This is a genomic window from Propionibacterium sp. (assembly GCF_047719395.1).
GTDB lineage: Bacteria > Actinomycetota > Actinomycetes > Propionibacteriales > Propionibacteriaceae > Propionibacterium.
The window spans coordinates 1-47474 of the sequence record NZ_JBDNTB010000014.1; the positions used below are offsets into that span (position 1 = coordinate 1).

At 66.1% G+C, this 47474-nt stretch carries 46 protein-coding genes; 14 read left to right on the plus strand and 32 right to left on the minus strand.

Annotated features, from left to right (window positions below):
• Positions 1-126: 126 nt before the first annotated feature.
• Positions 127-939, minus strand: a complete 813-nt coding sequence (tsf, locus tag ABF648_RS03825) for a translation elongation factor Ts (RefSeq protein WP_415630965.1) — start codon at positions 937-939, stop codon at positions 127-129.
• A 35-nt stretch (positions 940-974) separates the two neighbouring features.
• Positions 975-1919, minus strand: coding sequence for a 30S ribosomal protein S2 (rpsB, locus tag ABF648_RS03830; protein ID WP_415630966.1), 945 nt, complete (start codon positions 1917-1919; stop codon positions 975-977).
• Positions 1920-2256: 337 nt separating this feature from the next.
• Between rpsB and ABF648_RS03835 the strand changes: the two genes are divergently transcribed.
• The gene (locus ABF648_RS03835) at positions 2257-3273 is read left to right on the plus strand and encodes a M23 family metallopeptidase (RefSeq protein WP_415630967.1); all 1017 of its coding nucleotides are present in this window, start codon (positions 2257-2259) and stop codon (positions 3271-3273) included.
• 171 nt (positions 3274-3444) lie between these two features.
• Here ABF648_RS03835 and ABF648_RS03840 read toward each other — a convergent pair whose 3' ends face one another.
• Positions 3445-4407 (minus strand): tyrosine recombinase XerC, encoded by a 963-nt coding sequence (locus ABF648_RS03840; RefSeq protein WP_415630968.1) that lies wholly within the window; start codon positions 4405-4407, stop codon positions 3445-3447.
• 26 nt (positions 4408-4433) lie between these two features.
• Here ABF648_RS03840 and def point away from each other — a divergent pair, with 26 nt between their 5' ends.
• Both def and ABF648_RS03850 read left to right on the plus strand, forming a co-directional pair.
• Positions 4434-5030, plus strand: coding sequence for a peptide deformylase (gene def / locus ABF648_RS03845; protein ID WP_415630969.1), 597 nt, complete (start codon positions 4434-4436; stop codon positions 5028-5030).
• A gap of 172 nt (positions 5031-5202) precedes the next feature.
• A complete protein-coding gene (locus ABF648_RS03850) occupies positions 5203-5535 on the plus strand; it encodes a hypothetical protein (RefSeq protein ID WP_415630970.1) in 333 nt (110 codons plus the stop codon).
• A 51-nt stretch (positions 5536-5586) separates the two neighbouring features.
• Here the strand turns inward: ABF648_RS03850 and ABF648_RS03855 are convergent, their stop codons facing one another.
• Positions 5587-6396, minus strand: a complete 810-nt coding sequence (locus tag ABF648_RS03855) for a TrmH family RNA methyltransferase (RefSeq protein WP_415630971.1) — start codon at positions 6394-6396, stop codon at positions 5587-5589.
• 44 nt (positions 6397-6440) lie between these two features.
• On the opposite strand from ABF648_RS03855, the gene ABF648_RS03860 reads away from it, so the two are divergent.
• Positions 6441-7478 carry a bile acid:sodium symporter family protein gene (locus ABF648_RS03860; RefSeq protein ID WP_415630972.1) on the plus strand — a complete coding sequence of 346 codons (1038 nt, stop codon included), beginning with the start codon at positions 6441-6443 and terminating at the stop codon, positions 7476-7478.
• A 172-nt stretch (positions 7479-7650) separates the two neighbouring features.
• On the opposite strand, the gene ABF648_RS03865 is transcribed toward ABF648_RS03860, so the two are convergent.
• Positions 7651-8445, minus strand: a complete 795-nt coding sequence (locus ABF648_RS03865) for an ABC transporter ATP-binding protein (protein ID WP_415630973.1) — start codon at positions 8443-8445, stop codon at positions 7651-7653.
• A 55-nt stretch (positions 8446-8500) separates the two neighbouring features.
• Between ABF648_RS03865 and ABF648_RS03870 the strand changes: the two genes are divergently transcribed.
• Positions 8501-9241, plus strand: a complete 741-nt coding sequence (locus ABF648_RS03870) for a hypothetical protein (RefSeq protein WP_415630974.1) — start codon at positions 8501-8503, stop codon at positions 9239-9241.
• Positions 9242-9356: 115 nt separating this feature from the next.
• Here ABF648_RS03870 and fabI read toward each other — a convergent pair whose 3' ends face one another.
• On the minus strand, positions 9357-10130 hold the full coding sequence (gene fabI / locus ABF648_RS03875) for an enoyl-ACP reductase FabI (protein WP_415631006.1): 774 nt from the start codon (positions 10128-10130) through the stop codon (positions 9357-9359).
• Positions 10131-10165: 35 nt separating this feature from the next.
• Complete coding sequence (gene fabG, locus ABF648_RS03880; RefSeq protein WP_415630975.1) at positions 10166-10894, minus strand: 3-oxoacyl-[acyl-carrier-protein] reductase; 729 nt, start codon at positions 10892-10894, stop codon at positions 10166-10168.
• A 48-nt stretch (positions 10895-10942) separates the two neighbouring features.
• Here fabG and ABF648_RS03885 point away from each other — a divergent pair, with 48 nt between their 5' ends.
• The gene (locus tag ABF648_RS03885) at positions 10943-11689 is read left to right on the plus strand and encodes an SDR family oxidoreductase (RefSeq protein WP_415630976.1); all 747 of its coding nucleotides are present in this window, start codon (positions 10943-10945) and stop codon (positions 11687-11689) included.
• Between the two features lie 98 nt (positions 11690-11787).
• A complete protein-coding gene (locus ABF648_RS03890) occupies positions 11788-12627 on the plus strand; it encodes a putative RNA methyltransferase (RefSeq protein ID WP_415630977.1) in 840 nt (279 codons plus the stop codon).
• 362 nt (positions 12628-12989) lie between these two features.
• On the opposite strand, the gene ABF648_RS03895 is transcribed toward ABF648_RS03890, so the two are convergent.
• The 11 genes from ABF648_RS03895 to pdxS form a co-directional block, all read right to left on the minus strand.
• On the minus strand, positions 12990-14588 hold the full coding sequence (locus ABF648_RS03895) for an ABC-F family ATP-binding cassette domain-containing protein (protein WP_415630978.1): 1599 nt from the start codon (positions 14586-14588) through the stop codon (positions 12990-12992).
• A 217-nt stretch (positions 14589-14805) separates the two neighbouring features.
• Positions 14806-15162, minus strand: a complete 357-nt coding sequence (locus tag ABF648_RS03900) for a metal-sulfur cluster assembly factor (RefSeq protein ID WP_415631007.1) — start codon at positions 15160-15162, stop codon at positions 14806-14808.
• Positions 15163-15215: 53 nt separating this feature from the next.
• The gene (gene sufU, locus ABF648_RS03905) at positions 15216-15674 is read right to left on the minus strand and encodes a Fe-S cluster assembly sulfur transfer protein SufU (RefSeq protein ID WP_415630979.1); all 459 of its coding nucleotides are present in this window, start codon (positions 15672-15674) and stop codon (positions 15216-15218) included.
• Positions 15671-16927 carry an aminotransferase class V-fold PLP-dependent enzyme gene (locus tag ABF648_RS03910; protein WP_415631008.1) on the minus strand — a complete coding sequence of 419 codons (1257 nt, stop codon included), beginning with the start codon at positions 16925-16927 and terminating at the stop codon, positions 15671-15673. The genes sufU and ABF648_RS03910 overlap by 4 nt, the downstream gene beginning before the upstream one ends.
• Entirely contained in the window at positions 16917-17666 is a 750-nt protein-coding gene (gene sufC, locus ABF648_RS03915; RefSeq protein WP_415630980.1) for a Fe-S cluster assembly ATPase SufC, read from the minus strand. Before sufC ends, ABF648_RS03910 begins: the two co-directional genes overlap by 11 nt.
• Positions 17667-17670: 4 nt before the next feature.
• Entirely contained in the window at positions 17671-18018 is a 348-nt protein-coding gene (locus tag ABF648_RS03920) for a non-heme iron oxygenase ferredoxin subunit (RefSeq protein WP_415630981.1), read from the minus strand.
• A gap of 2 nt (positions 18019-18020) precedes the next feature.
• Positions 18021-19226 (minus strand): Fe-S cluster assembly protein SufD, encoded by a 1206-nt coding sequence (gene sufD, locus ABF648_RS03925; RefSeq protein WP_415630982.1) that lies wholly within the window; start codon positions 19224-19226, stop codon positions 18021-18023.
• On the minus strand, positions 19227-20669 hold the full coding sequence (sufB, locus tag ABF648_RS03930; RefSeq protein WP_415630983.1) for a Fe-S cluster assembly protein SufB: 1443 nt from the start codon (positions 20667-20669) through the stop codon (positions 19227-19229). It abuts the gene before it with no gap.
• Between the two features lie 22 nt (positions 20670-20691).
• The gene (locus ABF648_RS03935; RefSeq protein WP_415630984.1) at positions 20692-21426 is read right to left on the minus strand and encodes a helix-turn-helix transcriptional regulator; all 735 of its coding nucleotides are present in this window, start codon (positions 21424-21426) and stop codon (positions 20692-20694) included.
• Between the two features lie 348 nt (positions 21427-21774).
• Entirely contained in the window at positions 21775-22410 is a 636-nt protein-coding gene (gene pdxT, locus ABF648_RS03940; protein WP_415630985.1) for a pyridoxal 5'-phosphate synthase glutaminase subunit PdxT, read from the minus strand.
• Between the two features lie 5 nt (positions 22411-22415).
• Positions 22416-23306 carry a pyridoxal 5'-phosphate synthase lyase subunit PdxS gene (gene pdxS, locus ABF648_RS03945; RefSeq protein WP_415630986.1) on the minus strand — a complete coding sequence of 297 codons (891 nt, stop codon included), beginning with the start codon at positions 23304-23306 and terminating at the stop codon, positions 22416-22418.
• Positions 23307-23400: 94 nt separating this feature from the next.
• Between pdxS and ABF648_RS03950 the strand changes: the two genes are divergently transcribed.
• The 4 genes from ABF648_RS03950 to pgl all read left to right on the plus strand — a co-directional run bounded on the left by ABF648_RS03950 (position 23401) and on the right by pgl (position 28321).
• Positions 23401-24918, plus strand: coding sequence for a PLP-dependent aminotransferase family protein (locus tag ABF648_RS03950; protein ID WP_415630987.1), 1518 nt, complete (start codon positions 23401-23403; stop codon positions 24916-24918).
• Positions 24919-25129: 211 nt separating this feature from the next.
• A complete protein-coding gene (zwf, locus tag ABF648_RS03955; RefSeq protein WP_415630988.1) occupies positions 25130-26668 on the plus strand; it encodes a glucose-6-phosphate dehydrogenase in 1539 nt (512 codons plus the stop codon).
• A gap of 10 nt (positions 26669-26678) precedes the next feature.
• A complete protein-coding gene (locus ABF648_RS03960; protein WP_415630989.1) occupies positions 26679-27584 on the plus strand; it encodes a glucose-6-phosphate dehydrogenase assembly protein OpcA in 906 nt (301 codons plus the stop codon).
• Positions 27581-28321, plus strand: a complete 741-nt coding sequence (gene pgl, locus ABF648_RS03965) for a 6-phosphogluconolactonase (protein ID WP_415630990.1) — start codon at positions 27581-27583, stop codon at positions 28319-28321. Before ABF648_RS03960 ends, pgl begins: the two co-directional genes overlap by 4 nt.
• A gap of 29 nt (positions 28322-28350) precedes the next feature.
• Here pgl and ABF648_RS03970 read toward each other — a convergent pair whose 3' ends face one another.
• The 9 genes from ABF648_RS03970 to uvrC form a co-directional block, all read right to left on the minus strand.
• Complete coding sequence (locus tag ABF648_RS03970; protein ID WP_415630991.1) at positions 28351-28707, minus strand: RNA polymerase-binding protein RbpA; 357 nt, start codon at positions 28705-28707, stop codon at positions 28351-28353.
• Positions 28708-28780: 73 nt separating this feature from the next.
• Positions 28781-29026 (minus strand): preprotein translocase subunit SecG, encoded by a 246-nt coding sequence (secG, locus tag ABF648_RS03975; protein WP_415630992.1) that lies wholly within the window; start codon positions 29024-29026, stop codon positions 28781-28783.
• 158 nt (positions 29027-29184) lie between these two features.
• Complete coding sequence (gene tpiA / locus ABF648_RS03980; protein ID WP_415630993.1) at positions 29185-29967, minus strand: triose-phosphate isomerase; 783 nt, start codon at positions 29965-29967, stop codon at positions 29185-29187.
• Positions 29967-31178 carry a phosphoglycerate kinase gene (locus ABF648_RS03985; RefSeq protein WP_415630994.1) on the minus strand — a complete coding sequence of 404 codons (1212 nt, stop codon included), beginning with the start codon at positions 31176-31178 and terminating at the stop codon, positions 29967-29969. Before ABF648_RS03985 ends, tpiA begins: the two co-directional genes overlap by 1 nt.
• Before the next feature lie 168 nt (positions 31179-31346).
• On the minus strand, positions 31347-32351 hold the full coding sequence (gene gap, locus ABF648_RS03990; RefSeq protein WP_415630995.1) for a type I glyceraldehyde-3-phosphate dehydrogenase: 1005 nt from the start codon (positions 32349-32351) through the stop codon (positions 31347-31349).
• Between the two features lie 145 nt (positions 32352-32496).
• Complete coding sequence (whiA, locus tag ABF648_RS03995; protein WP_415630996.1) at positions 32497-33480, minus strand: DNA-binding protein WhiA; 984 nt, start codon at positions 33478-33480, stop codon at positions 32497-32499.
• Positions 33481-33571: 91 nt separating this feature from the next.
• Positions 33572-34534 (minus strand): gluconeogenesis factor YvcK family protein, encoded by a 963-nt coding sequence (locus ABF648_RS04000; protein WP_415630997.1) that lies wholly within the window; start codon positions 34532-34534, stop codon positions 33572-33574.
• The gene (gene rapZ, locus ABF648_RS04005; RefSeq protein WP_415631009.1) at positions 34531-35412 is read right to left on the minus strand and encodes an RNase adapter RapZ; all 882 of its coding nucleotides are present in this window, start codon (positions 35410-35412) and stop codon (positions 34531-34533) included. The genes ABF648_RS04000 and rapZ overlap by 4 nt, the downstream gene beginning before the upstream one ends.
• A gap of 16 nt (positions 35413-35428) precedes the next feature.
• A complete protein-coding gene (uvrC, locus tag ABF648_RS04010; RefSeq protein ID WP_415630998.1) occupies positions 35429-37399 on the minus strand; it encodes an excinuclease ABC subunit UvrC in 1971 nt (656 codons plus the stop codon).
• Between the two features lie 206 nt (positions 37400-37605).
• Between uvrC and ABF648_RS04015 the strand changes: the two genes are divergently transcribed.
• Complete coding sequence (locus tag ABF648_RS04015) at positions 37606-38142, plus strand: GNAT family N-acetyltransferase (protein ID WP_415630999.1); 537 nt, start codon at positions 37606-37608, stop codon at positions 38140-38142.
• Positions 38143-38213: 71 nt separating this feature from the next.
• Here the strand turns inward: ABF648_RS04015 and uvrA are convergent, their stop codons facing one another.
• Positions 38214-41144 carry an excinuclease ABC subunit UvrA gene (gene uvrA / locus ABF648_RS04020; protein WP_415631010.1) on the minus strand — a complete coding sequence of 977 codons (2931 nt, stop codon included), beginning with the start codon at positions 41142-41144 and terminating at the stop codon, positions 38214-38216.
• Between the two features lie 124 nt (positions 41145-41268).
• Between uvrA and ABF648_RS04025 the strand changes: the two genes are divergently transcribed.
• On the plus strand, positions 41269-42042 hold the full coding sequence (locus tag ABF648_RS04025) for a maleylpyruvate isomerase family mycothiol-dependent enzyme (RefSeq protein WP_415631000.1): 774 nt from the start codon (positions 41269-41271) through the stop codon (positions 42040-42042).
• Positions 42039-42638 (plus strand): MBL fold metallo-hydrolase, encoded by a 600-nt coding sequence (locus ABF648_RS04030; protein ID WP_415631001.1) that lies wholly within the window; start codon positions 42039-42041, stop codon positions 42636-42638. Before ABF648_RS04025 ends, ABF648_RS04030 begins: the two co-directional genes overlap by 4 nt.
• Before the next feature lie 27 nt (positions 42639-42665).
• Here ABF648_RS04030 and ABF648_RS04035 read toward each other — a convergent pair whose 3' ends face one another.
• The 4 genes from ABF648_RS04035 to ABF648_RS04050 form a co-directional block, all read right to left on the minus strand.
• Positions 42666-43640, minus strand: coding sequence for a TerC/Alx family metal homeostasis membrane protein (locus tag ABF648_RS04035; RefSeq protein WP_415631002.1), 975 nt, complete (start codon positions 43638-43640; stop codon positions 42666-42668).
• 61 nt (positions 43641-43701) lie between these two features.
• Entirely contained in the window at positions 43702-45777 is a 2076-nt protein-coding gene (uvrB, locus tag ABF648_RS04040; protein WP_415631003.1) for an excinuclease ABC subunit UvrB, read from the minus strand.
• A 78-nt stretch (positions 45778-45855) separates the two neighbouring features.
• Positions 45856-46440: a dephospho-CoA kinase gene (gene coaE / locus ABF648_RS04045; protein ID WP_415631004.1), complete on the minus strand. Its 585-nt coding sequence runs from the start codon at positions 46438-46440 to the stop codon at positions 45856-45858.
• 11 nt (positions 46441-46451) lie between these two features.
• Entirely contained in the window at positions 46452-47228 is a 777-nt protein-coding gene (locus ABF648_RS04050) for a nucleoside phosphorylase (RefSeq protein ID WP_415631005.1), read from the minus strand.
• Positions 47229-47474: the final 246 nt, after the last annotated feature.

Genomic DNA, 47474 nt, shown 5'->3' on the forward strand with positions numbered 1-47474 from the left:
GGGTCCGGTGGGCGCCGCTCCCCCCCTGGCCGCTCCCCGCAGGCCGGCTACGCCACGCCCCCGCCCGCCCCCCCCGCCGCTCGCGGCCCCCCCCCCGGCCCGTCAGTCGTCGGTTCAGACGATGTCTCAGGCACCCGCCGAGAAACGCACGAACTTGGTGATGGTCACGCCGTTCTCCTTGGCGAGCTTCGCGATGTTCTTCTTGTCATCGGCGATGCTCGGCTGATCCAGCAGGCAGACGTCCTTGAAGAAGCCGTTCAGACGTCCCTCGACGATGCGGGGGATGATCTTGTCGGGTTTGCCTTCTTCGCGGGCGGTCTCCTCGGCGATCAGTTTCTCCTTGTCGAGGACATCCTGGGGCACCTGGTCCTGGGACAGGTAGGTCGGGCTCATCGAGGCGATCTGCAGAGCCACGGAGTGCATGAACTCCGGCGCATCGCCCTGATAGGCCACTGCGACGCCCACCTGCGGAGGCAGGTCGGGGTTGCGCTTGTGCAGGTAGATGTCGATGGGGCCCTCGAGGTATGCCACGTGCGCCAGCTCGATCTTCTCCCCGATCTTGGCGACCAGGTCGTTGACCGCTGCCTCGACGGTCTTGCCGTCATCGAGGGTGAGCGCGAGGGACCTGGCGAGGTCATCGGCCTTCGCCTCATCGACGGCCTTCGCGATGGCCTGTCCGAGGGCGACGAATTCGGCGTTCTTCGCGACGAAATCGGTCTCGGAGGCCAGCTGGATGAGGGCATTGCCCGATGATGCGACGAGACCATTGGTGGCCTCACGATCGGCCCGCTTGGCGGCCTTCGCGGCGCCGGAGACGCGCAGCAGGTCGACGGCCTTCTCGAAATCGCCGTCGGCCTCGGTGAGGGCCTTCTTGGCGTCCATCATGCCGGCGCCGGTGGCGTCGCGCAGCTTCTTGACATCAACGGCTTTGATTGCCATGTATGCGTCCGTTCCTCTTTGCTCGGGGGTGGTTCTTACTCAGCCTTGGGAGCCGGTGCTTCAGCCTCAGCGGCCGGGGCGGGCTCGACCTCAGCCTCCGCTTCGGCAGCGGGTGCAGTTTCAGCAGCGGGCGCGGCCTCGGTGGCGTCGGCAGCAGGCGCAGCTGCGGCTCCAGCGGTAGCCGTCTTGGCATCACCCTCGGCCGGGGTCTCGCCCTCAGCGTTTCCGAGCAGTTCCTTCTCCCAATCGGGCATCGGCTCGGCGGCTGTGCCGTCGGACTGCGCCTGGTCGGAACGGGCCACCAGGCCCTCGGCGCAGGCGTCGGCGATGATGCGGGTGAGCAGCGTGACCGAGCGGATCGCGTCGTCGTTGCCCGGGATCGGGTAGTCGACCTCGTCGGGATCGCAGTTGGTGTCGAGGACGGCGATCACCGGGATGTGCAGCTTGCGCGCCTCATCGACGGCCAGGTGCTCCTTCTTGGTGTCGACGATCCACACCGCCTGCGGCACCTTGGTCATGTCGCGGATGCCGCCGAGAGACTTGGCCAGCTTCTCCTTCTCACGGGAGAAACCGAGCAGCTCCTTCTTGGTGAATCCGCCGGGCTGGACGGTCTCCAGGTCCATCGCCTCCAGCTCCTTGAGCCGGGCGATGCGCTTGGAGATGGTCTGGAAGTTGGTGAGCATGCCACCGAGCCAGCGCTGGTTCACATAGGGCATGCCGACACGGGATGCCTGCTCGGCGACGGCCTCCTGGGCCTGCTTCTTGGTGCCGACGAAGAGCACCTGACCGCCGCGCGCGACGGTCTCCTTGACATAGGCGTAGGCCTTGTCGATGTAGTCGAGGGACTGGCGCAGATCGATGATGTAGATGCCATTGCGCTCGTTGAAGATGTAGCGCTTCATCTTCGGGTTCCAACGGCGAGTCTGATGCCCGAAGTGGACACCGCTCTCGAGCAGCTGGCGGGTGGTGACGACGGCCATGGCCGTCTCCTTTCATGGTTCGTGGCGCCGGGTGGCCCCGGGCCCCTGATGCGCCGGCTCCCGAAGCCCCGGACAAGGCCGAGGACCATCATCGAGACACCGCAGCCCACTGCTGGGCTGCTGAGCGCATGCGAAGTCAGCCCGTGGACACGGACTGCGGCGCCAAGTGTACGTGCCACGCGTGTGGACGCGCAATCAGCCGAGCTGATACTCCTCGTGCCACGGCTGGTTCCGCCCGGGGAATGCCCGTTTCACCCGGCGTGTGGATCTGGAGCATGCTCATCCACAGACGCGGAGCCGCGTGAAAAATCGCCGGCCGGATGCAGAAACTCAAGTCATGAGCACCTCCAGCAAGCCCGCGTTCGCCACCATCCTGCCCAGGTTCGGAGCGGCACGAGTGGTTGCGTTTGCCCTGCTCACGGTTCTTGCGATGCTCGTCTTGCCCGGCAACGCCCAGGCCGACTCCCCTCGCGTGCTGCCCCTCGACGGACCCGTGGTCCGGGCCTTCGACCCCCCGTTGAAGCGGTGGCTCTCCGGGCACCGCGGCGTCGATCTGGGCGGCTCGGCCGGTGATCCGGTGCGCGCGGCCGCCGACGGCACCGTGTCCTTCGTGGGCACCATCGCTGGCACCACTTCCGTCTCGGTACGCCATTCGGATGGGCGACGCACCACCTACCAGCCGGTCGACCCACTCGTGACGAAGGACCAGCGGGTTTCGGCAGGTGACACCATCGGGCGGCTGCTGCCGGGGCACTGCGAACAGGCCTGCCTGCACTGGGGATTGATCGAGGGCGACAACTATCTCGATCCCCTGGACTGGCTCGGTTCCGGATCACGGGAGCGTGTGAGGCTGGTTCCCAATGGCACCGTGTTACGTCCTGTTCCGAGCCGAGCACCGGTTCCGCAAGCCGGCGGCAGCACTTCCGATGCTGCGCAGACAGTCACGCCCTCGGGCGCCGTGATGCCGGTCATCGCACCTGTCACTTCGCCTTTCGGGCCCCGGACCAACCCGGTGCGGGGCACCAGCGAGTTGCATGACGGTATCGACTTCGGGGCTGCTTGCGGCACCCCCGTGCGGGCCAGCTGGGCGGGCACTGTGAGTTATGCCGCAACGATGGGTGGATACGGCAATCGGGTGATGATCGACCACGGCAGCAATGGACAGACCGCGCTGGCCACCTCGTACAGCCATCTCTCGGATGCCGGCACAGGCATGGTCACGGTCGGCCAGCAGGTTTCCGCAGGGCAGATCGTCGGCCTCGTGGGCACCACGGGATTGTCCACCGGCTGCCATCTGCACTACTCGGTGCATCAGCAGGGCATATCGGTCAATCCTGCGCCCTATCTGGGGTGATTCGCATCGAACCTGGCACTGGCATGCCTCGCGGAGGAATCCCGGGGCGTGGATGGACGCGCAAGCAGTGTCACAGCGAATGCAGCTGCCGGGGACACCTCCAAGCCCGAGGCGGTTGAGACGCGTCATCGCGCTCATGGCAGGAGCGATTCCTGTCGGCTGCTGGAGCAGCTATGCCCGTGGGTGCGCCTGACGGAAAGCGGCACGCAGCCGCTCGTCGCTCACGTGGGTGTAGATCTGCGTGGTCGCCAACGAAGCATGACCGAGCATCTCCTGCACGCTGCGCAGGTCCGCCCCACCCTCCAGCAGATGGGTGGCCATCGCATGGCGCAGCCCGTGCGGGCCCACATCCGGTGCCTGCGGGACGGCCCGCAGGCTGGTGTGCACGAGCCGGCGCACCACTCGAGGATCGATCCGCCTGCCCCGGGCCCCGAGGAACAGCGCCTCACCCGAATCTGGAACCAGGCACCGGGCGCGCACCAACTGCCAGCGCTCCACGGCACGCATTCCCGGAACGCCCAGGGGCACACTGCGCTGTTTGTCGCCCTTTCCCAGCACCCGCAGAAGGCTTCGCTGGGAATCCACATCGCCAAGATCGAGACCGCACAGCTCACTCACCCTGATTCCTGAGCCGTAGAGCACCTCGAGGATCGCGACATCTCGCAGGGCCAGCGGATCCTCGTCCTCCCCGGCACGGCACATCGCCGCCTCGATCAACTCGCGGACATCGTCCCGGCTGAGCGTTTCGGGCAGTCGGCGTCCCAATTTCGGGGTGCGCAGTGCAGTCGCGGGATCTCCTTCGGTGATGCCCTCGTGGTCGGCCCAACCGAAGAAGGTCCGCACGGCACCTGTTCGCCGGGCCAGCGTTGCGGGCGCCGCTCCGCTGGCTCGTTGGTCCCCGAGCCATCGGCGCAGATCCGCCAGGCTCACGCCAGCTGGAGTTGTGGTCCCACGTGCCGAGCAGAAGCGGGCGAGCTCACCCACATCACTCAGATAGGCGCGCACGGTGTGCGCCGAATTGTGCCGCTCCAAGGCAAGATGCTCACCGAATCGGGTCATCGCCTCGGCCCAGGGGCCGGGTACTTCCACTTCGCAGCCCACGCCGCGAGTATAAGTTGGAACAGGTGCGGACACGCACTCTTGGCTGAGGAGGTCGACGGATGAAGAGCCCGGCAGAGTGGGCCCGCACAGGGAAACTGATTCGAATCACCCGCTGGGATGAGCCCATCATGCGCTCGCAGACGCGACCGGTGACCGTCTTCGATGACGCACTGGCCCAGCTCGTTGCCGATATGTTCGCGACGATGGCCGCCGCCGACGGTGTGGGATTGGCCGCCCCCCAGGTCAATGTGGACTTCGCAATATTCGTCTTCAACTGCCCCGATGCCGACGACAAGTTGGTTCATGGTGTCGTGTGCAATCCCGTGGTGACCCTGCCGGAGGGCAAGGCGCGTCGGCTGGTCAGCGCCGAGGAGGGCTGCCTGAGCTGGCCGGGGGCATACCAGCCGCTGTCACGACCCGACTTCGCCATCTGCGAGGGCCAGGACGAGACCGGAGCGTCCATCCGGATCGAGGGCACCGGCCTGCTGGCTCGCTGCCTGCAGCACGAGACCGACCACCTGCACGGGACTGTCTTCGGCGATCGGCTGTCCACCCGTTCGCGACGCAAACTCGACGAGGAGAAGGAGCACTATGCGCCGCTCTACCCCGACGACTGGCCCGTCCACAAGAAGCGCACGGCCGGCGAGGTGGCCTGAGCGGCCGCCCGGAGCCGACCCTCGTGTGGGCCCACCTTCGCCGCTAGCGAAAAATCAGGGGTGGACAAGGGTGTCTCGCCGTCCCAGGGATATATCTTTGATTCTTCGGGAATAAAACCTTCGACTCCTGTGCGATCAGTGCTGCAATTGGTTAAAGGCAAAGGAGTCTGCCATGCCCACACTGATACGCAATCGCGAAACAGACCTCGTCGAAGCTGTTGAGGCCCTGATCTCAAGCGACTGGATCTCCACTGCCTGCGACGAGACCCGTTCAGAAATCTACCGGCTCCGGCCGCGCACCAAGGTCGAAGGGGACCATGTCCGCTCGGTGTGCATTGATGTCGATGACGATGGGGAGAGAGCGCTGGCCGCACTGGTTTACAAGTTCGGCACCCCGCACGAACTCACCAATGTGCACCGCCGGGTCGACATCTGGCACCGGGAGGGCCGGGAGGTCCGGCTCGAATCCAATACTCGGGGGAACAGCTCAGTCTTCATCGATTGAAATCTTCCGTCGAGCGGGTGCTCGTGCGCTGGCCGGTCGAGGCCTCGTTCCTCATTCGGCCAGCGCATAGCAGGCGATGGCTGCCGCTGCGGCCACATTGAGTGAGTCGATGCCCCGAGCCATCGGGATGCGCACCACCACGTCGGCCTGGCCGATCCAGTGGGAGCTGAGCCCGCTGCCCTCGGTGCCCATCAGCAGAGCCAGTTTTCCTGGATGCTCGCGCAGCCTTCCCACCAGTTCAGTGAGTGTCAGCGAGTCGTCACGAAGTGCCATCGCTGCCACTGTGAACCCGCCTTCCCGGAGCCGATCCAGGTCGTGCGCCCAATCGTCCATCCGGGCCCAGGGCAGTGAGAAGACCGCTCCCATCCCGGTCTTGATGGCACGCCTGTAGAGCGGGTCGGCAGCCCGGGGTGCGAGCAGCACACCGTCCCAGCCCAGCCCGGCGGCACACCGGATGATGGCGCCCACATTGGTGTGGTCCACGATGTCTTCGCAGACCACCAGGCGACGTGCCTCAAGCAGGGCAGACATCGGCCGGGGAGGCTGCCGTTCGAAGGAACCGAGGGCTCCGCGGTGCACGTGGAAACCGGTGATCCGTTCGGCCATCGACTCGTCGACCAGGTACACATCGATGTCGCTGGCATCTATCAGTTCCCGCAGGCCATCCACCCAACGTGGCGCGAGCAGCAGCGACCTGGGCCGGTAACCAGCCTGCCAGGCGCGGTGGATGATCTTCTCGCCCTCGGCGATGAACAGACCGTGCTCAGTCTCCAGGCGCCGTCGCAGCGAGACATCACGGAGCCGGACGTAGTCAGTGAGTCGTTCGTCACCGGCGTCGGAGATCTCCACAAATCGCGCCACGGGGCCAGGCTAGCGACCAGAGGCCGGACATTTAGAATGTCGTGGTGACAACCGAGAAGTCTGGCAAGCCCTGGTACCGGCGGATACGCATCGACTATTTCGTGTTGGCCATCATCTGTGCGGCACTCCTGGCGTCGATATTGCCAGTAGGAGGCTCGGGAGTTCCGGTTCTGCGGTGGGTCGTCTCGGGACTCATCTTCGTGCTCTTCTATCTCTACGGCGTGCGACTGTCCCCCCAGGAGGCGCTCAACGGCCTGAAGCACTGGCGGCTGCACTCCACGATCCTTGCCTTCACCTTCATCGTCTTCCCGTTGATCGTGCTCGCTGCCCGACCGCTGCTGCACGTCGCGATCAGTCACAACATCTATTTGGGAGTGCTGTGGCTGTCGATCCTGCCGTCGACGGTGCAGAGCTCCATCAATTTCACCTCGATCGCGCGCGGCAATGTCGCCGGCGCAATCGTGTCGGCGTCGCTGTCGAACATTCTGGGCGTCTTCCTCACGCCGCTGCTCGCCATGTATGTGATGAGCACCGGAGGCCTGGTCATCGAGCCGAGTTCGATCGTCAACCTGTTCCTACAACTGCTGTTGCCCTTCATCCTGGGTCAGCTGACCCGACGTTGGACAAAGGGCTTCGTGCTGGGTCACCCCAAGCTGAAGCTGGTCGACCAGCTGTCCATCATCGCGGTGGTCTACCAGGCCTTCAGCGAGGGCATGAACGAGGGCATCTGGAAGACGGTGGGGATCGGCGATGTCGCCCGGCTGCTGCCGGTGCTGTTCATCCTGCTGGCAATCATGCTCGTCCTCACCTGGGTGGTACCCCGTTGGCTCGGTTTCAACCGGCGCGACCAGATCGCCATCCAGTTCTGCGGCACGAAGAAATCCCTTGCCACGGGCGTGCCGATGGCATCTGTGTTGTTCGCGCCGGCCACCGTGCCGCTGTTGGTGCTGCCACTGATGATCTTCCACATGAGCCAGCTGATCGCCTGCGGAGTGATTGCCGGGCGCTACTCATCCAAGTCCGAGGAATGGCATGAAGAGGGCTCGCACGTCCAGGCAGAGGCGGATGCGAAGCCCAGCTGAGGAAGGCCAGAGGCTCGCCATCTGATGTGGGCCGATGGTCCAGGCAACCAGGCCCGGATTTCCCCGTGCCCCTGCTCGCGCCCAGGTGTCACCCGAGAATCCATCGCTCCGTGGCAGGGAACCCGCTGGCGCCCTCACCGAGCGTGGCCAGCTCGGGGTGGCGCGTCCACCGTCAGCCGAGTGGATCCGCCTTGGCCGTCCATCGCCCATCGTCGTCGCGGCGAATCACCAGCGGCAGCCCGAAGGTGGCCGTGAGGTTCTCGTCGGTGAGCACCTGTTCGATGGGGCCGCTGGCCGAGACCCTGCCGTGCTCGAGCAGCATGGCGTGGGTGATGCCAGGTGGGATCTCCTCGATGTGGTGGGTGACCAGCACCATCGCCGGGGCGTCCTCGTTCTGGCACAGCACCGACAGCGTGCCGACCAGATGCTCGCGGCCAGCCAGGTCGAGACCATCCCCCGGCTCGTCCAGCAGCAGCAGTTCAGGGTCTGTCATGAGGGCGCGGGCGATCTCGACGCGCTTCCGTTCGCCCTCGCTGAGGGTGCCGAAGGTGCGATCGGCGAGATGACTCACGTTGAACAGGGCCATGAGCTGTCCGGCCCGCTCGAAATCCATCTCGTCATAGGTTTCCCGCCAACGCCCCATCACGGCATAGGAGGCCGAGACGATGACATCGCGCACCGCCTCAGCGTGCGGGATGCGGTGCGCGATGGCCGAGCTGGACACCCCGATGCGGGGACGCAGCTCGAAGACGTCAACCGCGCCCATGGTCTCGCCGAGCAGGTTGACCTTGCCCTCTGAGGGAAAGGATTGCGCGGACAGCAACGACAGCAGGGTGGTCTTGCCGGCGCCGTTGGGGCCGATGATCACCCAGCGTTCGCCCTCTTCAACGCTGAAATTGACCTTGTCGAGCAGAATCGACGTGCCCCGGCGCACACTGACAGCCTCGAGATCGACCACAGACACCATGACCTAGAACATACAGCCCGAGGAGCACCTCACCTGGTGCGGCTAACCTGGCACAATGCCAGATGCGGTCATCGAGAGCCTGCGGCTGACCAGTGTGCTCAATGCCATGGCCGCCGGGCTGCTCAGCGCTCCGCAGGCAGAGGCCCAGCTGCGCACCACTGAGACCGGTGCGTCGGGGCGGCCGCATCATGTGGTGGACGAGCAGCAGTTGCTGGGTCTGCCGGCGGATGCAGGCTCTCCGGTACGCCTGGCACTCGCTCGGATCGTCAACCGGATGCCCGCCGAACGCTGGACTCTGCTGCTCCCCCGGCCTGGCAGGCTCGGCGGTCTGCGGGGGCCTGTGGAGACCAATCAGCTGGCGCTGGAGTGCGGCGCAGTAGTGGCGGCGCGGCGTGTCGGCGTGGCATGGCTGCCCCGTCCGGTGGGCCCGGCGATGCAGTGGCAGTTGGTCTGGGCAGAGGCCCCCCTGCCGCCCCCAACACCGGGTGAGGCCGCCCGGGCACTGAGCGAACAGGTGCTCGTGGCTGCTCGCGAGCTCGGCGAACTGGACGCCCCGGCTGGGCGCCGTCCCCGGTGCGCAGCATCGGTGGTGCTGGGCAGGGCCTACCCCCAGGCCTGCCAGGGCTTGCTGGACAAGGCGCTGCTGTGGCGGGAAGCCTGTCAGGCAGGCCTGGATGCCACCTCAGAGACCCTGCACTCTCATGCCGCGCTCACCCGTGAGCGGCACCTGCACGACCTGAACCAGCTGTGTCTGGACGCCATCAGTGCCGCCGCAAGCTGGCCTGCCGAGGGCTGAACCCGCAGCCGCGCCGAGGTCGGCGGACCGGAAAGCGGTGGGTGGGTGTGCGCGCTGCAGCTGAAAGGCCCTTTGCGCTGCTGCCGCGGATACCCGTCCCGGTCTCGGGCGTGGCTCAGATGCCGGTGGAGAACAGGCCGCCGTCGGCGTGCACGATCTCACCGGTGGTGGCGGCGAACAGATCGCTGAACAGGGCGCAGACCACGCCGGCCACCGGGGTGGCGTCCTTGGCGTTCCAGCCGAGCGGGGCACGATCTGTCCAGGCGTCGTTGAGGATCTCGGTGCCCGGGATTGCCTTCTTGGCCAGCGAGTCGATGGGGCCGGCAGAGACCAGGTTGGAGCGGATGCCGTCGGGGCCGAGGTAGCGGGCCAGGTAGCGGTTGGCCGACTCCAGCCCTGCCTTGGCCACACCCATCCAGTCGTAGGAGGGCCAGCTGATGGTCGCGTCGAAGGTGAGACCGACCACCGAGGAGCCGGAGCCCATCAGCTCGCGGACGGCCATGGCGAGCGAGACATAGGAGTAGCTGGAGGTCTGCAGGCTGGTGGCCACATCGTCCCAGCCTGTGGCGAGAAAGGTGCCGCCGAGCGCAGTCTTGGGATTGGCGTAGGCGATGGAGTGCAGCAGCCCGTCGACGTGGTCGAAGCCGTTCTCGCGCAGCGCGCCGGGCAGGGCGGCAAGGCTCTCCTCGCTGGTGGCGTCGAGCTCCAGCACCTCCGGCACCGGGTCGAGGTGCTTGACCACGCGCCTGCACAGGCTGGCTGCCCGACCGAAGGCCGTGACGATGACATCTGCGCCCTGCTGCTGGGCGACCTCCGCCACCTTGTAGGCGATCGAGGTGTTCATGGTGATGCCTGTCACCACGATCTTCTTGCCGTCGAGAATCCCCATCGAGTTCATGTCCTTTCCTGGATTACAGATTGAAGTTAACGCCCCATGCCGATTCCGCCGTCCACCGGAAGCACTGCCCCGGTGAGATAGCTGGCGGCGTCGGAGCAGAGGAACTGCACCGCGTTGGCGACATCATCCACCTCGCCGAAACGCTGCACGGGAATGCGCTTCTGGTACTCGGCCTTGAGATCGTCGCTGAGCGACTCGGTCATCTCGGTGGCGATGAATCCCGGTGCCACGACATTGCAGGTGACCCCACGGGCACCCAGCTCGCGTGCCACGGAGCGTGCCATGCCGATCAGTCCGGCCTTGGACGCCGCATAGTTCACCTGACCCGCGGAACCGAGCGAGGCCACAACCGAGCCGATCAGCACGATCCGCCCGAAGCGCCTGCGCATCATGGACCTGGCCGCACGCTTCACCACGAGGAATCCGCCGGTGAGGTTGGTGCTGATGACCGAATCCCAGTCTTCGTCCTTCATGCGCACCAACAGCGTGTCGTGGGTGATTCCGGCATTGGAGACGACGACCTCGACCGGGCCGTACTGCTCTTCCACCTGGGTGAAGGCCGCATCGACCTGGGTCTGGTCGGTGACATCCGCGGCGATGCCGAGGACTCCCTCGGGTGCCTTGCCGCTGCGCGAGGTGCCCGCGACACGGTATCCGTTGTTGAGCAGCCGTTGTGCGATGGCGGCCCCGATTCCCCGGCTTGCTCCGGTCACCAGGGCGACGCGGCCCTGGTTCGGCGTTTCTTCGCTGTTCACGCGGGGCAACGTTACAGGTCGGTGGGATTGTGCGGCAGGATGAGGGACATGGATCTGGGATTGTCTGACAGCGTCGTCATCGTCACAGCGGCCAGCGGCGGCCTCGGCTTCGCCGCCGCGAAACAACTCGTTGCCGAGGGAGCCCGGGTCGTGCTGGTGGCCCGCAACGCGGAGGCCCTGGAGACCGCATGCGAGCAACTCGGCCCCGACAACGCCGTGATGCTCGTCGCCGACCTGGCCAATCCGGACACCGCGTCGGCGGCGGTCGATCTGGCACTGCACACCTGGCAGCGTCTCGATGGCGCTTTCGTCTCGGTGGGCGGCCCGCCCAAGGGCACCGTGCTGGGCACCAGCGACGAGCAGTGGTGCCATGCCTTCGACTCGGTCTTCCTGGCCGCGCTGCGGGTCGCGCGTGCTGTGGTTGCCGTCACCCCGAACGCCACCCTGGGGTTCGTGCTGTCCACGTCGGCGAAGGTGCCGCTGGCGAACATGGCGCCGAGCAATGGCCTTCGCCCCGGGTTGGCGATGCTGGTCAAGCAGCTGGCCGACGAGATCGCCCCTGCCGGTGGACGCGCCTTCGCGCTGGCTCCGGGCAATATTGCCACCGGACGCATGGTCGACCTGCTCGGTCACGAGCCGACTGCCGAGGACGCCGCCCGGGCCGGAATTCCGATGCTCCGGCTCGGCACACCCCAGGAGTTCGGACGGGTTGCGGCCTTCATGATGAGCAGCGCCGCGAGTTATCTCACCGGCATCATGGTGCCGGTGGACGGCGGTATGCTGCGTTCACTGTGAGGACTGTCCGCCGTGACGCCGGGACAGGCCGTGCGCGCACGCACCCGATGAGAGGCCCCGCGCTGTGAGTGGACCAGCACTGTGAGTGGACCAGCACTGTGAGGATTCCTGCGGCCCTCGACGCGGCGACGAACCTGCTGGTCTGCCCGGTCTGCCGAGCTCGCGGCAATCCCGATGTGGCACTGACCAGGCAGGGCACCAGCCTTCGCTGCACTGGGCGACACTCCTTCGACATCGCCCGGCAGGGTTACGTCAATCTGGCGGCAGCGGCCGAACCTGCCAATGCCGACTCTGCGGAGATGATCGCGGCACGGGAGCGTTTCCTCGGTTCCGGGGTCTATCAGCCGATCTTGGACGCGCTGGTGGCGGCTCTGCCGGACACCGGCTTCGCGGCCGAGGTGGGATCTGGGCCGGGCTGGTATCTCAGCGGCGTGCTCGACGCGCATCCCGAGCTGGTTGGTCTGGCCAGCGATGTCTCGGTGTCGGCAGCCAAGCGTGCCGCCCAGCACGGTCTGGCCTCCATCGTGGCCGACACCTGGGCAGGGCTTCCCATCTGCTCGGGGGTGCTCGACGCACTGGTCTGCGTCTTCGCGCCGCGCAATGCCGCCGAATTCGCCCGGGTGCTTCGCCCCGGCGGGCTGCTGGTCGTGGTCTTCCCCACCAGCCGCCACCTGGCCAACCTTCGCGAGGAGTTGGGTCTGCTCGACGTGCAGGCGGGAAAGCAGGACACCCTCGGCACCCAGATGGCGGCCGCCACATTCGCGCCTGCGGGCCACGAACTGGTGGAGTTCTCAGCCGACTGCAGCCAGGACCAGATTCGAGATCTGGTGGCGATGGGCCCCAATGCCTTCCACACCCACCCCGAGGATGCCGTCGCCGCCACAATCCAGGTTTCGGTCGGCGTCGACCTGTTCCGAGCCCCGGAAGTACCTCACTGACGCAGCCCTTGTTCGCACCGATTGCGTTGATCCATGGCACCGGGGCCACCAATGGATGTCGGTGGGGATCGATGACGTTGTCCCATCGGCTGCCTCACACGGTGGGTTGAGGTGTGCTCAGTCGCTCGAGCGGGGGAACAAGTGTCCGGGTTCACGACGCCGATGTGCCGATGTGCGTAGCCCGAGGACCAGTGTCCCCCGGTTCCACCGTGGGGACGATGCCGGACGGGTACCCACGAGTACGAGGCATGTCCCTGGTTCCTGAGCCTCGTACCCCCGCACGGCGGCCTCGAACTCAGCGACCGCTCCTGGATGCTCCCGCGGGCCACGCTCATCAGGTCTCGCTGGGCGAACCCGCCCGGTCAGGCCAGCGAGACCAGTTCGGCGTAGTCATGGTCCCACATGTCCTCGGTGCCGTCGGGCAGCAGCAGCACCCTGTCGGGTTCCAGCGCCTCGACGGCGCCCTCGTCGTGGGTGACGAGCACGATGGCGCCCTTGTAGGAGCGGATGGCGCCGAGCACCTGCTCGCGGCTGGCCGGGTCGAGATTGTTGGTCGGCTCGTCCAGCAGCAGGACATTGGCCGAGCTCACCACCAGCGTCGCCAGCGCCAGACGGGTCTTCTCACCACCGGACAGCACCCCTGCCGGCTTGTGGTCGTCGTCGCCGGTGAACAGGAAACTGCCGAGCACCTTGCGGGCGTCGGTGTCGTTGAGCTGCGGCGCAGCATGCTGCATGTTCTGCAGCACTGTCTGGGACATGTCCAGCATGTCGTGCTCCTGCGCGAAGTAGCCCAGCTTGAGCCCGTGGCCGGGCAGCACCTCGCCGGTGTCGGGCTTCTCCAGACCGTAGAGCACTCTCAGCAGGGTGGTCTTGCCGGCGCCGTTGAGGCCGAGCACCACCACGCGGGAGCCCTTGTCGATGTTCAGATCGACGCCGGTGAACACCTCCAGCGAGCCGTAGATCTTCGACAGGTCCCGCCCGCTGAGCGGTGTGCGTCCACAGGGGGCGGGCTCGGGGAAGACGATCCTGGCGACCTTGTCCTCCTCGCGCTGACCCTCGGTGGCGGCGAGCAGCTTCTCGGCACGCCGCGCCATGTTCTGGGCGGCGGTGGCCTTGGTGGCCTTGGCGTGCAGCTTGTCGGCCTGCGTCATCAGCTGAGCAGCCTTGCGCTCTGCATTCTGCCGTTCGCGGCGGCGGCGTTTCTCGTCGGCCTGACGCTGCTCCAGGTAGAGCTTCCAGCCCATCGAATAGATGTCCAGCGTGGACCGGTTCGCATCGAGGTGGAAGACCTTGCTCACGGTGTCTTCGAGCAGCTCGGTGGCGTGCGAGATCATCATCACCCCGCCGGGGAAGGTCTTGATGAATTCGCGCAGCCAGACGATCGAGTCGGCATCCAGGTGATTGGTGGGCTCGTCGAGCAGCAGTGTGTCGGCATTGCTGAACAGGATGCGGGCCAGTTCCACGCGACGTCGCTGACCGCCCGACAGTTCGTGCAGGGGCTGCGCGAGAACCCTGTCCGGCAGGGACAGGTTCGCCGCGATGCGCGCGGCCTCGGCCTCGGCGGCATATCCCCCGGCTGCGGTGAACTGCGCTTCGGCACGGTCGTAGGCGTTCATCGCCTTCTCGCGCTTGGCGCCGGAGAGGGTGGCGATGTCCTCGGTGGAGCGGCGCAGCGCCTCGGAAATCCGGTCCAGGCCCCTGGCGGAGATGATGCGCTGACGTGCGGTGACCTGCAGATCGGATTCGCGCGGATCCTGCGGCAGATAGCCGATCCGCCCCGAGTGCCGCACCGAACCACCGGCGGGTTGACCCTCCCCCGCCAGGATGCGCATGGTCGTGGTCTTGCCCGCACCATTGCGTCCGACCACGCCGATCTTGTCACCGGCGATCACCTGGAAGCTCACCGGGCTGAGCAACAGCCGCGCTCCCACGCGCACTTCAAGATCGCTGGCTTGTATCACGACACTCCTGGTACTGCTCTGGTGATGCTGTGCTGCCGCATCAGATTCGACGGCCTCTACGTGGGCCGCCGGACATTGTCCCCCGATGCCCCGCCGCGCGCAAGAAGTCGCGTGGGGGACAGGCCGCACCCGGGCTCGTCAAACCAACGACTCATCGGTGCAATGAGTCGCGCCCTGCCCCCGCTCCCACGAGCGTGGCTGCGCCCTGCCCCGAGGATCAGACGTTGAACCCGATGTAGCGCAACTGCTCGCGCCCGTCATCGGTGATCCGCTCCAGACTCCACGGCGGCATCCATACCCAGTTGATCGTCACAGTATTGGCCAGCTGGTCAAGAGCCGCCTGGGTGCCCCATTCGAGCTGGTCGGTCAGCGGGCAGGCCGGTGAGGTGAGCGTCATGTCGATCACGACATTGGCCTCCTCGTCGATGATCACGTCATAGACCAGTCCGAGATCGACGACATTGACCATCAGCTCCGGGTCGACGACATCCTTGAGGGCTTCGAGCACCTGCTCCTCGGTGGGCACCTCGTGCGGTGTCTTGTCCTGGTCGCCCTGGGCCTCGGCGGATTCCACGGCCTCGGAGGGGCGCTCCTCGGTGTCCTTGGCTGCTTCGGATTCGCTCGTACTCACTTCTCCCCCTCGATCGAGGCGCCGGCCCTTGCGAGCGCGTCGCGCAACGCGGACCAGCCCAGCATGGCGCACTTCACACGCCCCGGAAACTGCGAAACCCCTGCGAAGGCGATGCCGTCCTCGAGGGTTTCCTCATCTGGTTCGATCTTGCCCTGGCTCTCCATCATCGCCTTGAACTCCTCATAGAGGGCCATGGCCTCCGGAACGGTCTTGCCGATCACCAGATCGGTCATCACCGAGGTGGACGCCTGGGAAATCGAACAGCCGTCTCCGACATAGCTGACGTCCTTGATGACATCGTCTTCCAGGGCGACGTCGACGCGCAGCGTGATCTCGTCACCGCAGGTCGGATTGACGTGATGGACCTCCGCCTCGAAGGGATCGCGCAGACCGCAGTGATGCTTTTCCCGATAGTGATCCAGGATGATGTCCTGGTACATTTCCTCGACATTCATGCCCTGGCCGCTGTCCTTCCGGTGAAGAAGCCGTGAGCATAGTCCATCGCATCGCACAGGGCGTCGATCTCGGCATTGGTGGTGTACAGATATCCGGACACCCGCGAAGAACTGGGAATGCCCAGCCGCTTGTGCAGCGGCTCGGCGCAGTGATGACCGCCGCGCACGGCGACACCCCGGGAGTCGAGCATCTGCATGACATCGTGCGGATGGACCTGGTCCACCGTGAATGCGATCGCGGAACCCCGGTCGACGGCCTCGGTGGGCCCGAGGACGTGTACCCAGTCCAAATCCGCCATCCTGGCCAGCGTGTAGGCGGTGATCTCGTGATCGTGCGCCGCGATGGCGTCCATCCCGATGCGCTGCAAGTAGTCGACAGCCGTACCCAGCCCGATGGCCTCGGCAATGGGCTGGGTACCGGCCTCGAATTTGTGCGGCACCTCGGCCCAGGTGGCACCCGACATGGTGACCTCGCCGATCATCTCGCCGCCACCGAGGAAGGGCGGCAGTTCCTCGAGCAGGTCCTTGCGGCCCCACAGCACGCCGATGCCGGTCGGGCCCAGCATCTTGTGGCCGGTGAAGGCCAGCAGATCGGCACCCAGCGCAGTGACATCGGTGGGCAGGTGAGGGACGCCCTGAGAGGCGTCCACCACGAAGACCGCACCCACGGCATGCGCCTGATCGGCGATCTTGCGCACCGGGTTGATGGTGCCGAGCACATTGGAGACCCAGGCGATCGAGACCACCTTGGTGTGCTCATTGATCAGGCCCTCGCGCGCGGCTGCGTCCAGATCGAGGCGACCCTCTTCGTCGATGTCGAACCAGCGCAGCGTGGCACCTGTGCGCTGGCAGACCAGCTGCCACGGCACGAGATTGGAGTGGTGCTCCAGCACGGAGACGACCACCTCATCGCCAGGCCCCAGCCGGGCACCCACAGTGTTCGCGGCAAGGTTGAGGGCCTCGGAGGAGTTCTTCGTGAAGATGATCTCCTCGGGTCCAGCTGCCCCCACGAAGTTGGCGATCTTCTCCCGGGCACCCTCGAAGGCCAGGGTGGCCTCTGCCCCCAGGTGGTGCATTGCCCGGGCGACATTCGCATTGTGCTGCGCATAGTGCTCGGTCACCGTGTCGATGACCACCTGCGGCTTCTGCGAGGTGTTGGACGAGTCCAGGTAGACCAAGGGATATCCGTTGATCTGGCGATTCAGGATCGGAAAGTCCTGGCGAATTCTTTCGACGTCGAAATCAGCCGACATACTGCTCATAGCCCTTCTCCTCCAGGTTGTCGGCGAGTTCGCTGCCACCGGTGACGGCCACGTGCCCGTCCACGAAGACGTGCACCTTGTCGGGGTGCACATAGCGCAGGATGCGCGTGTAGTGCGTGATGAGCAGCACCGACTTGCCGGGCTTGTTGGAGAAGGCCTCCACCCCCTTGGACACCACCTTCAGCGCGTCGATGTCCAGCCCGGAGTCGATCTCGTCGAGGATGATCGTGCTCGGGTCGAGCAGCTCGATCTGGGCGATCTCGCCGCGCTTCTTCTCGCCACCGGAGAAGCCCTCGTTCACCGAACGCTCGGCGAAGTCGCCGTCCAGGTCCATCGCGGCCAGCGCTTCCTTGACCTGCTTGGGCCAGGTGCGCACCTTGGGGGCCTTGCCGTCCAGCGCAGTCTTGGCGGTGCGCAGGAAGTTCGCCATGGACACGCCGGGCACCTCCACCGGGTACTGCATGCCCAGGAACAGCCCGGCCTTGGCCCGCTCGTCCACCGGCAGGGCGGAGAGCTCGACTCCGTCGAGGGTCACCGAACCCTGGGTGATGTGGTACTTCGGGTGACCCGCGATCGAATAGGCGAGAGTGGACTTGCCGGAGCCATTCGGCCCCATGATCGCGTGCACCTCGCCGTCGCCGACGGTCAGGTCAACCCCCTTGAGGATCTCCTTGGGTCCGGTCTCGGTGTCGACGTCGACGTGTAGGTCCTTGATGACGAGTGTGGCCATCTGTTCAGTTCTCCTTTGTGGGATTCTCGACGTCGACGAAGACCTGATCGTCCTCGACACGCACGGGATAGACGGGTATGGGCGCGGTGGCGGGCGGCGTGAGCGCGGCGCCGGTGCAGATGTCGAAACGCGAGCCGTGCAGGTAACACTCGATGTTGTGCTCCTCGAGGTCGAAATCGCCCTCGGAGAGCATCACGGCCCCATGGCTGCACTCGTCGAGAAGCGCATGCACCTCGCCATCGGGCAACCGGACGAGCACCACGGGCAACGGGCCCTCGGTGGAATGGTCCACCTCCACGCCCAGCGGACCCTCGTCGAGTTCGGCGAGCTCGGCCACGGGAACGAAGCTCACCGTCACGCCCCGATTTCCGGCGCGATGGCGTCGAGTTCGCGGTTGACGGCGGTCATCAGGCGCTCCTCGACATCGGGCACGCCGATCCGGCGCACGATGTCGACGAAGAATCCCTGGACGACCAGGCGGCGGGCCTCGTCCTCGGGGATGCCACGGGACCGCAGGTAGAACAACTGCTCGTCATCGAAGCGACCCGTCGTGGACGAGTGCCCGGCACCCTCGATCTCGCCGGTCTCGATCTCCAGATTCGGGATCGAGTCGGCACGGGCGCCTTCGGTGAGCAGCAGATTCTTGTTGGCCTCGTAGGTGTTGATGCCTTCGGCCTCCTTGCGGATGAGCACATCGCCCACCCACACCGAGTGCGAGCCCTGGCCCTGGATGGCACCGCGGTAGTCGACCTCGGAGCGGGTGTGCGGCTCGTTGTGGTCGATGAACAGGCGATGCTCAACGTGGCGTCCGCCGTCCACGAAGTACAGCCCAAACTGCTCCAGCTGACCGCCGCTGCCCTCATAGGTTGCCCGCTCGATGATACGGGTGAGCCCGCCGCCGAGCGAGGCCTGCACGGTGCGCAGGTGGGCATCGCGCCCGATGAGCATCGACACCTGGGCGGCGTGGATGGTGTCGGGTGCCCAGTCCTGCAGCATCACGAAGTCCACCTGGGCGCCGTCACCGATACGCAGGTCGATCTTCTGCGCCACCGACGCCGAACCCTCGAAGCGGAGCACGATCTGGGCCTTGGCCATGGCCCCGACCTCGATGATCAGCTGCTCGTAGACCGGCGTCGCAGCACCCTTGCCCTGGAAGCTCAACTCGATCGCCTCGTCGAACTGCGTCTCCGCAGGCACCTCCAGCAGAGCAGCCCCGCTGGCGTTCTCGCAGGCGATCGCCGCGGAGCGATCGGCCGGCGGCTCCACAGCAAGCTGCTGGGCACGCTCCTTGCTGATCGTCGGCAACTGAAGACCCTGGGCCTTGGACAGGTCCACGGAGAGATACTCCCCAGTGGGCTGACCGGACAGCAGTTTCTTCAGCTTGCGCACCGGCGTGAACCGCCAGACCTCCTCACGCCCGGTGGGCAGCGGGTGGTCGTCAAGGTTCCAGGAAACCTTTGGATGCAGGTGGGATGCGGGGGTCTCGACCGCCGCCGCCACCGCGTCCCGGCTGGTGTTCGCCGGATCTGCCACGACAGTCGCTCCGTTCTGATTCGTCATTCAGCCAACCGATCCTTCCATCTGGAGTTCGATGAGCCGATTGAGCTCCAGCGCGTACTCCATCGGGAGCTCGCGGGCGATCGGTTCGACGAAGCCGCGCACGATGAGTGCCCGTGCCTCGTCCTCATTGAGGCCCCTCTGCATGAGGTAGAAGAGCTGGTCCTCGCTGATCCTGGAGATGGTGGCCTCGTGCTCCATCGTCACGTCGTCGGTGCGCACATCCACATAGGGATAGGTGTCCGAACGGGAGATGTTGTCCACCAGGAGGGCATCGCACTTGACCGAGGCAGCCGAGTGGTGGGCGTTCTCCTGCACCCCCACCAGGCCTCGGTAGCCGGTACGACCGCCATTGCGGGAGATCGACTTCGACACGATGGTGGACGAGGTGTACGGCGCGCAGTGCACCATCTTCGCCCCGGTGTCCTGGTGCTGGTTCTCACCGGCGAAGGCGATGCTCAGTGCCTCGCCCTTCGCGTGCTCGCCCATCAGGTAGCAGGCCGGGTACTTCATGTTGGCCTTGGATCCGATGTTGCCGTCGACCCATTCCATCTGGCCGCCCTCGGCAACGGTGGCCCGCTGGGTGACAAGGTTGATCACATTGCCCGACCAGTTCTGGATGGTGGTGTAGCGGCAGCGCGCGTTCTTCTTCACGACGATCTCGACGATGGCCGCGTGCAGCGAGTCCGACTTGTAGATCGGCGCCGTGCAGCCCTCGACGTAGTGCACATAGGCGCCCTCGTCGACGATGATCAGCGTGCGCTCGAACTGCCCGAGGTTCTCGGTGTTCATCCGGAAGTAGGCCTGCAGCGGAATGTCGCAGTGCACGCCCTTCGGCACGTAGATGAAGGAACCGCCGCTCCACACCGCGGTGTTCAGCGCGCCGAACTTGTTGTCGGCGGCCGGGATCACCGAACCGAAGTACTCCTTGAACAGCTCGGGATACTCCCGCAGGCCGGTATCGGTGTCGACGAAGATGACGCCCTTGCGGCCTAGCTCCTCGTTGATCTTGTGGTAGACGACCTCGGACTCGTACTGCGCCGCCACGCCGGCAACCAGACGATCCTTCTCGGCCTCCGGGATGCCCAGCTTGTCGTAGGTGTTCCGGATGTCTTCGGGCAGGTCCTCCCAGCTGTCCGCCTGCTTCTCGGTGGAGCGGACGAAGTACTTGATCTGGTCGAAGTCGACCGTGGAGAGATCCACACCCCAGGTGGGCATCGGCTTGCGCTCGAACTGACGCAGGCCCTTCAGCCGGATGTCGAGCATCCAATCCGGTTCGTGCTTGAGTGCGGAAATACCTCGCACCACCTCTTCGGACAGGCCACGCTGGGCGGCCTTGGAGTAGGCGTCGGCGTCGTGCCAGCCGTACTTGTAGGTGTTGAGATCGTCGACCAACTGATCCTGATCGGACAGGGCGGGGGCCGGTCCGGTGTCAACCTCTGTCATGCGTTCGTCACCTTTCCTCGTGTCATGCGCTCGTCGCCTTTCGGTGGTCTTCGGTGCCCTCGTCCTCGGAATCGGCCGGGGTGTCCGGGACGGTCTCGGACGGAACATTGGTCGTGCAGATGCCGTCGCCGTGCGCGATCGTTGCCAATCGCTGGACACGGGAGCCGAGCAGCCGGGAGAAGACCTGGGTCTCCATCTCGCACAATTCCGGGTAAGCAGCCGCAACTGCGGCTACTGGGCAGTGATGTTGGCACAATTGCGCTCCAGCTGGGGAGTCGTCCACGCGCGCAACATATCCCTTGGCATCAAGAAGGCCGGCCAGCTGGGCCACTGGATCGCCCGTGGGTTCAGCCTCCCTGAGTTCCTGGTAGTCGGCCGCGACCTCGTCGTAGCGGCGCTGACCGAGTGCCTCGACGGCCTGAGGACCAGCCATCTCCCTCAGGGCCGCCATGGCCTGCAGCGCAAGATCGTCGTATCCCTGGTGGAATGCCTGACGGCCCTGATCTGTGATGACGAAGTCCTTCGCGGGACGCCCACGCCCTCGTGGGCCGCGCTCGCGGTGCTCGCGCTCCTCGACGTCGCCGGACTCGAGCAGGACGCCGAGCTGGCGGCGCACCGCTGTGGAGGTGACCCCCAGCCGTTCAGCCAGCACAGCAGCAGTGGCGGGCCCTCCGCCGAGCAGCTCCCGCAGCACCTGACGGCGCGCGGACGACTCGCCCGGGCTGGGCTGGCCTCCGGCGCTCACAGGGGAATTCATAACCCTATTGTTTCCATATTCGGCTGGCATTCAATGCCGGGTCGCCATGCGAAACCGTCCCCACCAGCATTTCCATGTGCTTAGCCATGTGCCGGCGGCACCAGGGCCGGTCGCCGAGCCCGGCCATCCGGGTCTCCCCGACCGGGGAATGGATGCGCCCGCGCAGCCGCAGAGCGTTCCCGCGCAGCGCTGCCATGGCCAGGTCAAGCATGTGTCGCGGCCGGGCCCGACCCCGGTGGACGGTCAATCCGATGGCGACGGGGGTGCACGCGCAGCAGCGGCGCGAGGGACATGTCGGCCGCAGAGCGCATGCACACACCGAGCTCGCCCACCCCAACCACCGGTGGATCAGGCGATGCGGCGCTGCTCGGCCTCCCTGGCATTCGCGCAGGCAGCCACGAAGGCCGAGTGAACCGTGAGGTCATCGGTGAGCTCCGGATGGAATGCCAGGGCCGTGATGGCACCCTGGCGAACTGCCACCACGTGGTCCTGCACCGAGGCGAGGGTTTCGACGCCGTCGCCGCAGGTCTCGATGACGGGAGCACGGATGAACACTGCGGGAACGTTGCCCACCCCGGTGAGGTCGAGGTGCGTCTCGAAGGAGTCCAGCTGGCTACCGAAGGCATTGCGCCGGGCGCGCACGTGCAGCACGCCCAAGGTCTGCTGACCCGGCGCGGCATCGGTCAGGGTCTCCGCGAGCAGCAGCAGCCCGGCACAGGTGACCAGGGCCGGAAGCCCCCCGAGCAGTGCATCGCGCAGCGGCTCGGCCACACCGAAGGAACGGGAGAGCTTGTCCAGCACGCTCGACTCGCCACCGGGTACCACGATGCCGTCCAGGGCGTCGAGTTCCCCGGGCCGGCGCACCAGGCGGGTGCGGGCACCCACCGCCGTCAGCGCCCTGACGTGCTCGGCAACCCCGCCCTGCAGGGCAAGCACGCCGATCAGCGGAGACTCCCCGGGCCCCCGGCCCGTGAGCCGTGACATCGCGCTCACCAGCCGCGCTCTGCCAGGTGATGCGGCGCGGGCAGATCGTTCACATTGATGCCGACCATCGCCTCGCCGAGATTGCGCGAGACCTGCGCGATGGCATTCGGGTCGTCGTAGAGAGTGGTCGCCTTGACGATGGCCGCGGCGCGCTTGGCAGGATTGCCCGACTTGAAGATACCGGAGCCCACGAAGACGCCTTCGGCGCCGAGCTGCATCACCAGTGCCGCGTCGGCGGGCGTGGCGACGCCACCGGCCACGAACAGAACGACCGGCAGATGACCCGTCCGGGCCACCTCGCTCACAAGTTCGTAAGGGGCCTGAAGTTCCTTGGCAGCGGCATACAACTCTTCGGGGGCCAGGGTGGACAGCCGGTTGATCTCGTCGCGGATGGTGCGGATATGGCGCACCGCCTCCGAGACATCGCCGGTGCCGGCCTCTCCCTTGGACCGGATCATGGCCGCACCCTCGGTGATCCGGCGCAGCGCCTCACCGAGATTGGTCGCGCCGCAGACGAAGGGCACGTCGAAATTCCACTTGTCGATGTGGTGGGAGTAGTCGGCCGGTGAGAGCACCTCGGACTCGTCGACGAAGTCAACCTTGAGGGATTGCAGCACCTGGGCCTCCACGAAGTGCCCGATCCGCGCCTTGGCCATCACCGGAATGGAGACCGCGTCCTCGATCTGCTCGATGAGCACCGGATCGCTCATCCGTGCCACACCACCCTGGGCCCTGATGTCCGCCGGGACCCGTTCGAGGGCCATCACGGCGGAGGCACCGGCGTCCTCGGCGATGCGTGCCTGCTCGGGGGTGACGACGTCCATGATGACGCCGCCCTTGAGCATATCGGCGAGACCGCGCTTGACACGGGTTGTTGCTGCAGTTCCTTCAGTCATGGTGGCCATACCAGCGCAACGAGCGGTCCACCACAAGATCCAAATCTGACCAGTTGGAATGGACCACTTTGCCGGTTGGCGCAAGAATTGGTGGGTGCGAGGTCAACTGGTGGCGCCCGTTCCGCTGGATCTGGACAGGAATTCACCGATCGGCCTGACCCGGCAATTGGTGTCAGGGCTGCGTCGGCTGATGGACGAAGGCAGGTTGACAAGGGGTGATGCGCTGCCCTCCAGTCGTGCGCTGGCTGCGCGGCTGGAGCTCTCCCGGGGCACCGTGGTTGCCGCCTATGACCAGCTGCAGGCCGAGGGGTATCTGGTGGCCGCGAGCGGATCGGGTACTCGCGTCGCGGCGGACGCGCATGTCGGCGCACCGGCCGCCACCGGCAAACGTCCGGATGCGGGCATCGCCTGCAGTCCCGCCACAGCCTCGCGCCGTGACGAGGCTTCCCATGGCGGCCCGCCCCGAGGTGACAGCCGTGGACATGACGGTTCAGGCTCGCCCCGGCCAGGACCTGGCGCCTCGAGCGCGTCGATCGTCGACCTGCGACCGGGCACCCCCGATGTCTCCGCCATCGTCTCCCCGCCGTGGCGACGCGCGTGGCGGGACGCGGCAGCCCATCCAGACACCCAGACAGATCCGCTCGGTCTTCCGGCGCTGCGCATCGAGATCGCGGAGCACCTGCGCCTGATGCGTTCCCTGGTTCGTCCGAGCAAGCAGATTCTTGTCACCTCTGGCACCCGCGAGGGGCTCGCGCTGCTGCTCGCGAGCCTGCGTTCGCACTCCGGGCGGGTGCTGGTGGGGATCGAACGCCCCGGTCATCCGGCGCTTTCGGGCGTGCCCCTTGCGATGGGTCTGGGCACCCTCCCGCTGCCGACCGATGAGCAGGGCCTGGTCACCACCGCCCTGCCGCTGGGTGAGCACAGACCCGATGTTCTCGTGGTCACACCCAGCCACCAGTACCCCCATGGCGGCTGGCTCTCGCTGGAAAGGCGTCAGGAACTGCTGGCCTGGGCCAGACGCACCGGCACTCTCATCGTGGAGGACGACTACGACTCCGAACTGCGCTATGTCGGCATGCCGCTGCCCGCACTGGCCACCCTCGACGACGCGGAGAACGGCTGCGTGGTGCTGCTCGGCACCTTCTCCACGGTTCTCACCCCGGCGGTGGCCACCGGCTATCTGGTCGCCCCGAACCGACTGGTGGCAGATCTGGCGTCCTACCGGCGGGCAACCGGGCTGCCGGCACCGGCGATGGTGCAGCAGGCACTCGCCGGCTATCTGGCCAGCGGTGAACTGCGCCGTCACATCCAGCGGATGCGGCGCGGATACCGGCAGCGGCGCGCCCTGATCCTCGCAGAACTCGGGCATGTGCCGGCCGTGCAGCTCGCTCCGCTGTCGGGCGGGCTGCACGCGGTGGTGAATACCGCAGCACCAGGGATGACGGTCATCGCCCGGCTGGCCGGCGAGAACATCCTGGTCGGCGACCTGGGCGAGTACTGGGGGCCGCACTCCCCCGATGTGCACGGCATCGTCTTCGGCTTCGGCTCGGTGCCGCCAGAAACCCTCAGCCGGGTGCTGCCGATCATCGCGGCATGCTGTTCCATGCCTTGACTCTTCCGGACCCGTCACCAGCATGGCCAGCTGCCGGGATGAGTTCACCGCGCGTGAACCAGAATTTCCGCGGCAGTCCACCGAAGTGCCGGTAGTGTCACCACTGGCACGATGAGCAATGACGTCTTGAGCGACGAAATAGCAACTCAGGGCACATATCGTGTGCTGATATGAGGAGTCCGGAGCAATCCCGGATGAGTGGAAGGACACCATGGCTGAAGCCTCAGCATCGGAGTGGGTCAACCCGTTGTACGACCCCGGGGACCGCCGATTACCACGGATCGCTGGGCCCTGCGCACTGGTCTTCTTCGGCGTCAGCGGAGACCTTTCCCGCAAGAAGCTGTTGCCCGCGGTGTACGACCTCGCCAACCGGGGCCTGCTGCCACCAGGTTTCGGGCTGGTCGGCGTGGCACGGCGCGACTACACCGATGCGCAGTTCGCCGAGATCGTCCGCCAGGACGTCCAGGCGCACGCCCGGACTCCCTTCCGCGAGGAGTCCTGGAAGCAGCTGGTCACCGGCATCCGCTTCGTGTGGGGCGATTTCGACGATGCCGCCACCTTCGACCGGCTTCACCAGACCCTGGACGAGCTCGACGCCAACGAGGGCACCAACGGCAATCACGCCTTCTACCTGTCTGTCCCGCCGAAAATGTTCGAAGTCGTGGTGGACCAGCTGGAGAACCATGGCATGGTCGACCAGACCAAGGGCTGGAAGCGCGTCGTCATCGAGAAGCCCTTCGGCCATGACCTGGCCAGCGCCAAGGATCTCTACCGGATCGTCTCCAAGGCCTTTCCCCCCGAGTCCGTCTTCCGGATCGACCACTATCTGGGCAAGGAGACGGTGCAGAATCTGCTGGCGCTGCGATTCGCCAACCAGATCTTCGAACCCTTCTGGAACAACAACTACGTCAGCCATGTGCAGATCACCATGGCGGAGGACATCGGCATCGCCGGCCGGGCCGGCTACTACGACGGCATCGGCGCAGCCCGCGATGTGATCCAGAATCACCTGCTGCAGCTCATGGCGCTCACCGCGATGGAGGAACCCAACAGCTTCGAGCCCCGTCAGCTGCGCATGGAGAAGCAGAAGGTGCTCGCCGCGGCCAGCACCCTGTCCGACCTCGACCTGTATTCGGCACGCGGACAATACGCCAAGGGCTGGCAGGGAGGTGTCGAAGTGCCGGGCTATCTGCAGGAGAAGGGCATCCCTGCCGACTCGCACACCGAGACCTTCGCGGCGATCAGGGTGGACATCGGCTCCAGACGGTGGGCCGGTGTGCCCTTCTACCTGCGCACCGCGAAGCGGATGCCGCGCCGGGTCACCGAGATCGCACTGATGTTCAAACGCGCACCGCACCTGCCCTTCGCCAACACCGAGACCCAGGATCTGGGCACCAATGCCCTGGTGCTGCGCATCCAGCCGGACGAGGGCATTTCCATGCATTTCGGCGCGAAGGTGCCCGCCACCGGTATGGAGATCCGCCAGGTGACGATGGACTTCGCCTATGTGGGCTCCTTCACCGAGTCCTCACCGGAGGCCTACGAGCGGCTGATCCTGGACGTCCTGCTCGGCGATCCCCCGCTGTTCCCCCAGCAGGAGGAGGTCGAGCTCTCCTGGCAGCTGCTTGACCCCGTGCTGCAGCACTGGGCCGAGCAGGGTGCGCCGGAACCCTACGCCGCGGGCACCTGGGGCCCGCAGAACGCCACAGACATGCTGGCCCGCGACGGATTCACCTGGCGCAGGCCGTGAGGAGACTGTCATGATCATCGAACTGACCGATACCAATACCTCCGAGGTGGCAGCCAACGCACTGTCGGCCCGGCGGTCCACCGGAATCACCTCCGGGCTCGTCATGACGCTCATCGTGATGAGCACCACCCGTCAGTACTCGCAGGCATTCGACGCTGCACAGGCGACCGCCGCCGAGCACCCCTCTCGAATTCTCATGGTGGTGCAGAGCAAGTCCCCCAAGACCGGCATGGACGCCGAGATTCGGGTCGGTGAGGGCGTGCCCGGCGACATGATCACCCTGCGGCTGGCCGGGGAGCTCGTGGAGCATGCCGACTCGGTGGTACTTCCGCTGCTGCTGCCCGACCTGCCAGTCGTCGCCTGGTGGCCGGGCAGTGGCCCCGAACTACCCTCCCAGGATCCCGTCGGCTCGCTGGCGAATTTGCGCATCACCGACGCCGTCAATGCCGATGACCCGGTCGGAGCCCTCGTCGCGAGGGCTCGTGGCCCGCACTCCGCGGCGGACACGGACCTGTCGTGGACGCGCATCACCCGTTGGCGAGCCCTCATCGCGTCCGCCCTGGACCAGTGCCGCGAGCCGGTCACGGCCGCTGTCGTGGAAGCCGCCGAGGAGAACGCACCGGCCGCCCTGATGGCGTCCTGGCTCGACGCGCGTCTGGGAGTACCAGTGGAGATGAAGACATCCATGGGGCCCGGCATCACGGGAGTTCGCCTGCAGACAGAGACCGGCGAGGTGGCGATCCTGCGCACGGCCAAGTCCGACTCCGAATACATCGTGCCCAACCAGCCGGTGCGCGCTGCCGCGCTGGCACGCCGTCACAGGGTGGCGCTGCTGTCCGAGGAATTGCGCAGGCTGGGACCCGACTTGATCTTCGAGCAGGCCCTCGACAAGCTCGCCGAACGAGCCGCCGGATGAGTGCACCACGAGTCTTCCGCTACCGCGATGGCGAAGAACTCGCCTCACGGGTCGCGGGCCGGCTCGGCTCACTGCTGACCGAATTGCAACGGCAGCAGGAATTCATCCACCTGTGCCTGCCGGGTGGGCCAAGCGGCCTGGCCGTGTGCCGCCATCTGGCCGCGCTGGCACCGTCTGGACTGTTCGACGCCGCCAGGCTCCACCTGTGGTGGTCCTCGGATCGCTTCGTCGGCACCACCGAACCGGAACGAGTGGCTCTGAAGACGCTCAGCCTGCTGGCGGCCACAATGCCGTTGGTTCCCTCACACATCCACGCCATGCCGCCGCTCACCGGCAGTTCTGACGCCGACGATGCCGCCTTCGCCTACGCCGGGGAATTGGGCGACACCGTCTTCGACTGCTGCCTGCTGGACGTGGGCGAGGACGGCCACATCGCCTCGATCTTCCCCAGGCACGACAGTTTCGCGATCCAGGCGAGCACGACGCTGCTCGCCAGCGGGGTCACCAATGCCCCCTACGAACCGGCAGACCGGATCACCTTGAATTTACCGGCGATCAATCGTTCCCGCGAGGTGTGGTTGCTCGCTGCCGATGCCAACAAACGAGAAGCCGTTCATGCTGCGGTGGACGGTGATCCGCGCTGCCCGGCATCCCATGCACACGGTACCGACAAGACGCTGTGGTTCGTGGACGAGGCGGCGGCGCAGGACCTGCCGTATTTCCACTGCGACCTGTGAGCCGGTGACCCCGCGCCGCGAGCCGGTGCTCAGTAGATGACTTCGCCGCGCTCCCGGCGGTCCTTGAGATGGGCCAGCGCCTCTTCGAGGATGGCCTTGGCCTCCTTGGAGGAGCGGCGCTCCTTCACATAGGCGAGATGGGTCTTGTAGGGCTGGATCTTGGGCGGCGGCGGGGGATTGAGCCGATCCCGGCCGGCGGGCAAGCCGCACTTCATGCAATCCCACTGATCGGGAATGGGTGCGCTGTCCGCAAAGGACACACGGGTGGCATGGCCGTGCGCACAGTAGTAGGACACCTGGGTGCGAGGCTCGGCTTCGCCGCGCACTGCCTCGCCACTGGGACCTGCACCGGCACGGCTGCCACGAATGGCATTTCCGCTGGACACTTGGTTGTGCTCCTTGTGAATCAGAAAATACGGGATAACTCAGAAAATCTGAATGGCAACGATGAACCCGGTTTCAGCCCGCATGTCGCTGCAGGGCCAGCAGGGCGAAGATGCAGGCGACCCACAGCACGCCGATGATCACCGTGATCCTGTCCAGCATCCGCTCCGAAGCCGAGGTGCCGCTCATTGCCGTGCTCATGCCTCCGCCGAACAGATCGGACAGACCCCCGCCACGGCTCTTGTGGAGGAGGATGAAAGCGGTGAGGACGAAACTCAGCACCATGAGCACGATCGACAGCGTCATTATGGGCCAAGTCATGAGCGGGATTGTCATCACCGCCCGAGTCTAACTCACCCGGAGGAGCTCAGTTTCGCAGCACCTGCCCGCAGCAACATCCCTGCCTGCCGGGACAAGAAAGTCCCCGCACCCAGGAGGGTGCGGGGACTTTCTTGTCCCGGCTACTGCTGAACCGGAATTCAGGACTGCGCGTAGAAGCGCACGATGGCAGCGAAATCATCGGGCTTCAGGCTGGCGCCGCCCACCAGGGCACCGTCGATGTCCGGCTTGGCCATGATGGCCGCCACCGAGCCGGGCTTCACCGAACCGCCGTACTGGATGCGCACGGAGTCAGCGGTGGGGCCGTCGTAGAGATCGCCGACCGCGGCGCGGATCGCACCGCAGACCTCCTGGGCGTCCTCCGGGGTGGCGACCTCGCCGGTGCCGATGGCCCACACGGGCTCATAGGCGATGACCAGACCGGCGACATCCTTGGCGGAGATTCCGGCGAGGGCACCCTTCACCTGGCCGACGGTGTACTCGACGTGCTTGCCGGCCTTGCGGACGTCAAGGCTCTCACCGACGCAGATGATCGGGGTGAGGCCCTTCTCGAGCGCCTTCTTGGCCTTGGTGTTGACGATCTCATCGGTCTCGCCGTGGTACTGGCGACGCTCCGAGTGACCCACGACCACGTAGGTGCAGCCGAGCTTGGTGAGCATGTCCGCGCTCACCTCGCCGGTGTAGGCACCGGCGTCGTGCTCGGACAGATCCTGCGCGCCGTAGACGATCGGCAGCTTGTCGCCGTCGACCAGCGTCTGCACCGTGCGGATGTCGGTGAACGGCGGAATGACGACGCACTCGGACTTCTTGGCGTCGTAGTTCTTGTCCTGCAATGCGAAGGCGAGCTTCTGGACCAGGTCGAGAGCCTCCATGTGATTGAGGTTCATCTTCCAGTTGCCAGCCATGATGGGTGTGCGAGTCATTACTTGTCTCCCTCCAGCACTGCCAGACCCGGCAGTTCCTTACCTTCCAGGTACTCCAGCGAGGCACCGCCACCGGTGGAGATCCAGCCGAACTGATCATCGGCATAGCCGAACTGGCGCACCGCAGCGGCCGAGTCGCCACCACCGATGACGCTGAATGCCTTGCCCTCGGCGAGCGCCTTGGCGATGGCCTTGGTACCTTCGGCGAAGGCCTCGATCTCGGACACACCGGCCGGGCCGTTCCAGAACACGGTCTTGGCGCCGGAGATCTCCTCGGCGAACTGCTTCTCGGACTCCGGGCCGATGTCCAGGCCCATCTTGTCGGCGGGAATGGCGTCGACGGGGACGACCGAAACCTCGCCCTTGACGGTGCGGGCATCGAAGTCCATGCCGTCGGCGACGCGCACGTCGACGGGTAGCAGGATCTTCTTGCCCTTCGCCTTCGCGTCGGCGAGGTAGCCCTTGCAGGCCTCCACCTTGGACTCGTCGAGGATGGAGGAACCCACCTCGTCACCCTGCGCCTTGAGGAAGGTGTAGGACATGCCGCCGCCGATGATCAGCGTGTCGGCGACCTTCAGCAGGTTGTCGATGACGGCGAGCTTGTCGGCGACCTTCGCGCCACCCAGCACGACGACATAGGGACGCTCGGGGTCGGAGGTGATCTTGGACAGAACCGAGACCTCCTTCTCGACGAGCTGACCGGCAGCCCTCGGCAGCAGCTTGGCGATGTCATAGTCGCTGGCCTGCTTGCGGTGCACGACACCGAAGCCGTCGGAGACGTAGAAGTCACCGAGCTTGGCGTACTCCTTGGCGAGCGCCTCGCGCTCGGCGTCCACCTTGGAGGTCTCGCCCTTCTCGAAGCGGACGTTCTCGGCGAGGGCGATCTCGCCGTCCTTGAGGGACGCGGAGATCTCCTGGGCGGAGGGGCCGACGGTGTCGGTGGCGAGCTTGACGGGCTTGCCGAGCAGCTCTGACAGCCGGGTGGCCACCGGGGCCAGCGAGAACTTGGGGTCCGGGGTGCCCTTCGGGCGTCCCAGGTGGGCCAGGCAGGTGACCCGTGCGCCCTGGCCCAGCAGAGCCTTGAGTGTGGGAAGGGCCGCCTTGATGCGTCCATCGTCCGTGATGGTCGTGCCGGACAGCGGCACATTGAAGTCGCAGCGGACGACTACGCGCTTGCCGCGCAGGTCGCCCAGATCGGAAATGGTCTTCACTGATTCTCCTCGGAATGACTGGCTGGTGACGCCAGCCGGAGCGGCCGCCTGGACGGGCAGCCGCAAGGGCTGGTTGGAGATTGTGGGCGTCGGCTGACGCCGGACATGGACAAGGGCGCACCGGCACAAGCCAGCGCGCCCTTGTTCACGGGATCACTCAGGATCGACTCAGAGCTTGCTCGCAACGAGCGAGGTGAGGTTCACGAGGCGGTTGGAGTAGCCCCACTCGTTGTCGTACCAGGAGAGCACCTTGACGAGGTTGCCGATGACCTTGGTCTCGGTGGCGTCGAAGATGCTGGAGTGCGAGTCGTGCACGATGTCGGTCGACACGATCGGATCCTCGGTGTAGGCCAGGATGCCCTTGAGCGGACCCTCGGCGGCCTTCTTCACGGCAGCCTGGATGGACTCGACGGAGACCTCCTTGGAGGCCTCGAAGGTGAGGTCGGTGAGCGAACCGGTGGGGGTCGGGACGCGAACGGCCAGGCCGTCGAACTTGCCCTTGAGCTCCGGGATCACCAGGGCGACGGCCTGAGCGGCACCGGTCTTGGTGGGGATCATGTTCAGGGCCGCGGCGCGGGCGCGACGCAGGTCCTTGTGGGGGGCGTCCAGAAGCTTCTGGTCACCGGTGTAGGAGTGGATGGTGGTCATGATGCCGCGCTCGATGCCGAACTCGTCGTTCAGGACCTTGGCCAGCGGGGCCAGGCAGTTCGTGGTGCAGGAGGCGTTCGAGATGATGTTGTCGGTGGCGGGGTTGTAGTCGCCATCGTTGACACCCATCACGAAGGTGCCGTCAACATTCTTGCCAGGAGCGGAGATGACGACCTTCTTGGCGCCGCCATCGATGTGGGCCTTGGCCTTGGTGCCATCGGTGAAGAAACCGGTGGACTCGACGACGACCTCGACGCCGAGCTTGCCCCAGGGCAGATCGGCGGGATTGCGCTCGGCGAGCACCTTGATGTGCTTGCCATCGACGACGATGCCGTCATCGTCAGAGCTGACCTCACCGGGGAAACGGCCCAGCAGCGAGTCGTACTTCAGCAGGTGAGCGAGGGTCTTGGTGTCGGTCAGGTCGTTGACGGCCACGACATCGAGGTCGGCCTTCTGCTCGAGCATCGCGCGGAAAAAGTTACGGCCGATCCGGCCGAAGCCGTTGATACCAACCTTAACGGTCATGAAGTCGATCTCCTTCGACATGTCTGTGAACCCGACAAACGACCCCTTTGGTCACGTGCCGAGCACTGTGAACAAGTTGATCCTAGCGGACTGTTCCCGCCGGGAGAACTCGCCCTCTGCCATCCCGACGAGCTGGTCCCAGGGCTCAGCTTCCAGTCTCAGGGTCTGCATTGAGTGCGGCATCGGTGGTGGGTACACCGCGCTCCTTGGCGGTGCGATCGGCCAGCGCAAGCAGCCTGCGGATCCGGCCGGCGACGGCGTCCTTGGTGAGCGGCGGATCGTGCAACTGGCCCAGTTCCTCCAGGCTGGCCTGCCTGTTCGCCAGTCTCAGCTGTCCCGCGGCGCGCAGATGGTCGGGCACATCCTCGCCGAGGATCTCCAGGGCACGCTCCACCCTGGCGCTCGCGGCCACGGCCGCGCGCACTGAGCGCCTCAAATTGGCGTCGTCGAAGTTGGCCAACCGATTGGCGGACGCCCGCACCTCGCGACGCACCCGTCTCTCCTCCCAGGCGAGCACCGCATCATGGGCGCCCATCCGGGTGAGCAGCGCCGCAATGGAGTCTCCATCGCGCACCACCACCCGGTCGAGCTGACGGATCTCACGCGCCTTGGCCACCACGCCGAGCCGCCGCGCCGCACCGACCAGCGCCAGTGCGGCCTCCGACGAGGGACAGGTGACTTCCATGGCCATCGAGCGGCCGGGCTCGGTGAGCGAGCCGCGAGCCAGGAAGGCTCCGCGCCAGGCCGCGACCTGCTCGGCCACACCGCCGCCGACCACTTCTGCGGGAAGTCCCCGCACCGGGCGGCGATGGGAATCCACCAGGCCGGTGAGACGGGCGAGGTCCTCCCCCTCGCGCACCAGACGCACCACATAGCGGGTGCCCCGGCGCAGGCCCGAGGAGGTGACCACGACCACGTCGGCGTTGAAGCCGAAGAGATCGGAGATGCCGGTGTGCAGCCTGCGGGCGGCGTGCCCGGTGTCGAGTTCGGCCTCGATGACGATGTGGCCGCTCACCAGGTGCAATCCCCCGGCGAAGCGCAGCATCGAGGCGATCTCGGCGCGCCGAGCTTCCGGGCGCAGCGAGCTCACGGTGGCCAGCTCCGCCTTCGCCTGCTGTGTCAGTGCCATCTGCAGATACCTCGTCCGCTCGTCTCGCTGCCGTGTGTCATGTGCTCGTGTCGCGCTGTCAAGCGTTGCGCCATCCGGGCCCGGACGATGGTCAGCCCATCATGATTTCTTGGTAGGCCGCGGCCAGCCTCAGCCTGTGGTGGCGTGCGGTGCCGTCGTGCATCGCCACATCGCTCTGCACGAGTGTGGCACCCAGATCGGTGCAGTATCCCGCCAGGTGGCGGTCCCCGCAGACGAAGGCCTTGTCGGCAAGCACGGCGTCGAGACGCAGGCCGGGAGCATGTTCGGCGAGCAGTTCGATGTGCCGGGAGGGCGCAAAACCAGCCGTCTCGTAGGAACTCGCGACGTTGAGGGTGAGGATTCGTTTGGCGGGGCTTTCGATGATCGCGCGGGCGAGATCCGGGACCAGGAGATGGGGCAGCACGGAGGTGAACCAGGACCCCGGGCCGAGCACCACGTAGTCGGCATTGTTGATCGCCTCGACTGCCTGCTGACAAGCAGGCGGATCACCTGGCACCAGGTGGACCGCCTGCACCAGCCCGGAGGTGATCGCCACCGAATGCTGGCCGTGCACCACCCGGATCTCGTCGGGCAGCTCGTCGTCGATGCCAAGGACATCCGCCTCGATGTGGAGCGGCACCGTCGACATCGGGAGCACCCTGCCGGCCGCACGCACCAGCCGCGCCACCAGGTCGAGACCGGCCACCGGATCGCCGGTCTGCTGCCACACCCCTTCGATGAGGAGATTGCCCACGGCATGGCCATCGAGCTGGCCCCCGGAGTGCAGCCGGTTCTGCAGCACGCGGGCCCAGTTGCGTCCGTCCCTGGTGTCGGGGCACAGAGCGGCCAGTGCCATTCTCAGGTCGCCGGGGGGGAGTCCGCCAAGTTCGGCCCGCAGCCGCCCGGACGAGCCGCCGTCGTCGGCGACCGTGACAACCGCTGTCAGCCGGTCGGTGAGCCTGCGCAGGGCCGCCAAGGAGGCTGACAGGCCGTGTCCACCTCCGAGTGCGACCACTGAGGGCAGATCGCCCAGCTGATGCCCCGGATGGGTCATTCCAGCCCCAGGTCCCGGTGCAGCACGTTGACCTGCATTCCTCGCGCCCGCAGCCTTTGCGCCGCAGCCTCGCTCATCGCGGTGCTGCGGTGCTTGCCGCCGGTACAACCGATGGCCACCGTGACCTGCCGCTTTCCCTCACGCAGATAACCGGGTTCGGCCACCGCGAACAGCTGCTCGAAGGCATCGAGGAATTCTTCGGCGCCCGGCTGGGCCAGCACATAGCTGCTGACCGCCTCCGACAGGCCGGTCTGGGGCCGGAGCTCGGGAACCCAGTGGGGGTTGGGCAGGAAGCGCACATCGAAGACGAGATCGGCGTCCAGTGGAAGGCCGTTCTTGTAGCCGAAGCTCATCACCTGCACCCGCAAGGTGTCCGCGCTCTGCCCCCCGTAGGCGTGCGCGATCCGGCTGGAGAGCTGGTGCACGTTGAGCCGCGAGGTGTCGATCACCATGTCGGCGCTGGCCCGGAGGTCGGACAGCATGCGCCGTTCCCGGACGATGCCGTCCAGAAGGCGGCCATCGCCCTGCAGCGGCAACGGCCGGCGGGAGGACTCCTGACGGCGCACGATCGCCTCGTCGCTGGCCTCCAGGAAGAGAATCTCGGGAGCGACGTCCCGGGCGTCCAGCTGGGCGAAGACCACCGGCAGCTGCTCGAACATGTCGCGGGAGCGCACATCGAGGCCGACGGCCAACCGGTTGAGGCCCGATGTGCTGGCCGTCTCGATGAGCTGGGGAAGCAGGCTGGGCGGGAGGTTGTCGACCACGAACCAGCCCAGGTCCTCCATGGCGTGGGCGCAGGTGCGCCGGCCAGCACCCGACATGCCGGTGATGATGACCGTACGAGGTCGCCGGGGCAGGCGGATGGAAGGTGATGGCAATGCGCTCACGCCGCCATTATTGCCTGCCCTCCGAACTGGGCGTGTCCTGGAGCACCTCACCGGTGGTGGCATTCACTGACGGAGCAGTGCGGTCGGTGGCAAGGGCATCGACGATGGCCTGCGCGGTGGTCTGCCCGATGCCAGGCAACTGGGCGATCTCCTCAGCACTGGCCCGGCGCAGTGTGGTCAGTGATCCGTAGCGGCCGAGCAGGGTCTTGCGTCGCGCCCGACCCAGACCGGGCACGGCATCGAGCACGGATTCCACCATGGCCTTGGACCGGCGCTGGCGGTGGTGGGTGATGGCGAAACGGTGCGACTCGTCACGCACCCGCTGGAGCAGGTACAGGCCCTCGGAGTTGCGGGGCAGGATGATCGGGTCCTCCTCGCCGGGCAGCCAGATCTCCTCGAGCCTCTTGGCCAGGCCCAGCACCTTGATCCCGGTCAGCCCGAGCCTGGCCAGCACGTCATGGGCGGCCTCCACCTGCAGCGGGCCGCCGTCGATGACCACCAGGGAGGGCGTGTAGGCGAACTTCAGTGGCCTGCCTGTCTCGGGATCGATGAGCCCCGGACCGCCATCGCCTGCCTCGGCCATCGCCTTGCGATCATCGATCAGGCGACGGAAGCGGCGGCTGAGGACCTCGTCCATGGCCCGCAGGTCGTCGGAACCCTCGAAGCTCTTGATGACGAAGCGACGGTATTCGCTCTTGCGGCTCAGGCCGTCCTCGAAGACGACCATCGAACCGACCACCTCGGTGCCCTGCAGGTGGGAGATGTCGTAGCCCTCGATGCGCAGCGGTGCCTCGCGCAGGGCCAAGGCCTCCTGGAGCTCCTTCATCGCCTGGTTGCGGGTGGCGAGATCGGCTGCCCTTTGCGCCTTGTGCTGGGCCAGGGCCTGGGCGGCATTGCGGGCCACGGTGTCCAGCAGCACCCGCTTGTCGCCTCGTTGCGGGATGTGGATGCTCACCCTGGCGCCGCGCTGTTCGGCCAACAGGGTGGTGAGCACCTCCCCGGACGCAGGTTCTGCTGGCACCAGGACCTCCCTCGGTACGGCCGCATCGGCATACAGCTGGAGCAGGAAGGATTCCACCAGATCGGCGTCCTCGGCATCGTCGGCCCTGTCCGCCACCCAGCTGCGCTCGCCGTGCACCCGCCCGTTGCGGACGTGGAATACCTGCACCGCGACCTCCAGGGTGTCACTGGCCATGGCGATGACATCGGCATCGGTGCCGTCCGGCAGCACGATGGCATTGCGTTCGGTGGCCTGGGCGAGTGCCCCCAGCGAGTCCCGCAGGTGCGCTGCCCGCTCGAACTCCTCCTGCTCTGCCGCCTCGTGCATCTGCGCGGTGAGTTTGCGCTCCAGCTTGCGGGCATTGCCCTCCATGAAGGAGCAGAAGTCGGCCGCGATCTCGCGGTGGTCCTCAGAGGAGATCCAGCCGACGCAGGGCGCGGAGCACTTGCCGATGTAGCCGAGCAGGCATGGGCGCCCCACCTGCTGGGCATTGCGGAAGACGCCGGCACGGCAGGAACGCATCGGGAAGACATGCAGCAACAGGTCGACCGTGTCCCGAATGGCCCAGGCCTGCCCGAAGGGGCCGTAGTAGCGCCACCCCTTGTGCTTGGCGCCACGCCCGACGAAGACCCGCGGGATCTCCTCGGCCCAGCTCACGCACAACCAGGGATAGGTCTTGTCATCGCGGTACTTGATGTTGAAGCGCGGGTCGTACTGCTTGATCCAGGTGTATTCGAGCTGCAGGGATTCCAGCTCGTTCTGCACCACGGTCCACACCACCTGGGAGGCAGTGGTCACCATCGTCTGGGTGCGCGGATGCAGGGCTGCGATGTCCTGGAAATAGCTGTTGAGCCTGTTGCGCAGATTCTTGGCCTTGCCGACGTAGATGACCTGGCCGTACTTGTCGCTGAAGCGGTACACCCCCGGATCGGTGGGGATGGCACCGGGCGCCGGACGGTAACTGGACGGATCGGCCATGACGTCGAGATTAGGCGCAGGGCGGATACCAATTCACCAACCGGCGCGCCGGTTGGTGTTGCAGCGCGCTAGCGTAGGCAGGCACGAATGCGACCTGTCCACCGTGCACCGCAGGTGCAAGCTGGGATGCTGCGCCGCAGGTACACGGTGGATCATCGTAAATCGGATGTGCGAGACCCTTCGGCTCGCACGGAGGAGTGAACGAGATGTTGCGTTGGCCGTTCCCGCAGACACAGCTGACAGCCGGCGAGCTGCGCCTGGAACGTTGGGACACCCACAAGCACGCCGATCTACTGTGGCGCGCCCTGGAGGACCCGGCCGTGTGGCAGTTCGCCCCCAAGGGAGCCCCTGCCGACATCACCGAACTGACGCGCCGGCTCGGCAAGCGTCCCGGTGGCCGGGACCGCATCACCTGGGTGGTTTTCCAGGGCGACGAGGTGATCGGTACCACGAGCCACTTCCGTGCAGGGGAGGACGTCGAGATCGGTGCGAGCTACATGGCCCCCCAGACCTGGAGCACCGGCATGAATCTGCGGGTCAAGCGCATCATGGTGGACGCCGCCCGGGAGAACGGCTGTGCGGGCATCGTGCTGCGCGCCGACGACGCGGACGTCAGAGCGAACAAGGCGATCCAGCGGATCGGCGCGGAGTTCACCCACAAGTGCGGCGAGCAGATGTTGCGTCCCGATGGCACCCGCAGGGTGAGCCGCTTCTACCACTTGGACAACGACACGGTGCTGTAGGGCACACGCCTGTGAGCCGCCCTATCCCATGAGCCACGCTCCGGTGAGCCACAGGTGCTGCGGCCACCGGCTCAGCTGGCCTTGCGGTAGCGGCCCGCGTCTTCGGCCCCGGTGACGGGGCCCGAGGCACTCGCCGGGTCACCAGCGCCGGCAGCCGGGCCGAGCAGCTCTGCGAGGTACTGACCCGTGTAGGAGTCCGGATCGGCGGCGACCTGCTCGGGGGTGCCCTCGGCCACCACCATGCCGCCGCCCGAGCCGCCCTCTGGGCCCATGTCGATGATCCAGTCGGCGGTCTTGATGACGTCGAGATTGTGCTCGATGACCACCACGGTGTTGCCGGAATCGACGAGCCGGGCGAGCACGATGAGCAGCTTGCGGATGTCTTCGAAGTGCAGACCAGTGGTGGGTTCGTCCAGCACATACATGGTGCGCCCGGTGGATCGCTTCTGCAGCTCCGAGGCCAGCTTCACCCGCTGGGCCTCGCCGCCTGACAGCGTGGTGGCGGACTGCCCGAGCCGCACGTAGCCCAGCCCGACCTCCACGAGGGTCTTCAGGTGACGGTGGATGCCGGGGATCGCCGAGAAGAACTCCGCGGCCTCCTCGATGGGCATGTCGAGCACCTCGGCGATGTTCCTGCCCTTGTAGTGCACCTCCAGGGTCTCCCGGTTGTACCGGGCGCCGTGGCAGACCTCACAGGGCACGTAGACATCCGGCAGGAAATTCATCTCGATGCGGATGGTGCCGTCGCCGAAGCAGTTCTCGCATCGTCCGCCCTTGATGTTGAAGCTGAAACGGCCGGGCTGATAGCCGCGCACCTTGGCCTCGGGGGTCTGCGCGAAGAGTTTGCGGATCTTGTCGAAGACGCCTGTGTAGGTGGCCGGATTCGACCGGGGCGTGCGGCCGATCGGTGACTGGTCGACGTGGATGATCTTGTCGATGTGCTCTGCCCCGGTGATCGAACGATGCTTGCCGGGCACCGCTTTCGCCCCGTAGATGCGGCGGGCCAGCGCCGTGTAGAGGATCTGATTCACCAGCGTGGACTTCCCGGAACCTGACACGCCGGTGACAGCGATGAATTGGCCCAGCGGGAAGCGCACATCAATGCCGCGCAGATTGTTCTGGGCGGCCCCGTGCACAGTGATGGCCTTGCCATTGGGCTGGTGGCGGGTGGCGGGCAGTTCGATGCTGCGTCGCCCAGTGAGGTAGGCGCCGGTGATCGACTCGGGACAGGCCAGCAACTCCTCCAGTGAACCCGAGACAACGACATTTCCGCCGTGCTCCCCCGCGCCGGGGCCGATGTCAACCACCCAGTCGGCTGCCCTGATGGTGTCCTCGTCGTGCTCGACGACGATGAGCGTATTGCCCAGATCGCGCAGCCTCCGCAAGGTCTCGATGAGACGACGGTTGTCGCGCTGGTGCAGCCCGATGCTCGGCTCGTCGAGCACATAGAGCACGCCGGTGAGTCCCGAGCCGATCTGGGTGGCCAGCCTGATGCGCTGGGCCTCTCCGCCGGACAGCGTTCCGGCCGGGCGTGCCAGCGTGAGATAGTCCAGGCCGACGTCGAGCAGGAAGCGAAGCCGCTCACGGATCTCCTTGACCACCCGCTCGGCGATGTGCGCCTCACGCTCACTGAGTTGCAGCGCGTCGATGAACTCGAGGTGGTCGCGGATGGACAGGTCGCACAACTCCGCGATGTTCAGCCCACCCATGGTCACGGCCAGCGATGCGGGTTTGAGCCGTGCCCCCTTGCAGGCCGAGCAGGGGATCTCGCGCAGATAGGCGCCCCAGCGGTCCCTGGCAGAATCGGTCTCCGACTCGTCGAAACGGCGTCGCACATAGGGCAGCACGCCCTCGTAGCGCTGGGTATAGGTGCGCGTGCGGCCGAATCGATTGCGGAAGTGCACATAGACGGGGTTGTCGTAGCCCTTGAGAATGAATGCCCGCACCCTGCCCGGCAGCTCGTTCCAGGGCAGGTCGACGTCGAAGTCCTCGGTCTGGGACATCGCTTCGAAGACCCGCTGGTAGTGGCCCTTCACCGCCGGTGTGGACCACGGCGCGATGGCGCCCTCGGCGAGGCTGAGGGACTCGTCGGGCACCACGAGGGAGGCGTCCACCTCGAGCTGGGTTCCCAGACCCGAGCAGGCCGGGCAGGCGCCCCAGGGTGAGTTGAAGCTGAACTGGCGCGGCTCCAGTTCGTCGATCGCGATGTCGTGACCGTTGGGGCAGGCCATCTTCTCGGAGAAACTGCGGACACGGTGCGAATCGTCGGGTTCGCGATCGACGAAATCGACGACGACAAGTCCTTTCGTAAGCCCCAACGCGGTCTCCACCGAGTCGGTGATGCGCTGCTTGGCGGAGGCCTTGACCACGACCCTGTCCACAACCACGTCGATGTCGTGCTTGCGCTGCTTGTTGAGCGTGGGCGTCTGGGACAACGGGACGATGTCACCGTCGACCCGCACCCGCGCATAGCCATCGGAAGTGAGCTGGCGGAACAGATCTGCGTACTCGCCCTTGCGACCGCGCACCACTGGCGCCAGCACCTGGAAGCGGGTGCCCTCGTCGAGTGCCATCAGCTGGTCGACGATCTGCTGCGGGGTCTGCCTGCTGATCGGTTCACCGCACACCGGGCAGTGCGGGTGGCCGATGCGGGCGTAGAGCAACCGCAGATAGTCGTAGATCTCGGTGATGGTGCCGACCGTGGAGCGCGGATTGCGCGAGGTGGACTTCTGATCGATGGAGACCGCCGGGGACAGCCCGTCGATGAAGTCGACCTGGGGCTTGTCCATCTGGCCGAGGAATTGCCGGGCATAGGCGCTGAGCGACTCCACATAGCGGCGTTGCCCCTCGGCGAAGATGGTGTCGAAGGCCAGCGAGGACTTGCCCGAACCGGACAGTCCGGTGAACACGACCATCTGGTCACGAGGGATGTCGAGGGAGACGTTGCGCAGATTGTGTTCGCGGGCCCCGCGGATCACCAGATGGTCAGTCACGACGTCAATGGTAGGGAGGAGCTGTGACATTTCCGGCCTGCGCCGGTGTTGCGCGTTGCCGACGCAACTTTCGGGTACCGTCGGAGCCTAGATTCGGGCCTTGCGCATAGCGTGGGCCACGAGAATGCTCAGCATGTGCGCAGCCAAGAGGGGGATTGCGGTGCCGGCAGTCGAACAGCAGCTGCGTCTACCCGGCGCCACCGATTTCCGCGTCGTGCGGCAGCGAAAGCTTGAGGCGACGCAACGCCTGCTCGGGGACACCATCGCCATCGACGAGACCGCCTGGCAGCAGCCGAGTCTGCTTCCGGGGTGGACGCGCGCCCATGTGGCGGTGCACCTGGCGCGCAATGCCGATGCCCTGGTGCGAATCTTCGATGCGCGATTCAGTCTGTTGCCCACTCCCATGTACGTCTCGGAGAGCGAACGTGTCTATGACATAGAGCGGGGTTCCGAGCGCTCGGCCCTGGATCTGCAGATCGATCTGGACACCTCGGCGGGCCGCCTGCACCGTTGTCTCGATGAGCTGGAGACCACAGATGACCACGGTCTGGTCGAATTGTCGCCCGGTAGGATGCTGCGACTCGACCTTCTTCCGCTGGCGAGGCTCCGCGAAGTCGTGCTGCACCACATCGACCTTGACTGCGGTTTCATGGTGGATGACATCGACGACGACATCGCTCGATGGGTGCTGGAATGGACCTGTTACTGGATCGGCGAGGATCCCAGACTCCCCGCTCTGCAGATCGAGTCGACTTCCAGCTTCCACGCCCGGCTCGGCCGCTCGGGGCGTCCCGTCGCGGTGGGCGAGACGGATGCGGTGCTGCTGGGCTGGCTCACCGGACGCCTGCCCGAGGGCCACTCGGCGGCCTCACATCTACCCGAACTACCCAAGGGATGGCGAGCATGAAGGGTCACTACAGCTGGTTGAGTCTCGGCAGCATGGACAACATCGGCTATCTGCTGGACGACGGCGAGGGTCATCGGGCCCTGATCGACGCGGCGGCCGAGCCCGAACGCCTGCTGGACTGGATCGGCGATGATCCGCTGGACGTCATCGTCACGACGCACCAGCACGCCGACCATGTGGCTGCGCTGGCAGCAGTGGCGCAGGCCACCGGCGCCACCAACTACGCCGGGGCTCCCGACGCCGCCTCCATCGAGCGGCAGACCGGCGTGCACTGCAATCCTGTGTGGACCGGCGACCACATCCCGGTTGGCTCATTGAGTCTTGAGGTGATCGGGCTGGTGGGGCACACGCCCGGCTCCATCGCGCTGGTCTGGCACGACTCCCCCGTCCTGCTGTTCACCGGCGACTCGTTGTTCCCCGGCGGTGTCGGCAAGACCAATTCCGCCACCGAGTTCACGAGCCTACTCGACGACGTCACGACCAAGATCTTCGACCGCTTCGCCGACGACACCCTGGTGCTGCCCGGTCATGGCCTGCCCACCACGCTGGGTGCCGAGCGCCCTCATCTCGACGAATGGCGCCAGCGCGGCTGGTGAGTGAACCGCCGGTTTCGGCACCGTCGATCAGTCACCGCGCCCCGAACGGCTGAGGGCCCGCATCCGCAGGATGCTCGCCGTCGCGGTCACGACGAGGATGGCCACGATGACCATCAGCGACTGGACCGTGGAGATCTCGAGGTGCACCCAGCCGTAGTGGTGCGCCGCCTCCAGCAGCAGTTTCACGCCGATGAAGGTGAGCAGCACGGCCAGCCCGATCGGCAGGTAGACGAGCCTGTTGAGCAGATCACCCAGCAGGAAGTACAGCTGGCGCAGCCCCATCAGGGCGAAGACATTCGCGGTGAAGACGATGTAGGGCTCCTTGGTCAGACCGAAGATGGCCGGAATGGAGTCCAACGCGAAGAGCACATCGGTGCTGCCCAACGCCACGATGACGAAGAACAACGAGGTGGCGAGCAGCTTCCCACCCTGGCGCACGAAGATCGAGTCTCCGTGGAATTCCCCCGTGGTGGGCACCACCTTCTGCATCAGCAGCATCAACGGGCCGCCGACGGCCTCGTTCGCCTCGTCCTCAGAGGAGCCCCTCACCTGGTCGCGCACGATGCCGAAGGCCGTGTAGAGCAGCCACGCCCCGAACAGGAAGAAGATCCACGCCAACCGGCTGATCAGGGCGGCGCCCAGACCGATGAAGATGCCGCGGAAGACCAGCGCCAGCATGATGCCCACCAGCAGGGCGAACTGCTGGCTGGTTTTCGGCACCTTCATCTTCGTCATGATGATGAGGAAGATGAACAGATTGTCCAGGGAGAGGCTGTATTCGGTGATCCAGCCTGCGAAGAACTCGCCGGCTGGCCCGGGACCGGCCAGAACATGCATGCCGATCCCGAAGGCGATGGCCAGGCCCACGTAGAGACAGACGAAGAACACGCACTCCCGCACACCGGGAACGTGCGGACGCCTGGCGAGCAGCACGGCATCCAGGGTGAGTACTCCCACCATGACGACGATCGTGATGATCCAGATGAGCGGGGTGATCAGCACGGTGGCCTTTCGATAGAGACTCTTGGTGGGATGACACGCATTCTGCCGTGAGGCCCGTGCGTCAGCGCGCCGCCTCGACCATGCCCCGCAATTCTTTCTTGAGATCTTTGATCTCGTCACGCAGCCTGGCCGCCAGTTCGAAGTTCAGCTCACCGGCAGCACCGTGCATCTGGTCGGTGAGGTCCTGGACGAGGCCTGCCAGTTCGGTGGCGGGCAGATTCTTGCCGCGGTCACCGCTCCCGGCCGGTGCAGGGGCCCGGCGGGCTCCCGGAGCGGCGAAGGCGACGAGATCGGCCGTGTCGGCGTCCTCACGGGCGAGCATGTCGGTGATGTCGGCGATCTTCTTGCGCAGCGGCTGCGGGTCGACACCGTGCGCCTTGTTGTAGTCGATCTGGATCTGGCGGCGGCGGTTGGTCTCGTCGATCGCCTTGGCCATCGATGCGGTGATCGTGTCGGCATACATGTGCACCTGCCCGGAGACATTGCGCGCGGCGCGGCCGATGGTCTGGATCAGCGAGCGGTCCGAGCGCAGGAAGCCTTCCTTGTCGGCATCGAGGATGGAGACCAGGCTCACCTCGGGAAGGTCCAGGCCCTCGCGCAGCAGGTTGATGCCGACCAGCACGTCGTACTCCCCCATCCGCAGCTCGCGCAGCAGCTCGACGCGGCGCAACGTGTCCACTTCGGAGTGCAGGTAGCGGGCGCGCACACCGTGCTCCACCAGATAGTCGGTGAGGTCCTCGGCCATCTTCTTGGTGAGGGTGGTCACCAGCACCCGCTCGTCACGGACGGTGCGCAGGCCGATCTCGCCGAGCAGATCGTCGATCTGGCCGTGTGTGGGCTTCACGATGACTTCCGGGTCCACCAGACCGGTCGGGCGGATGATCTGCTGCACGACACCATTGCTGCGCGCCATCTCGTAGTTCCCCGGGGTGGCCGAGAGGTAGACGGTCTGGCCGATCCGCTCGGTGAACTCCTCGAAACGCAGCGGGCGGTTGTCCATGGCGCTGGGCAACCGGAAACCGTGCTCGACGAGAGTGCGCTTGCGGCTCATGTCGCCCTCGTACATGCCGCCGATCTGTGGCACGGTGACATGGGATTCGTCGATGACCAGCAGGAAGTCCTCGGGAAAGTAGTCCAGCAGGCAGTTCGGGGCTGTGCCGGGGCCGCGACCGTCGATGTGCCGGGAGTAGTTCTCGATACCGGCGCAGGTGCCCACCTGGCGCATCATCTCGATGTCGTAGTCGGTGCGCATCCTCAGCCGCTGGGCCTCCAGCAACTTGTTGTCCCCCTCCAGCTCGGCGAGACGCTCGACCTTCTCGGCCTCGATGTCGCGGATGGCGCGCTGCATCCGCTCTGCGCCGGCCACATAGTGCGAGGCGGGGAAGACGTAGATCATCTGATCCTCGCTGAGGATCTCCCCGGTGAGTGGGTGCAGCGTGGTGAGCGCCTCGATCTCATCGCCGAAGAACTCCACGCGCAGCGCATTCTCCTCATACATCGGGAAGATCTCCAGGGTGTCCCCGCGCACCCGGAAGGTGCCACGGGTGGCCGCCAGGTCGTTGCGCGTGTACTGCATCTCGACCAGCTTGTGCAGCAGATCCTTGCGCTCCCATTCCTGGCCCACCTTGAGGGTCACCATGCGGTCCACATACTCCTGGGGCGTGCCCAGGCCGTAGATCGCGCTCACGGTGGCCACCACGATGACATCACGCCTGGTCAACAGCGAGTTCGTGGCGGAATGCCGCAGTCTCTCGACCTCCTCGTTGAGGGAGGAGTCCTTCTCGATGTAGGTGTCGGACTGCGGGATGTACGCCTCTGGCTGGTAATAGTCGTAGTAGCTGACGAAGTACTCGATCGCATTGTCAGGGAAGAACTCCCGCAGCTCGGTGGCGAACTGCGCGGCCAATGTCTTGTTCGGCTGCATCACCAGCATCGGGCGCTGCAGACGCTCGGCCAGCCAGCCGACGGTGGCCGTCTTTCCCGTGCCAGTGGCACCGAGCAGCACGACGTCCTGCTCGCCGGCCTTGATCCGACGCTCGATCTCATCGATGGCAGCAGGCTGGTCGCCGGAAGGCTGGAAACCCGCCTGCATCGTGAACGGAGCGATCCTCCGCTGGATGGATTCGACTGGGCGCATGCATCGAGCCTATGCGTGCCTGGCCTGTATGCGACTGCGGTCACTCAAGTTGCCGAGTCATGCCATTCGCTTCCGCTTTCAGCTGGTCAACCGTCGCCACAGGGCGTCAACCTGGTCCACGGTGTCCTGACGGGACCCGGAGTTGTCGATCACCACGTCGGCCACCTCCAGGCGTGCTCGACGCGTGATCTGGGCAGCGATCCTTGCCGATGCCGCAGCGATGTCCAGCGCGTCACGCCGGAGCAGTCTGGCGAGCTGAATTTCGGGCGGCACGTCCACCACCACCACGAGGTCGAAGTCACCGGCCTGGCCGGATTCAACGAGCAGGGGAATGTCGTGCACCACGACGGCCTGCCCCGGCGCGCTGCTCTCGATCTGCGCGGAGGCCTGCTTGATGAGTGGATGGATGATGGCATTCAGGTCGGCGAGGGCGAGTGGATCGTTGAAAACGATGGCGCCGAGCCGCTTCCTGTCGAGCGCGCCCTGCTGGGTGAGCACCCCAGGGCCGAAACGCTGCGCGACCATGTCCAATCCAAGGCTGCCCGGTTCCACCACCCGGCGGGCCAGCAGGTCGTTGTCGATGACCACTGCCCCGAGATCGCCCAATGTCGCGGAGACGAGACTCTTGCCCGAGGCGATGCCCCCGGTGAGCCCAACCCGCATCCGGGTCACGCTCAGGCGGGGATCTTCGCCATCGCCGCCAAGGCGATGTCCAGTGCCATGCCACGGGCGCCCTTGCCCCAGTCACGCACGTCGTGACCAGCCGGGTCGGCCAGCGAATCCGCGGTGTAGAACAGCTGGGCGAACTGTGCCCCGCGCAGCTGCGCCGATGCCGCCATGGCCGAGCACTCCATGTCGACGATGGCACAGCCCTCAGATCGGCGATGCCTCACCATGGCCAGCGTCTCGCGGTAGAAGGCATCATTGCTCCACACCGGCGCATTGGAGAAACGGAAACCGGCCTCGGTGACCGCCTGCTCCAGGTAACCGCGCAGCTCCTCGTCAAGATTCACCCAGCGGGAGGCCTTGAGATAGTGGTAGCTGGTTCCCTCGTCGCGCAGCGCCTTGGACGGCACCACCAGCTCCCCGGCGGGCATGTCCTGCAGCACACCGCACGAGCCCACCGCGATGGCCCGACGCACGCCGTGCCGGAAGAGGAAGTCTGTGATCATGACCGATGCGGGGGCGCCGACCGGCATCATCATGAGGGCGAAATCGCCCGCTTCGTCGTTGGAGCGGTAGATCGGATATTCGTTGCCGACCAGATCGACGGTGTGAATCACCTCGAGCCGTGAGCTGCGGGCGTAACCCCCGACGACTTCGCCGAGATAGCAGAACAGCGCCCGGCCGGGGAACAGATCGTCCGCGAACTGCGTGGCCTCGCCATCACCGATGAGGTCCATCGGGTCGTCGTCGCGTTCGAGGATCGGAACGAACTGGGTGTGCAGCACTGGGCGCCTCCTGGCTCGGCTGTTGCTGATGGATCAGAGCGTGTGGGGCGCTCAGGTACAGAATTGCAGACCGAGCCGGCAACGGCGCGGTGGGCAGAGTTGCAGAGCGAACCCACAGAGCGGGTGTGCAGACGAAAGGGCCCCCGCCGGTTAGGGGCGGGGCCCGGCCCGCGCACTTATAGGATTAAACAGGGACCCCGCCCCAGCATTGGGCGCACGCCCGGCAACCCCCCCAGTGTGGGCAGC

Coding starts and splice junctions, on each gene's coding strand:
- tsf (WP_415630965.1), bottom strand. CDS start 939: ATGGCAATCAAAGCCGTTGATGTCAAGAAGCTGCGCGACGCCACCGGC.
- rpsB (WP_415630966.1), bottom strand. CDS start 1,919: ATGGCCGTCGTCACCACCCGCCAGCTGCTCGAGAGCGGTGTCCACTTC.
- ABF648_RS03835 (WP_415630967.1), top strand. CDS start 2,257: ATGAGCACCTCCAGCAAGCCCGCGTTCGCCACCATCCTGCCCAGGTTC.
- def (WP_415630969.1), top strand. CDS start 4,434: ATGAAGAGCCCGGCAGAGTGGGCCCGCACAGGGAAACTGATTCGAATC.
- ABF648_RS03850 (WP_415630970.1), top strand. CDS start 5,203: ATGCCCACACTGATACGCAATCGCGAAACAGACCTCGTCGAAGCTGTT.
- ABF648_RS03865 (WP_415630973.1), bottom strand. CDS start 8,445: ATGGTGTCTGTGGTCGATCTCGAGGCTGTCAGTGTGCGCCGGGGCACG.
- ABF648_RS03870 (WP_415630974.1), top strand. CDS start 8,501: ATGCCAGATGCGGTCATCGAGAGCCTGCGGCTGACCAGTGTGCTCAAT.
- fabI (WP_415631006.1), bottom strand. CDS start 10,130: ATGGGGATTCTCGACGGCAAGAAGATCGTGGTGACAGGCATCACCATG.
- ABF648_RS03885 (WP_415630976.1), top strand. CDS start 10,943: ATGGATCTGGGATTGTCTGACAGCGTCGTCATCGTCACAGCGGCCAGC.
- sufU (WP_415630979.1), bottom strand. CDS start 15,674: ATGAATGTCGAGGAAATGTACCAGGACATCATCCTGGATCACTATCGG.
- ABF648_RS03910 (WP_415631008.1), bottom strand. CDS start 16,927: ATGTCGGCTGATTTCGACGTCGAAAGAATTCGCCAGGACTTTCCGATC.
- sufC (WP_415630980.1), bottom strand. CDS start 17,666: ATGGCCACACTCGTCATCAAGGACCTACACGTCGACGTCGACACCGAG.
- sufD (WP_415630982.1), bottom strand. CDS start 19,226: ATGACGAATCAGAACGGAGCGACTGTCGTGGCAGATCCGGCGAACACC.
- sufB (WP_415630983.1), bottom strand. CDS start 20,669: ATGACAGAGGTTGACACCGGACCGGCCCCCGCCCTGTCCGATCAGGAT.
- ABF648_RS03935 (WP_415630984.1), bottom strand. CDS start 21,426: ATGAATTCCCCTGTGAGCGCCGGAGGCCAGCCCAGCCCGGGCGAGTCG.
- pdxT (WP_415630985.1), bottom strand. CDS start 22,410: ATGTCACGGCTCACGGGCCGGGGGCCCGGGGAGTCTCCGCTGATCGGC.
- pdxS (WP_415630986.1), bottom strand. CDS start 23,306: ATGACTGAAGGAACTGCAGCAACAACCCGTGTCAAGCGCGGTCTCGCC.
- zwf (WP_415630988.1), top strand. CDS start 25,130: ATGGCTGAAGCCTCAGCATCGGAGTGGGTCAACCCGTTGTACGACCCC.
- ABF648_RS03960 (WP_415630989.1), top strand. CDS start 26,679: ATGATCATCGAACTGACCGATACCAATACCTCCGAGGTGGCAGCCAAC.
- pgl (WP_415630990.1), top strand. CDS start 27,581: ATGAGTGCACCACGAGTCTTCCGCTACCGCGATGGCGAAGAACTCGCC.
- secG (WP_415630992.1), bottom strand. CDS start 29,026: ATGACTTGGCCCATAATGACGCTGTCGATCGTGCTCATGGTGCTGAGT.
- tpiA (WP_415630993.1), bottom strand. CDS start 29,967: ATGACTCGCACACCCATCATGGCTGGCAACTGGAAGATGAACCTCAAT.
- gap (WP_415630995.1), bottom strand. CDS start 32,351: ATGACCGTTAAGGTTGGTATCAACGGCTTCGGCCGGATCGGCCGTAAC.
- whiA (WP_415630996.1), bottom strand. CDS start 33,480: ATGGCACTGACACAGCAGGCGAAGGCGGAGCTGGCCACCGTGAGCTCG.
- ABF648_RS04000 (WP_415630997.1), bottom strand. CDS start 34,534: ATGACCCATCCGGGGCATCAGCTGGGCGATCTGCCCTCAGTGGTCGCA.
- uvrC (WP_415630998.1), bottom strand. CDS start 37,399: ATGGCCGATCCGTCCAGTTACCGTCCGGCGCCCGGTGCCATCCCCACC.
- ABF648_RS04015 (WP_415630999.1), top strand. CDS start 37,606: ATGTTGCGTTGGCCGTTCCCGCAGACACAGCTGACAGCCGGCGAGCTG.
- ABF648_RS04025 (WP_415631000.1), top strand. CDS start 41,269: ATGTGCGCAGCCAAGAGGGGGATTGCGGTGCCGGCAGTCGAACAGCAG.
- ABF648_RS04030 (WP_415631001.1), top strand. CDS start 42,039: ATGAAGGGTCACTACAGCTGGTTGAGTCTCGGCAGCATGGACAACATC.
- uvrB (WP_415631003.1), bottom strand. CDS start 45,777: ATGCGCCCAGTCGAATCCATCCAGCGGAGGATCGCTCCGTTCACGATG.
- coaE (WP_415631004.1), bottom strand. CDS start 46,440: ATGCGGGTTGGGCTCACCGGGGGCATCGCCTCGGGCAAGAGTCTCGTC.